This is a genomic window from Pilimelia anulata, assembly GCF_014647895.1.
Lineage (GTDB): Bacteria > Actinomycetota > Actinomycetes > Mycobacteriales > Micromonosporaceae > Pilimelia > Pilimelia anulata.
In genome coordinates this window covers 288,358-343,700 of record NZ_BMQB01000003.1, presented here as the reverse complement: position 1 = coordinate 343,700, position 55,343 = coordinate 288,358, and the positions used below count along the sequence as shown (strand labels likewise).

Here is a 55,343-nt window from a genome sequence, read left to right as displayed (position 1 = left end):
GCGGCGGGCTCCCCGGCGGCGTCGCCGGGGTCGCCCTGGGCCGCGTGCCGCCCCGCGCCGGCGGTGGGACCGATCTTGCGCTTGTCCCGGATGACCAGGCGCTCGCTGCCGGCCTCCTCGCGATCGCTCACGAACCCACCTCCGTGCGTAGGTTGTTGCCCGAGGTCACTTCTTCGTGTCCTCGTCGATGATCTCGGCGTCCACCACGTCGTCCGCCGCGGCGGCCTGCGGGCCCGGCTGGCCGGGCTGGCCGCCCGCCGCCGCGCCCGGCGCGCCGCCGGCCTGCGGACCCGCCGCGCCGGGTGCCTCGGCGTTCGCCGCGGCCGCCTGCTCGTACATCTGGGCGCCGGCCTTGCTGAAGACCTCGTTCAGCTTCTCGCTGGACGTCTTGATCTTCTCAATGTCGGTGCCGCCCAGCGCCGACCGCAGGTCGCTCAGCGCGTCGTTGATCGGCTCCTTGGCGTCCGCGGGCAGCTTCTCGCCGTTCTCGGCCAGGAACTGCTCGGTCCGCCACTGGAGCTGCTCGGCGCCGTTGCGGACCTCGGCCTCCTCGCGGCGGCGCTTGTCGTCGTCGGCGTGCTCCTGCGCGTCGCGCATCATCCGGTCGATGTCGTCCTTCGGCAGCGCCGAGCCGCCGGTGATCGTCATCGACTGCTCCTTGCCGGTGCCCAGGTCCTTGGCGTTGACGTGGACGATGCCGTTGGCGTCGATGTCGAACGTGACCTCGATCTGCGGCACGCCGCGCGGCGCCGGCGGCAGGCCGGTCAGCTCGAAGGTGCCGAGCTTCTTGTTGTACGCCGCGATCTCCCGCTCGCCCTGGAACACCTGGATCAGCACCGACGGCTGGTTGTCGTCCGCCGTGGTGAAGATCTCCGAGCGCTTGGTCGGGATCGTGGTGTTGCGCTCGATCAGCTTGGTGAAGATGCCGCCCTTGGTCTCGATGCCGAGGCTGAGCGGGGTGACGTCCAGCAGCAGGACGTCCTTGACCTCGCCCTTGAGCACGCCGGCCTGGAGCGCGGCGCCGACGGCCACGACCTCGTCCGGGTTGACGCCCTTGTTGGCGTCCCGGCCGGTGAGCTGCTTGACCAGCTCGGCGACCGCGGGCATCCGGGTGGAGCCGCCGACGAGGATGACGTGGTCGACGTCCGAGACCTTGATCCCGGCGTCCTTGATCGCCTGCTCGAACGGGTGCTTGCACCGGTCCAGCAGGTCCTGGGTCATCTTCTGGAACTCGGCCCGGGACAGGCTCACGTCCAGGTGCAGCGGGCCGTCGGGGCCGGCGGTGATGTACGGCAGGTTGATGCTGGTCGTGCTCGACGCGGACAGCTCGATCTTGGCCTTCTCGGCGGCCTCCTTGAGCCGCTGCAGGGCCATCTTGTCCTTGCCCAGGTCGATGCCGTGCTGGCCGCGGAACGTCTTGACCAGGTGGTCGATGATCCGCTCGTCCCAGTCGTCGCCGCCCAGGTGGTTGTCGCCGGACGTCGACTTGACCTCGATCACGCCCTCGCCCAGTTCCAGCAGCGAGACGTCGAACGTGCCGCCGCCCAGGTCGAAGACCAGGACGGTCTGCTCCTTGGTGCCCTTGTCCAGCCCGTACGCGAGCGCCGCCGCGGTGGGCTCGTTGACCACCCGCAGGACGTTGAAGCCCGCGATCTCGCCGGCCTCCATCGTGGCCTGCCGCTGGGCGTCGTTGAAGTACGCCGGGACCGTGATCACCGCGTCGGTGATGGTCTCGCCGAGGTACGCCTCCGCGTCCCGCTTGAGCTTCATCAGCACCCGCGCGGAGATCTCCTGCGCGGTGTACTTCTTGTCGTCGATGTCGATCGACCAGGTGGTGCCGATCTCCCGCTTGACCGACCGGATCGTCCGGTCGGGGTTGGTCACCGCCTGGCGCTTGGCCACCTCACCGACCAGGACCTCGCCGTTCTTGGCGAACGCGACGATCGACGGGGTGGTGCGGGAGCCTTCCGCGTTGGCGATGACGGTGGGCTCGCCGCCCTCGAGAACGCTGACGCAGGAGTTCGTCGTTCCGAGGTCGATGCCGACCGCTCGTGCCATGATTACCGGTCCTCCGGGTCGAGAATGCTGCTGCCTTGGCGGCCGCGCCGCTCCCCGGGGAGCCGTCGGTGGGGACCGGCGGCGGAAGAGTTGAGCGGGCCGGGCTCAATACTGCCACGCCGCCGCGCGCCGTCAAGCCGGAGTTGAGTCCATCACACGCAACCCGGGGGTGAGGTTGTACCGGATGGGCGAATCGGGCAGGCTGTCGGACGTGACCATGTCGCCGGGTGACGCCACGGCCGCGCCCCCCACGCCATCGAACACCGTCGATGAGGCCCCGCCGGCCGGGGCGTCCCTGCCGCCGGCGGCCGACCCGCCTGCTCCGACGGGGCCCGAGCCCGCCGCGGCGGCGGCCCCCGGACCGGGCGAGCCCGAGCCGCGAACCACCGAACCGCCCGCCGCCGAACCGGGCACGACCGAACCGGACGCGGCGGCGCCCGCACCCGCACTCTCCACGGACCCGGACCCGGACCCGGACCCGGGTCCGGACCGTGAGCCGGACCCGGACCCGGGTCCCGACCGTGAGCCGGACCCGGGCCGGGAGCCGGACCCGGGCCGGGAGCCGGACCCGGAGCCGGAGCGAGAGCCGGAACCGGCCCCGGAGGTCGGGGCTGTCGCGGTCGAGCCCGACACGTTCGCGCTCGACCAGGCCCTGCACCGGCTCCGCACCGTCATCGCCGGGACGACGTACCCGCTGGAGCTGCCGTCCGCCGCCGCGGCCCGGGCCGGCACCGCCGGGCTGCTCGACCAGCTCGACGACTACCTGCTGCCCCGGCTGCGCCGGCTCGACGCCCCGCTGCTCGTCGTCGTCGGCGGCTCCACCGGCGCGGGCAAGTCCACGCTGGTCAACAGCCTCGTCGGCACGCCCGTCACCGCCGCCGGCGTACTCCGGCCGACCACCCGGGCGCCGGTCCTCGTCTGCCACCCCGGCGACGAGGGCTGGTTCCGCGGCGGCGAGTTGCTGCCCGGCCTCACCCGCACCCCGTCGGCCAGCAGCGAGCCGCACACCCTCCAGCTCGTCGCCGCCGAGGCCGTACCGGCCGGGCTGGCCCTGCTCGACGCCCCCGACATCGACTCCGTCGAGGACGGCAACCGCGCGCTGGCCGCCCAGCTCCTCGCCGCCGCCGACCTGTGGCTGTTCGTCACCACCGCCGCCCGGTACGCCGACGCCGTGCCCTGGGCCCTGCTGCGCACGGCCGTCGAGCGGGCCACGGCGACCGCGCTGGTCCTCGACCGGGTGCCGCCCGAGGCGGCCGGCGAGGTCGCCACCCACCTGCGCGAGATGCTCGACGAGCGCGGGCTCGGCCGGGCGCCGCTGTTCGTGCTGCGCGAGGCCGAGGTCGACGCCCACGGCCTGCTCGCCCCGGCCGAGGTCGAGCCCGTCCGCGGCTGGCTGACCGCGCTCGCCGCCGACCGGGCCAGCCGGGCGGCCATCGTCCGGCAGAGCCTCGACGGCGCCGTCACCGCGCTCGGCCCGCAGCTCGCCGCGCTCGCCGCGGCCGCCGAGGCGCAGAGCGCCGCCGCCGGTACGCTCACCGCCGAGCTGGCCGCCGCCCGGGCCGCCGCCCGCGGCGGCATCGAGCGCGGCCTGCAGGACGGGACCCTGCTGCGCGGCGAGGTGCTGGCCCGGTGGCAGGAGTTCGTCGGCACCGGCGACCTGATGCGCGCCCTCGAGGCCCGGGTCGGGCGGCTGCGCGACCGGCTGACCGCCGCGCTGACCGGCCGCCCGGTACCGGAACAGGACCTGCGCGGCGCGCTCGAGGCCAGCCTCGCCGACCTGCTCCGCGGCGCGGCGGCCGACGCGGTCGAGCGGGCGTACGGCGCCTGGCGCGCCCACCCGGCCGGCGCCGCGCTGATCGAACCCGGCCTGGACCGCCCCGACCCCGAGCTGGACGCGCGCGTCGGCGCGTTGATCCGGGACTGGCAGCGCGGCGTGCTCGACCTCGTCCGCGCCGAGGGCGCCGACAAGCGCAGCCGGGCCCGCGGCGCCGCGTACGCGGTCAACGCCACCGGCCTCGTCGTGATGATCGCGGTGTTCGCCTCGACCGCGTTCATCCCCACCGGCGTCGAGGTCGCCGCCGGCGCCGGCAGCGCGGTCGCCGGCCAGAAGCTGCTGGAAGCGATCTTCGGCGACGCGGCCATCCGCGGCCTCGCCGCCACCGCCCGGGCCGACCTGCTCGGCCGCGCGGACGCGCTGCTACGCGGCGAGCTGGGCCGGTTCGAGTCGCGGCTGGCGGCGTTGCCGGTCACCGACAGCGCGGCCGCCCTGCGCGCCGCCGCCGGCGCCGTCGAGGAGGCGCGCGCGGCGCTGGCCCTCAGCGGCCCCGGACCCGGCCCGCTGCCGCCCGCGGAGGGGGCCGAGTGAGCGACGTGATCGAGCAGCAAACCCCCCTGTCCGCCGGCGCCGACGACCTCGCCCGCCGGGTCGCCGCGATCGACCGGTTCCGCTCGCTCGCCGTACCGCTGCTGCCCGCCGCCGCGCTCGTCCCCGCCGCCGAGCTGGTCGAGCGGGCCGGGGCCCGGCTCGCCCTCTCCGGTACGCACACCGTCGTCGCCCTCGCCGGGACCACCGGCAGCGGCAAGTCCAGCCTGTTCAACGCGATCGCGCGGCTGGACCTGTCCCCGGTCGGCGTCCGCCGCCCCACCACCGGGACGGCGCACGCCTGCGTCTGGGGCCCGCTCGCCGGCGCCGGCGGCCTGCTCGACTGGGTCGGCGTCGCGCCGCGGAACCGGTTCATCCGGGAGAGCGCGCTGGACGGCGACGACGAGGCCGCCCTGCACGGCCTGGTCCTGCTCGACCTGCCCGACTTCGACTCCATCGCCGCCGCGCACCGGGTGGAGGTCGACCGGCTGCTCGGCCTCGTCGACCTGATCATCTGGGTGGTCGACCCGCAGAAGTACGCCGACAAGGCCCTGCACGCCAGCTACCTGCGCCAGTACGGCGCCCGCCAGGACATCACCCTCGTCGTGCTCAACCAGGCCGACCGGCTCGGCTACGACGCGGTCGCCGACGTCGTCGCCGACCTCAAGCGGCTGCTCGCCGTCGAGGGGCTGGGCGCCGTACCGGTACTCGCCACCTCCGCCACCGCCGAGGGCGGCCTGACCGGCCTGCGGGCGGCGCTCCAGCGCACCGTCGGCCAGCGCCAGGCGGCCACCCGGCGCTGGCACGCCGAGGTCGACGTCGTGGTCGCGGGGCTGCGGCCGTACCTGGGCACCGCCGTCGACGAGGACGCGGTCGACCGCGCGGCGATCCGGGACCTCGCCACCGCGCTCGGCGACGCCGCCGGGGTGGCGGTGGCCGCGGACGCGGCCGGTGTCTCGTACGCCCGGCGGGGCCGCGCGGCGACCGGCTGGCCGCCGCTGCGCTGGCTGGGCCTGCTCCGCCGCGACCCGCTGCGCCGCCTGCGCCTGCCCGGCCTGGCGGGCGGCGCGGCGGACGGCGCCGGCCTCGGCCCGGGCGGCGTGGCCTTCCCGGCGGCCAGCTCGCTGCCGGTGCCCAGCGCGGCGCAGTTCGCCGCGGCGGGCCTGGCGGTCCGCCGGATCGCCGACCGGACGGCCGGCGCCCTGCCCGAGCCGTGGCCCGCGGCGGTGCTCGCCGCCGCCCGCTCCCGCCGGGACGAGCTGCCGGACGCCCTGGACGTGGCGATCGTCCGGACGGACCTCGGCCTGCACCGGGTACCGACCTGGTGGCGGGTCTGCCGCACCGTCCAGTGGCTCGGCGCGATCGCCGCGGTGCTGGGGGTGGCGTGGCTGATCGTCGACTACGTCCTGCGGGTGCTCGGCCTGCCGCCGTTCGTGGTGGCGCGCATCGGCGACCTGCCGTTGCAGGGGCACCTGGCGGGCGGCGGGCTGCTGATCGGCGTCCTCGGCGCGCTGCTGGCCCGGCCGCTGGTCCGGATCGGGGCGCGGCGGGCGCGCCGGCTGGCGGAGCGCCGGCTGGACGCGGCGGTGACGGAGGTGGCCCGCGAGTACGTGGTGGCCCCGATGCGCGATGTCCTGAACGCGTACGCCGGCCTCCGCGAAGCCCTCGCCTCCGCCGACCGCCCCCGCTGACCCGCCGGGCCCGCCGCCCTCGTGGTTCAGCAGGGGTCGAGGGAGCGGTGGGCCAGGGTTGACGGGGTGCACGGGAGGTCCGTCGGGGCGGGGTGCGGGCGGGGTTCCGTGCCGCGGGTTTCCGCGGGTGCGCCGGGGCGGGGCGGGCTGATGACGCGGCCGTCGGGGGTGAGCATCCGGACCGTCGGTGCGTAGCGGCTGTCGACCACGGCGGCCAGGGCCGCGGCGTCCGCCGCCCGGGCGGCATCGTCAGCGCCCGCACCGGGCGGGCGGGTCGTCGTCGCGCGCCGGCCGAGTGCGCCGGTCGGGGTCGCGGCGGTCGCGCGCAGAGCCGGTCCGGTGGCTGCTGACGGCGCACCCCGGCGGGCCGTTGGCGATCCACCGCCGCGGGCGGCCGCGAGCGGCCCACTGTCGCGACCGACTGCCGCCGGTCCGCTGCCGTCGGCTCCCGGCGGTCCGTCGTGACCGGGCACTCCGGCGGCGGGCGCCGCACGCGCGCCCGCACCCGGCCGCGGCCCCGGGGCGGGTGCGGGGGCGGGCCCGGGCGCAGGGATGCCGCCGGACCCGGGCCGCGGCTCGGAGCCGATCCCCGACCCAACCCCGGAGCCGGACCCCGAGCCGGACCGGGACCCGGAGCCGGACCCCGAGCCGGAGTCGGAGCCCGGGCCGGAGTCGGGCCGGGATCCGGCGCGGGACCCGGCCATCGGTCCGGGCTTGTCGGCCGGGGCCGCGGAGGCACCGCCGGCAGGCTCGATCGGCCGGCCGGCCGGCACGACCCGGCCGCCGCGACCCCAGCCGGCGTCCCCGCCCGCCGCCACGACCCCGCCCCGGCCACGCCCCCCGCCGGCCGGCGCGAACCCGTCCCCCCACGGACCGCTCGCCCCGCCCGGCCACACCCCCGCGCCGCGCCCGGACGTCCCGCCCGCCGGCGCCGGGACGATGATCACCGGTGGCTCCGCCGGCCGGCTGATGAAGGGGGTCGGAGCGGCCGCCGGCGGCCGGTCCAGCGCCGCGGCCCCCAGCGTCGCCGCGATCAGCGTCGGTACGCACGCCAGCGCCACGAGCAGCCCGACCAGCAGGGCGTACCGCCGGGGCGGTCCGGCGAGGCCGGCGCCGGGGTGGTGGGGGGTACCCGCCGGTGCGGTCACGCGTGGCCTCCTCCGCCGCGCGGTCGCGCGGTCACCGTCCGTACGCGTCCGGAGTGCGGACACCGCACCATAATAAACGGACATTTGGGTCGATCGGTTAGGAACCTGACAGCCGGCCACCGCCCTGGTGTGCGCAGGCCGGTAGTAGTGCGAGGATGGGGCCACGAGGCCCTCCGCGGGCCCCGCTCCCGGACGCGGGAGGGGGCGCCGGAGCGCCGCTCGGACGGTCCGCGACGCCGGCATTTCGCCTGCTCGCAGCGCCGTCCATGGCTCCCCACGCCCGGCTGCGACAGCCGGGCGCCGCGCGCGTGCACCCAGCGCGCGCGGCACCGGCTGCCGGTACGCGCCCACCCCACTGGGCTCGGCCGGCTCTCAATACTCGCGCGCGCGGGCGCGCGCGCGAGCCGAGGGGCCGGCGTTTCTCGTGCGGCGATGGCCGCCGAGCGCACCCTGCGCGGTCGGGACACCCCCGCTGCCGCCGCACATGACAGGAGAGACGGATGGCGTTGCGATCCTCGCCCGGGGCGAAAGCCGGGCGCGGCGGCCGCGGAAAGGCCCCGGCCGGTCCGGACATGGTTCAACTGCTCACCCCCGACGGCGAGCGCGTCGAGCGGTCCACCGGCGCGAACGGGGTGGAGTACTCGGTCGACCTCACCGACGAGGAGTACCGCGGCCTGTACCGCGACCTGGCCGTCGTCCGCAAGCTGGACACCGAGGCCAACGCGCTGTGCCGGCAGGGCGAGCTGAGCATCTGGGCCAGCCTCGCCGGCCAGGAGGCGGCGCAGGTCGGCGCCGGCCGCGCGATGCGGCCGCAGGACATGGCGTTCCCGACGTATCGGGAGCACGGGGTCCTGTACTGCCGCGGCATCGACCCGATCATGCCGCTGAGCCTGTTCCGCGGCGTCGACCAGGGCGGCTGGGACCCGACGAAGTACCGGTTCAACATGTACACGATCGTCATCGGCGCGCAGAGCCTGCACGGCACCGGCTACGCGATGGGGATCAACTTCGACGGCAAGGTGGGCACCGAGGACGGCGAGGCCGTCATGGCGTTCATGGGCGACGGCGCCACGAGCCAGGGCGACGTGCACGAGTCCATGGTGTACGCGAGCGTCTTCAACGCCCCGATCGTCTTCTTCGTGCAGAACAACCAGTTCGCCATCTCGGAGCCGACGATCAAGCAGACCCGGGTGCCGCTGTACCAGCGGTCCGGCGGGTACGGCTTCCCCGGCGTCCGGGTGGACGGCAACGACGTGCTGGCCTCCTACGCGGTGTCCCGGCACGCGATGGACAACGCCCGGCTCGGCAACGGCCCGAGCATGATCGAGGCGTTCACGTACCGGATGGGCCCGCACACCACGACCGACGACCCGACCCGGTACCGCGAGTCCGCCGAGCTGGAGGAGTGGCGGGCCAAGGACCCGATCCTGCGGATGCGGACGTTCCTGGAGAAGCAGCAGCTCGCCGACGACGCGTTCTTCGACGAGGTCGACGCGGCCGGGCAGGAGCTGGCCACCGACCTGCGCGGCCGGGTGCTGGACATGCCCAACCCGCAGCCGGTGAGCATGTTCGAGCATGTGTACCCGAACGGCTCGCCGCTGCTCGACGCCCAGCGGGCGGAGTTCACCGCTTACCACGCCTCGTTCGAGGGGAGTGCCCACTGATGGCGATCGAGACCATGACGATCGGCAAGGCGATCACCGCCGGCCTGCGCAAGGCGCTGGAGAACGACCCCAAGGTGCTGCTGATGGGCGAGGACATCGGCAAGCTGGGCGGCGTCTTCCGCATTACCGACGGGCTCCAGAAGGACTTCGGCGAGGAACGGGTGATCGACTCGCCGCTGGCCGAGGCCGGCATCGTCGGCACCTGCGTGGGCCTGGCGATCCGCGGCTACCGGCCGGTGGTGGAGATCCAGTTCGACGGGTTCGTGTACCCGGCGTACGACCAGATCGTCTGCCAGGTCGCCAAGATGCACTACCGCTCGCGCGGCAACGTGAACATCCCGATGGTGATCCGGATCCCGTTCGGCGGCGGCATCGGCGCGGTCGAGCACCACTCGGAGTCGCCGGAGGCGTACTTCGCGCACACCGCCGGCCTCAAGGTGATCGCGGTGGCGACGCCGAGCGACGCGTACTGGGGCATCCAGCAGGCGATCGCCAGCGACGACCCGATCGTGTTCTTCGAGCCGAAGCGCCGGTACTACGAGAAGGGCGAGGTGGACACGTCGCTGACGGTCGCCACCGCGCCGGCGCTGCACGCGTCCCGGGTGCTGCGCCGGGGTACCGACGCGACGCTGGTCGCGTACGGCCCGATGGTCCGCACGGCCCTGGACGCCGCGAACGCCGCGGCCGAGGACGGCCGCAGCCTGGAGGTCATCGACCTGCGGTCGCTGTCGCCGATCGACCTCGCGCCGATCGCCGAGTCGGTCCGCCGGACCGGCCGCGCGGTCGTCGTGCACGAGGCTCCCGGCAACCTGGGCATCGGCGCCGAGCTGGCGGCCCGGATCACCGAGGAGTGCTTCTACTCGCTGGAGGCCCCGGTGCTGCGGGTGACCGGCTACGACACCCCCTATCCGGCCGCCCGGCTGGAAGAGGAGTACCTGCCGGACCTCGACCGCGTGCTCGACGGTGTCGACCGCGCCTTCGGATGGTGAGTTGATGTCGCGGATCAAGGAATTCCCACTGCCGGACCTCGCCGAGGGGCTGACCGAGGGTGAGATCCTCACCTGGTACGTCAAGGTCGGCGACGTGATCGAGCTGAACCAGCCGATGGTCGAGGTCGAGACCGCCAAGGCGGCGGTCGAGATCCCGGCGAAGTGGGGCGGGCGGGTGCACGCCATCCACTTCCCGGAGGGCACGACCGTCGAGGTCGGTACGTCGATCATCGCGATCGACACCCAGCCCGACGGCCCGGCGCTGGACGCCCCCGCCACCCCCGACGCGCCGGTCGACGCCGCGCCCGCCCCGGCGGGCGAGGGCTTCCGCGAGCCGGGCACGACGACGCCGGACCCCGGTCCGGCGCCGCGCGCCACCAAGGGGTACGCCGGGACCGGCTTCCAGGAGCCGGGCCTGACCGGCCAGGAGGACGTCGACACCGGCGGGCCGATGCTGGTCGGTACGGGTCCGAAGCTCGGCTCGACCAAGCGTCGGGCCCGCAAGGGCGCGGCGGCGCCGGTCGCCCGCACCGTCGCGGCGCCCGCCCCGGCACCGGCCCCCGCGCCGGCACCGGCCGTGGCGGCGCGCAACGGCGGCGGCACGGTGCTGGCCAAGCCGCCGGTCCGCAAGCTCGCCAAGGACCTCGGCGTGGACCTGCGCGCGCTGGCCGGCTCGGGCCCGCTGGGCTCGATCACCCGGGACGACGTACAGGCCGCGCTGAACGGCGCGACCGCGGCCCCGGCGGCCGCGCCCGCGGCGGCCGCGGCGGCGCCGGCCTTCGGGCCGGACCGCGAGCAGCGGATCCCGGTCAAGGGCGTGCGCAAGCTGACCGCGGAGAACATGGTGGCGTCGGCGTTCAGCGCGCCGCACGTCACCGAGTTCCTCACGGTCGACGTGACCCGGACGATGGCCGCGCTGGACCGGCTCAGGGCCCGGCGCGACTGGCGCGACGTCCGGGTGTCGCCGCTGCTGCTCGTCGCCAAGGCGATGCTGATGGCGGCGGCCCGGCACCCGATGGTCAACGCCACGTTCACCGACACCGAGATCGTGGTGAAGGAGTACGTGAACCTGGGCATCGCGGCGGCCACGCCGCGCGGCCTGATGGTGCCGAACGTCAAGGACGCCGGCCGGCTGTCCCTGCGCGAGCTGGCCGATGCCCTCAACGGGCTGGTCGCCACGGCGAAGGACGGCAAGACGGCGCCCGCGGACATGACCGGCGGCACCATGACCATCACCAACGTCGGCGTCTTCGGCGTCGACACCGGTACGCCGATCCTGCCGCCGGGCGAGTCGGTGATCCTGGCGCTCGGGGCGATCCGCGACATGCCGTGGGTGCACGAGGGCGAGATCGCGATCCGCAAGGTGACCACGCTGGCGCTGTCGTTCGACCACCGGATCGTGGACGGCGAGCTGGGCTCGCTGTTCCTCCGGGACATCGGCGACTTCCTCGGCGACCCCGAGGGGGCGCTCCTCGCCTGGGGCTGACCCTGCGTACCGCCGTCGGGGCGGGTGGTGACCCTCGTCACCGCCCGCCCCGTTCGTCTATTCCGCTCGGGCCGGTTCGCCCCGGTTCGTACGGGGTGGGGCCAGTGAGCCGCCGGGGCCGCTAGTGACCCACGAAACAATCGTGAAAGCATCGTCCAACCTTTGATTGATAGGCGGGTGTCCCAGCTCACCTAATAATCGATGGCGCGGGCGGGGTCCGGGGGTGTTCAATACAGGAGAAGAAACAAGCGGTACTCACCCCACCGCCCTCGGACCGCCACGGAAGGACGAACCGCCATGAGCATGATCACTCGACTCCGGGACCGCCGGCAGGCGCACCGCCGCGGCCGCGCCATCGAGCGGGCCCTGGAGAACGCCAAGACCCCCGCACTGCAGCACGAGATCCAGACGCTGGTCGCCCGCCACCTGCGGTGATGCGGGTCCGGCCGCGCGGCCCGGGGCGACCGAGAGGTGCGCCGAGCCCCGGGACCGTTCCGAATGACGAACCCGGTCGGGGATTCCCCGGCCGGGTTCGTTGTTTCCCCCGGCCGGTGACACCGGAATTCCACGGATCGGTGACGCCCGGTACGGTGGGGTCATCCGCCCCACGGCGCGGCGCAGCGCGGAACCGGTCCGCCGGGTACGGCGCGGACGGCCGAACGGGCCCGTTCGGTGACCCCCACCCCGCGCGGTCGCGGGGGTACGGTCGCCCCATGAATCCCCGGCATCCCCGCCAGTGGATCGCGGCCGTCAGCGATGGAGGAGGTCAGATGGCGTCCGAGAGTCCGCAGGATCCGACCACTGGTCGGGCCCGGGTCGACCAGACCGGGAACGTCACCGAGGACGCGCGGCCCGCCGACGCGCCGCCCCACCCCGCCGGCCGGGCCACCGCCCCGGCTGTCACCCGCACCTCCAGCTTCGAGCCGATCGGCCCGCCCCCCGCCGCGCTGAGCGACGGCGACGCCCCGGGCGTGCTGCCCCCGCCGTCGGACTACCTCACCTCGCCGACCACGAACTTCCCCCGGACGCCCGCCGCGTACCCGGCCGCCGCCCGCCCCGACGGGCCGCGCGCGAGCCGGCCGGCCGAGTCGCGGACCGCCCGGTACGGTGCCGGCCGCCCGGTCGCCGAGCCCGCCGGCACCTTCTCCGGCTTCACCCCGGTCAACGCCGAGACCGGCGTACCCGGGGTGCCGGTGCAGCGGCACCCGGACAACGGCTGGTTCAGCGCCGAGCAGCCGACCATCGCCCCTACCGGGTCCACATCGGACGACGTCGACCCCGACGGCCGGACCGAGCAGCTCGGCGGCCCCGACTCCCCGCTCCGCCGCCGGACCCCGCCCGCCCCGCGGGTGACCGGCGCGCCCGACGTGACCGGCCACGCCGCCGACGGCCGCGCGGCCGGGCCGGCCGACTTCCCCGGTACGCCCGGCCCCGACGGGCGGGCCGGCGGCATCGACGGGCGGCCGGCCGGTTCCGAAGGGCGGCTGACCAGCGCCGAATCCGCACCGCGGGTGTCCGAGTCCGCACCGCAGGCGCCCGAGGGCGCTGCCGCGGCTGCCCCCCGCTCGACCGAGCCCGCCCCCCGGCCGGCCGGCGACGCCGCGCCCGGCGGGCTCCGGCGCGACCCGCCGCGCGGCCAGGTGTACGGCCGGGCCGCCGGCGCCCCGAACCCGTGGGCGCCGCCCGCCGACCCCGGTACCAGCGGCGGCTGGCCGACCGGCCCGCGGAGCTGGCCGGAGACCGCGCCCGCCGCGGACGAGCCGCCGACCGAGCGGTTCACCGGCGCCGCGACGACCGGCGGCTGGGCGCCGACGGCCGACCGGTACCCGCGCGAGCAGGCGCCCGGCCACGCGCGCGAGCAGGCCCCCGACGCGCCCGGGCGCCCGTCCCCCGGCGCCTTCGGCGCGCCGCCCGCGCCCGGTACGCCCGGCGCGCCGGCCGGCGCCCTCGGCCGTACCGACAGCGCCCTCGACCGCATCGCCGCCGTGACCGGCGGCACCCCCGTGGTGGACCACGACCCGGCCGGCCGGCGCGCCGAGCCGGACTCCTTCGGCGCACCGCCCGCCGGCGACCGCGGCGCGGGCCCGGCCGGCGGACCCGGCGCGTTCCCGGCGGACCAACCGACCCGGACCGACGTCTTCGACCCGTCCGCCACGGACCGGCCGACCCGCCGCGAGGCGGACCGCCCCGCCCATCCGGCGGCGCGCGCGGCCACCGGCGCCCACCCGGACGCACCCGACACGAGCGGCACCTTCCCCGCCGGCCGGACCGCCTTCCCCGGCGCCCGGACCCCCGACGGCGTCCCGGCGGCGGGCGGCTTCCCCCCGGCGGGCCGGTCCGCCGGCTACTCCGCGGACGGCCGCCCCGGCGCGTACCCGGACCCGCGGGGCGGGTACCCGGAGAGCCCGCCGCGCACCATCGACCCCGCGACCAGCGCGTTCGGCGGCGCCGACCGGCCGACCGGCGCGTACCCCGCGCAGGAGCGGCGCGCGTTCCCGACCGCGAACCGCGACGAGGACGGCTTCGGCGCCGCCGGCGCCTTCCCCGCCGCCGACCGCACCCCCGCCGACCGCACCCCCGCCGATCGCACCCCTGCCGATCGCACGCCGGTCGGCCGCCCGCCCGGCGACCGCGCGCCCGGCGCGGCCACACCCGCCGGCGGACCCGCGTCGACCGGACCGGTGTCGGGCGCCGGGCCCGCGTCCGCCGGCGGCCCCGGGCCCGGCGCCCGGACCGCGGCCGGCCCCACCGACTTCGGGCAGCCGACCGGCGCGTTCCCGGCCGGCGCGTTCCCGACCCGGGACAACCCGGTGAACGGCGCGATCCCGCCCGGCACGACCGCCACCGGCCCGACCGGCCGCGGCGTGCTCGGCACCCCGGCCCCGACCACCGGCACCGCGCCCCGGGTCCCCGGTACCCGGCCGGCCGGCGGCCCCGCCGCGAGCGGCCCGCTCCCGGCCGGCCCCGCCACCGCTGGACCCGCGGCGTCCGCCACCGGCGGCCCGGCGACCGCCGGACCCGCACCGACCGGGCCCGGTACGACCGGCGCGTTCCCGGTGGGCGCCGCGGCCTTCCCGGCCGGCAACGGCCGCGCCGGCGCGCTGCCGCCCGGCGCCCGCGCCGACCAGCTCCCGCCCACCGCGGCCCACCCGACCACGCGGGCCGGCGCCGACCGCACGGGCGCCCCCACCGGCCCGACCGCGGTCGCCGCCGAGCCCGCCGCGCCGACCACCACCGGAGCGGTGAAGACCGCGGACGGGGACGACGCGCCGGCGCCGCAGGTCCGCAACGGCCGGGTCCTGCTGGCCGTGCTCGGCGCGGCCGTGCTGCTGCTCGTGGTGCCGTTCGTGGCGATCTGGGCGCTGACCCCGCCGGACGAGTACGCCGTCGGCAAGTGCGTGAAGCAGGTCGGCGAGAACGCCCAGCCGACCGGCTGCGGCGAGGCCGGCTCGTTCCAGATCGTCCAGCGGACCAACGACCAGGCACAGTGCCCGGACAAGAACCAGCCGGCCGCGGTCATGCAGGGCCGCCGCCCGACGCTGGTGCTCTGCCTGAAGCCGGCGGTGTAGCGGGGTGGCCACGCCGGCCGTCCGGGCGCCGGAGCTGCGCGGCCGCGCCTGGCTCAACACCGGCGGCCGCCGGTTGAGCCTGGCCGACCTGCGCGGCCGGATCGTGGTGCTCGACTTCTGGACGTTCTGCTGCGTCAACTGCCTGCACGTCCTGGACGAGCTGCGGCCGCTGGAACAGAAGTACGCCGACGTGCTGGTCGTGATCGGCGTCCACTCGCCGAAGTTCGAGCACGAGCGCGACCCGGCGGCCGTCGCGGCGGCGGTGGAGCGGTACGCCGTGCACCACCCCGTCCTGGACGACCCGGACCTGATCACCTGGGGCCGGTACGCCGCCCGCGCCTGGCCGACGCTCGCCGTGATCGACCCGACCGGCCGGCTCGTCGCGTCGATGGCCGGCGAGGGGCACGCCGAGGGGCTGGCCCGGCTCGTCGACGAGCTGGTCGGGGAGCACGAGCGGCGGGGAACGCTGGTCCGCGGCGACGGCCCGTACGTCCCGTCGCCGCCGGCCGACACCACCCTGCGCTTCCCCGGCAAGGCAGTATCCGCGCCGGGCGGCGGGTACCTGGTCAGCGACTCGGCCCGGCACTCGGTCGTGGAGCTGGCGCCGGACGCGGAGACCGTGCGCCGGCGCATCGGCAGCGGCGCGCCGGGGCGGGCCGACGGCCCGGCGGGCGCGGCGGAGTTCCGCGAGCCGCAGGGCCTGTGCGTGCTGCCGCCGGCGCTGGCCGCGGCCGCGGGGTACGACCTGCTCGTCGCCGACACCGTGAACCACCTGCTGCGCGCGGTCCGGCTGGCCGACGGCGCGGTGTGGACGGTCGCCGGTACGGGCCGGCAGTGGCGCTCGGGCTCCTCGGCCGCGCCGACCCCGGCGGGCGCGCCCGCGGCGGACCTGGACCTGTCCTCGCCCTGGGACGCCGCCGCGTACGGCGACCGGATCGTCGTGGCGATGGCCGGCACGCACCAGCTCTGGTGGTTCGACCCGGCGGCCGGCACGGCCGGCCTCTACGCGGGTACGACCGTCGAGGCACTGCGCGACGGCCCGCTGCCGGATGTGTGGCTCGCCCAGCCGTCCGGCCTGGCCGTCAGCGCGGACGGCCGCCGGCTGTGGGTCGTGGACAGCGAGACGAGCGCGCTGCGGTACGTCGAGGACGGCGTCCTGTACACCGCGGTCGGCCAGGGCCTGTTCGACTTCGGCCACGCCGACGGGCCGGCGGCCGCGGCGCTGTTCCAGCACCCGCTGGGGGCGGCGCCGCTGCCGGACGGCTCGGTGCTGGTCGCGGACACGTACAACGGTGCGGTCCGCCGGTACGACCCGGCCGCGGCGACGGTGTCCACGGTGGCCACCGGGCTGGCCGAGCCGAGCGACCTGGTCGTGGCCGCCGACGGCGGCGTGCTGGTCGTCGAGTCGGCCGCGCACCGGCTGGTCCGGCTCGACCCGGCGGCGGCACCGGCGGCGGATGCGTTCGCCACCCGGCACCGCACCGAGCGCCCGGCCACCGAGGTGGCGTCGGGCGCGGTCACGCTGCGGATCGTGTTCACCCCGCCGCCGGGGCAGAAGCTGGACGACACGTACGGCCCGCCGACCCGGCTCGAGGTCACCGCCTCGCCGCCGGAGCTGCTGCTGGCCGGCGCGGGCGTCGGCCCCGAACTGGACCGCGAGCTGTCGGTCAACCCGGAGGCGACCGCGGGCGTGCTGCAGGTGGTCGCGCAGGCGGCGACCTGCGACGCCGACGCCGCGCACGCGGCGTGCCACCTGGTCCGGCAGGACTGGGGCGTACCGGTCCGGGTGGTGGCCGGGGGCGAGCGCCGGGTCGCGCTGGTCCTGCGCGGCATGGACGACGACCCGACCGCCTAGCCCCGGCCGGCCGCGGGCGCGACCCCCGCAGGGGCCGCGCCACCCCGCTCCGGCGTCAGAGACGCGGGTCGGGCTCGCGGATGTCCGTCTGCTGCACGACCCGGCCGTTGCCCGCGGCGACCGTCCGGCGGGTCCGCCGGCTGTACGCGATCGTCAGGCACAGTGCCGCCAGGCCGGCGAGCATCAGTACCCAGCCGACGACGTTGATGTCGAGCCAGCCGAGGCGGTACTCCACGGCGAAGCTGAGGATCGCGCCGATCGCGATCAGGAAAATGCTGCCGCCGATGCCCATGGGGGATACCTCCGATATTCACATCCGTCGCTACCCGCGGGGATTACCGGCGTACTTACCCAACAGCGCGATCCGCAATCAGGCACCATGTGCGGGTGACCACGCTCGTGCTGCTCCGCCACGCCAAGGCCGCCCGCCCGGACGACGGCCCGGACTTCGACCGCCCGCTCACCACCCGCGGCCACGGCGACGCCGCCGCGGCCGGCGCCTGGTTACGCCGCAAGCAGTACATTCCGGACGTTGTCCTGTGCTCGCCGGCCCGGCGCACCCGCCAGACCTGGCACGCGGTCGCGGTGGCGCTGGCCGACGCCGCCCGGCCGGAGGTCACGTACCGCGCGGAGATCTACGAGTCGGGCGCGCCGGGCGTGCTCGCGCTGCTGCACGACCTGGGCGAGCACGCGGGGACGGTCCTGCTGGTCGGCCACAATCCGACCGTCTCGGACATGTCGGCGCTGCTGGCGCCGGCCGCGGTCGAGGAGGGCGGCCTGCGCACGTCCGGGATCGCCGTGCACCGGCCGCGGGTGCCGTGGGCGCGGCTGGGCGCGGGCGACGCCGTCCTGGTCGAGCAGCACACCCCGCGCGCCGGCTGACCCGCCGCGCGGCCCACCGCCCCGGGATCGCCCCCGGGGCGCGCCGTCACGGCTCCATCGGCGGCCGCAGGTGGCTGGCGATCGGCTCCGGGTCGACCACGGCGTGACCGTGCGCGAGCCGGGTCTCCTCCAGTACCGAGCGGTCGACCCCGCGCATGGTGCCGTTCTGGCGCCGGCGGGACATCAGGTACCAGATGGTCAGCAGGACCGTGACGAGCCCGGTCAGGATGAAGATCCAGCCGGTGACGCGGAGATCGACGTACTTCACATCCACATTGATCGCGTACGCGAGAATCGCGCCGATGGCCATAAGGAAAATGCCGCCACCAATTCCCATATCGCACTCCTTCGCCGGATATACCAGGATAACCCCGTACGGCCGACAGTGCCGGCCGCAATCCCGGAATGTGCGGCGCAGGCCACACGCATACGGCGAATTCGGGTCGTTCCGGTATCAAGCCGCAGTCGACCCGGCGGCGGGGCAACGGTAGGACGATTTCAGAATGCGGCGTCGGGCAGCTCCATCGCGTCCGCGGTGGCGTGCTCCAGCACCCGCCGGTCGGCCGCCAGCCGCGGCAGCACCTCGGCGGCGAAGAACCGGGCGGCGGTGACCTTGCCCTCGTAGAAGGCGACGTCCCCCGGCGCGCAGCCGTCGGTCAGCGCGGCCAGCGCCACCTCCGCCTGCCGGGCGAGCAGCCAGCCGATCACCACGTCGCCCGCGGCGAGCAGGAACCGGCGCGAGTGCAGGCCGACCAGGTACACCCGCTCCGGCTCGCCGAACTGCGCCTCGGCCAGCCAGCCGCCGAGCGTCTCGACCATCGCCTGCAGGTCCGCGGCGGCGGCACCCAGCCCGAGCCGGACGTCCTTGAGCCGCCCGTTGCCGGCCTCGCTGCCGACGAACGCCCGGATCTCGCCCGCGAGCGCCAGCAGCGCCTTCCCGCCGTCCTTGACGATCTTCCGGAACAGGAAGTCGAGGCTCTGGATCGCCGTGGTGCCCTCGTACAGCGTGTCGATCTTGGCGTCGCGCACGTACTGCTCGACCGGGTAGTCCTGCAGGAAGCCCGAGCCGCCGAACGTCTGCAACGCCTCCGCCCCGAGCAGCTCGTACGCCCGCTCCGAGCCGCAGCCCTTCACCAGCGGCAGCAGCAGGTCGTTGATCCGGGCGGCCCGGCGGGCGCCGCGCTCGTCCCCGTCGGCCTCGGCCAGCGCGACCGCGTCCTGCCAGTGCGCCGCGTAGCAGACGAGGGCGCGCAGGCCCTCGGCGTACGCCTTCTGCAGCAGCAGCGAGCGGCGCACGTCCGGGTGCGCGATGATCGGCACCCGCGGCGCGGTCTTGTCCGCGGCCCGGGCCAGGTCGGGGCCCTGCACCCGGCCGCGGGCGTAGTCGAGGGCGTTGAGGTACCCGGTGGACAGCGTCGCCATCGACTTCGTGCCGACCAGCATCCGGGCGTTCTCGATGATCCGGAACATCTGCCGGATGCCCTCGTGCACGTCGCCCATGAGCCAGCCGACGGCCGGCGCGCCGTGCTCGCCGAACGTCAGCTCGCAGGTGTTGGAGACCTTGAGGCCCATCTTGTGCTCGACGTTCGTGGCGTACACGCCGTTGCGGGCGCCGAGCGCGCCGGTCTCCGGGTCGAAGTGGTACTTCGGCACGACGAACAGCGACAGCCCCTTGGTGCCGGGCCCGCCCGCGCCCTCGACGCCGACCGGCCGGGCGAGGACATAGTGGACGATGTTCTCCGTCAGGTCGTGCTCGCCGGAGGTGATGAACCGCTTCACGCCCTCGAGGTGCCAGGAGCCGTCCGGCTGCGGGATCGCCCGGGTGCGGCCGGCGCCGACGTCCGAGCCGGCGTCCGGCTCGGTGAGCACCATCGTCGAGCCCCAGCCCCTGTCCACGAAGAGCTGGGCCCAGCGCCGCTGCTCGGCCGTGCCCTCCTCGTACAGCACGTGCGCGAACGACGGCCCGGACGCGTACATCCACAGCGCCGGGTTGGCGCCCAGCACCAGCTCGGCGACGGCCCACTGGAGGGTCCGCGGGGCGAGGGTGCCGCCCAGCTCCGGCGGCAGGTGCACGCGCCAGAACTCGGCGTCCATGAACGTGTGGTACGCCCGCTTGAAGTCCGCCGGCAGCGGCGCGGTGTGCGCGGCCGGGTCGAAGACGGGCGGGTTCCGGTCGGCGGCGGCGAAGCTCGGCGCCAGGTCCTCGCGGGCCATCCGGTCGACCTCGGCGAGCAGGTCGCGCGCGGTGTCGGCGTCCATGTCGCCGTAGGGCCCGGCGCCGTACGCCCCGGAGCCGAGCACCTCGAACAGGTTGAACTGCAGGTCACGCAGGTTGCTGCGGTAGTGGCTCACGTCGACACCTCCGGCACGCGGGCGTGGTTACTGGCGAGTAACTACATATTACCTACCAACCGGTAACCTGAACAACGGGTCGCCGGGACGACCCGCGCGTGCACCATCGGCCGGCGCGCGCCGAACTACAGCCGGCGGCGGGTACGGGTGATTCCGGACAGGCGACAACGGCGAGCCCGGCGGCGGGCGGCGGTGCGGGCGGCCGGGCCCCGGCGGCGGGCGGCGCGGCGGGGAGAGGGCGGGCGGCTCAGTGGCCGGGCGCCTCGACCTCCCAGCTCGGGACGGCCGCGTCGCGGCTCGCCGAGCGGGGCCCCACGTACTCCATCAGGACCAGCGCGATGTCGTCGTCGAGCTGCCCGCGGACCCACTCGACCAGCGCCGACTCCAGCGACGCCAGCCCGTCCCCGACGGTCCCGTGGCCGAGCAGGCGCCAGGCCCGCTCGGCGGTCGGGAAGAACACCCCGTCCCGGCGGGCCTCGCCCAGCCCGTCGGTGAACAGCAGCAGCCGGTCGCCCGGCTCCAGCCGCTCCACCCGCGGCTTCACCACCGGCATGAAGCCCAGCGGCGGGGCGGGCGATGGCGGGTCCAGCGTGATCACCCGGCCGCGGCGCAGCAGCAGCGGCGGCGGATGCCCGCAGTTGACGATCGTCAGCGTGCCGCCGCGCTCCTCGACCAGCGCCGCCGTGACGAAGTCCTCGTCGCCGACCGAGCGGGCCACCGCCCGGTCCAGGTCCGAGACGATCGCCCGCAGGTCGGCCCGCTCGTACGCGACGTGCCGGTACGAGCCCAGCACGATGCTGGCCAGCCGGACCGCGTCCAGCCCCTTGCCGCGCACGTCGCCGATGATGATCCGCGCCCCGTACGGCGTGTCCAGCGCCTCGTACAGGTCGCCGCCGATGTCGGCGGCCGCCGTCGCCGAGATGTACCGCCCGGCCACCGGCAGCATGCCGATCTGCGGGCCGAGCGGGCGCAGCACCGCCTGCTGGGCCACCGAGGCCAGCCGGGTCAGCTCGGCGATCCGCTGCGACTGCCGCTGGCGCAGCGTGGCCACCCCGGAGGCGATGCCGGTGGCCGCGATGATGCCCAGCACGTTGATCACCGCGGTCTGCGAGAACTCGCCGGTGAGCACCGCGAAGACAATGCCGAGCAGGCTCGCCACGACACCGGCCGCCAGGACCACCGGCCAGGCGGCGAACGCCGCCGCGAGGAACGGCGCCGCCGCCAGCAGGCCGACGTAGTTGGCGTCCCGCCCGTCCGCCAGCTCGATGATCGACACCAGTGCGACCAGCACGAAAGCCGCGCCGAGGCCGGCGCGGGAACCAGAGCTGAGCGGGCGACGGCCCGGGCGTGGGATTCGCATGGGTATGAGGTTCAGCATGCCGTATCGACACCGCTGGCAGAACGAGGTTGGCTCCACGACCGGTGCGAATTGCCTGCCCGGTTTCGGCGCGTCGAAGCCCGGATGACCGCCTGCGGGCCGTCGGGTGCGGGCGCGCCGCCGGCCGGCGTGTCGCGGCTGGCCGTCCGGTCAGCCCGGCGCGTCGGCCGCCGACGGTTTCGCGGGGCCGGTGCGGCTCCGCCGGGGCGCACCGGGTACTCCACCACTTCGCCTCTTGGGTCGTCACGTGCCGGGACGCAGCCGCCCGGCCACTCGACCGCCGGGCCACCGGGGCCGCTGGACCACCGGCCCCGGGGACCGTCCGGTCGCTGAACCGCGCGGCCCGCGGCCGCGCTCGCCGCCGGGCCGCTCTCGCCGCCGGGCCACTGTGGAGCCCGTCGATGCGCCTGCGACCTCACCATAGGCCATCGTCGCTACCCCGGTAACCCGCCGTGTGGTGACGCAGTCCTCACCTCCACTGTGGTGACCCGACCGGCTCGCCGTCGTTGTTCCCGGTGTGTCCGTTGCGCCCGACCGCGCCGGATTTCGTCGGACCGAAGGAGTGGCCGCCGTGTCCACCGAACGGGTCCTGACCACGCGCATGCCGCCGCTCGCGGTGGCCGGCGCCGTGACGATCGCGCTCGCCGCGACCGCGGTGGCGGTGCTGGCGGTGCTGCGCCCGCCGCCGAACGGGGCGGCCGCGCCCCCGCCGCCGCGCCCGGCCGTCCCGCTGGCCGACGCGGCGGCCGCCCCGGCCGTACCGCCGGCGGTGACCTGCCCCACCCCGACCGTCCGGGTGCGCGGCGCGAACCGGCTCGCCGCCGCCCTGGACCGGGTGCGGCCCGGTACCTCGATCGCGCTCGCCGACGGCGTCTACGGCGGCCGGTTCACGCTGCGCGCCGGCGGCACCGCCGCCGCCCCGGTGTACCTGTGCGGCGGTCCGCGCGCGGTGCTCGACGCCGGCAGCCGGGCCGCCGGCGAGGTGCTGCGGCTGGTCGACCTGGCACACGTCCGGCTGGTCGGCTTCACCGTCCGCAACGGCCTGCGGGGCCTGGTGCTGGACGGCGCCCGCCGGGTGGTCGTGCAGGGCCTGACCGTCGAGCGGACCGGCGAGACCGCGATCCACCTGCGCCGGTTCGCCAGCGACAACGTCGTGCAGGGCAGCACGGTCCGGCGGGCCGGACTGCTCCGGCCGTACTCCGGCGTCGGCATCCGGGTCGGCACCCCGGCGACGCACTGGTGCGCGGTCGCCGACTGCGAGCCGGACGCCGCCGACCGCAACGTCATCCAGGGCAACCGGGTCTCCGCGACCACCGCCGAGGCGGTCGAGGCGCACGAGGGGACGACGGGCGGGCGGATCGCCGACAACACGTTCGACGGCTCCCGGCTCGCCGGTACGACAGCGGACGCCTGGGTGGACCTCAAGGGCAACCGCTGGCGGGTCACCGACAACCGCGGCCGGCTGTCCCGCGGCGACGGCTTCCAGACGCACAGCCCGGTCGACGGCTGGGGGACGGGCAACCTGTTCGCCGGCAACGCCGCGCAGGTCGACGGCCCCGGCTGGGCGTTCCACTTCGACCCGGTGCTGGGCAACCGGGTGGCCTGCGACAACACGTCCACGGGCGCCCGCCGCGGCCTGGCCAACGTCGCCTGCGCCGCCGGCTGACCGCCGCGGCCCGCCCGCCGGGACCCCGGCCGCCCACCCCGGCCCGGGCGGCCACCGGCGCGGCCTACTGCGGGCGCTCGGCCCGGGGGAGCTTGCGCACGACCGCCTCGTACGAGGCGTCCACTGCCTCCCGCAGCTCCGCCGCGGGGATCGCGCCGGCGAGCCGCAGCGTGTTCCAGCCGTACCGGGCCAGGTACGGCATCGGCGCCGCGTCGTCCGGGTACCGCAGCAGCCACTCGTCGGCCACCTCGCGGTCCGGCCCGCACTTGAGCCCGACCGTGCCGCCGGCCCCGCCGAGGAACGCGAAGATCTTGTCCCCGACCTTGGCGACGCGGTCCCCCCTCCCACGGCTCGTCGGGCCGGGCACCCGGCTTGGCCAGGCAGTACTCCAGCAGCGCCGCGGCGTCCACGGGCCCTCCGCTCCGGTCGTCGCGGGCGCGCCCGCGGCAAGGGGGACGCCGCCGCCCCCGGCTGGCGGACCCGGGGACGGCGGCGGGGGTTGTGCGTTCGCTCAGTGCGCGGTCAGCGACCGCACCGGCACCATCATGCCGCCGCTCGGCGTCTCGATGATGATCTCCTGCGGGTCGGCGGGCATCGGGAACGACGACTCGACCCGGTACGGGAAGTAGCCGATCGCGGGCGACTGCTGCCCCTGCACGCGGAACGGCGGCGGGTTGAGCACCTCCGTGGTCGCGCTGGCGATCGAGATGTCCGTGACGCCGTCCTCGTGGCCGGACGCCTCGATGGTGAGGATGCCCGCCCGGTAGGTGGCGGTGACGTCCTCGGGGTTCAGGATCACGATGTCCATGCGCTCTCCAATTCAGGCGGTCCGGAAGTCGGGTCGTACCGGAAGTCGGGGCGGGCCGGGTCAGGGCGGGCCGGGGATCAGGGCGTGCCGGCGTGCTCGGCGTCGGTGATCACGGTGCCGGGGGCGGACTCGATGGTGTGCCACTGCTCGTCCGCTGTGCAGTACTGGAACGTCGCGGTACCGCTCTGCCAGTCCGCGCCGAGCATCAGCCGCAGGTTGAGCACCGCCGGCGCCGCCGGCCCGGTGCCGCCGTGCGCCGGCCAGTGCAGCACCGGGTACCCGGTCAGCGTCAGCATGATGTGGCTGGCCTCCGGCAGCACCGTCAGGTAGGTGTAGTCGCCGTCCAGCCGCACCGACCGGTCCAGCGGCGGCTCGGTCGCCCCCCGGACGATCCGGCCGAGCCCGTGCACCGACCCGCTGGCCGCGTCGAACGTGCAGTGGATGACCAGGCCCGGCGCGCCCGCGTGGTGCGTGCCGATCCGCCAACTGCCGATGAACAGCCCGCTGCCCCCGGCCCGGGTGGCACCCGTGGGGGACTCGGCGGTCGATGCGCTCATGGCGGTCCGCTCCCGTCGTGCGTGGGTGGTCGGGCGTTCGTGATAGCCCCCAGTTTCCGACCGGCCCCGGGGCCTGTCCGGCGAACCCGCGAATCGCTCCCGAACGCCGGGAACGCCGGTCGCCACCCGCCCCGGGAACCCCAACCAGCCCGCCCCGGACCCGCGCACCGCCACGCCCCGGAACCGGGCCGCGCCCCGGTGCCCCGCCCGGGAGGACGGCGGGCCCGCCGCGGCGGCGCGGCGGGCCCGGTCGGTCGCGCGGTCGTCAGGCGGAGACGACCACCGTACGGACGATCTTGTCCGCGATGGTCTGCCGCTTGGCGTCCCAGAGCGGGAACAGGAACCCGATGTAGCAGATGATCGCGTCGATCAGGTGGGCCACGTCGCGGCCGAACGCCAGGCCGGGGCCGACCGGCTGCCCGTTGTCCTCCCGGATCAGCTTGATCCCGAGCACGCCCTTGCCCCAGCTCTGCCCGGTCCTCCCCTGCTTGATCACCCGGTTGAAGATCCACAGGCCGAGCGTGATGAGGCTGCCGATCGTGCTGACCGCGATGCCCGTACCGGTCGGCCGGCCGTCCTCCATCGTCGCGGCCTGCACGAGGCTGCCGATGATCGACGGCACCGACACGGCCACCTGGTCGATCAGGTACGCGCCGACCCGCTGGCCCCAGTTCGCAAAGTTCATCTGCACTCCAAGCTCTCTCGTCTACAGGATTCCGAAGCGGTGGAGCTGGACGACCCAGCTCCCCAGCGCGACCACGGCGACCGCGGCACCGACCCGCCGCCGGGCCGCCGGCGACCACGGCACCGGCGCGGAGCGCAGCCCCGCCGCCCGCGCCCCGAACGCCACCAGCCCGCCCAGCGCGACCCCGGCCAGCAGGAACACGGCCGGATTCGCCGCCAACGCGGCCCGCGGATCCAGCCCCGCCAGCGCCTCCGCCGCGGTCGTCAGACCGCACGCCGGACAGGGCACCCCCGTCACCGCCCGCAGCGGACACGGCAGCCCGAGCCCCGTCGCGTCCCGGACCCGGGGCGTGACCAGCGCCAGCACCGCCGCCGCCGCACCCGCCCCGCCGAGCCGCTCGGGTACCGAGTACGGCCGCCCCGCCCGACGGATCATCCGCGCGCCGGCCGGCCGGGTCGACCCCGCACCACCCGATCGAGCGGCTGCGGCCCGCACTGTTCACCGGCCCGCACCGCCGCCGTACACCCGCTCGCCACCCCGGCCCTCCCCTCCCGCCGGACCGCGGCGACCGCCGCGCCACCGCGCCCGCCGCGGTGTTGCCGCACCGCCGCGGGTCACGCCGAACCCCTGCTTTATATCGCCCGCCCGGGCGATCCGGGGGCCGGACGCGCGGTCCGCCGCGAACGCCGGTTCGCGCGCCATGGGCACCCGCCGGCGCGCCGCGCGGGCCGGCACCGCGACACGCCGCCGCCCGTACGGAAAAGCCTGCCCGGACGGCCGCCGGCCACCCCGGTCCGGGACGCCGCGCCGGTGGGCCGGGGCGGGGCGGGGGTGGTCCCGGGCTATAATCCGGGGGTGGGGTTGAGCGTCGTGGACCTGTTCTCCGGTGGCGGCGGCGCGAGTGCCGGCTTCGCCGCCCATCCGGCGTTCCGGATCGCCGGCGCGGCCGACGCCCAGTACGGCAAGCCCAGCAGCCCGCGCGGCAGCCTCGGCTGCAACGAGACCTACGCCGCCAACATGGGCCTGGCCCCCGTCGCCGCCGACCTCGGCACCGTCGACCCCGACGACCTGGCCGCCGCGATGGGCCTGCCGGGCGGCCCCGACGTGCTCGTCGCCTGCCCGCCGTGCACCGGCTTCTCCCGTACCCTCGCCACCAACCACCTGCGCGACGACCCGCGCAACGGCCTGGTCCGGCGGACCGGCCTGTTCGTGCGCGCCTGGCGCCCGCGCGTCCTGCTCATGGAGAACGCCCGCGAGCTGGTCATCGGCCGCTTCCGCGAGCACCTCGGCGGCCTCACCGCCGACCTGGCGGCCCTCGGCTACCGGGTCGCCGCCGGCACCCACATGCTCACGGAGTTCGGCCTGCCGCAGCGGCGCGAGCGCGCCCTGGTCGTCGCCGTCGCCGCGGACCTGCCGCTGCGCACCCTCGACGACCTGTGGTCCGGCCTGGAGGTCGACCCGAAGGCCACCCACGTCCGGCGCGCGATCTGGGACTGGCACCTGCGCCCGCTCGACGGCGCCGACCCCGCGCACACCGCGCCCCGCTTCACCACGGCCGTCGCCCGCGACCGCACCGGCCGGATGCCGCACGACGGCGGCTCCTGGTCCGACCTGGCCGACACGCCCGCCCTGCTCACCCCGGCGATGCGCGGCCGGTTGGAGCGCGGCCGCCTCGGCAGCCACCCCGACGTGTACGGCCGCATGTGGTGGGACCGCCCCGCCCCGACGATCAAGCGCGAGTGCGGCCACGTCGGCAACGGCCGCTACACCCACCCCGAGCAGAACCGGCTGTGCACGGTCCGGGAGATGGGCATCCTCAACGGCTTCCCGGCCGACTACGCGTTCCGCGGCGGGATGAGCAACATGTACCGGCACATCGGCGACGCCGTACCGCCGCTCATCAGCTTCCAGCTCGCCCACCTGGCCGCCTGGATCCTCGGCGCCCGCCGCCCGTCCCCGGCCGACCTGGTCATGCCCCGCACCCACCTGAGCCCCGACGACCTGCGCCCGGCATGAAGCCGCCGGCCAGCACGGCGGGCGTCGCCGCGCGGATGAGCAAGCAGAAGGCCAGCAACACGGACCTGGAGGTCCAGCTCCGCAAGCACCTGTACCGGCTCGGGCTGCGCTACCGCCTGCACACCCGCAGCGTCCCCGGCACCCGGCGCACCGTCGACGTGGTCTTCCCCGGGGCACGGGTGGCGGTCTTCCTGGACGGGTGCTTCTGGCACAGCTGCCCCGTCCACGCGACGTTCCCCGCCGCGAACGCGGACTGGTGGCGGGAGAAACTGGCCGCGAACGTGACCCGGGACCGGGACACCGACCGGCGGCTGGCCGAGGCCGGCTGGGCGGTCGTCCGGGTCTGGGAGCACGAGGACCTGGCCGCCGCCGCGCTGCGGATCGAGGAGGTCGTACGGGAGCGGGCGCCGCGGCGGCGGGTCCGGGGGGTGGCGGTCGAGGCCGTGGAGCACGGGACGCTGTCGGCGTACGCCAACGCGGGGTGCCGGTGCGGGGAGTGCCGGCGGGTCAAGGCCGAGTACCAGCAGGGGTTGGTGGATCGGTACCGGGAGGCCGGGGGGCGGGGGCAGCACGGGACGGACTACCGGTACCGGACGGGGTGCCGGTGCTCGCCGTGCCGGGCGGCGCACGCGGCGGCGGACCGGGAGTACCGGGCGCGGCGCCGGACGTCGAGTTGACGACCTCATTGGGGTCGACCGGGTTCGCGGTCGCTCGAACGGATTAGGCCGGTGGTGACCGGGTGGGGTGGCCTTTCGTTTGGCTCGATATGAGCCGAACGTCCGAACACGACAGTCGGGTACCGGAGTCCGTGGCGGTGGAGATCGCCTGGTGGGTGGCGCTGTTCGATGCCGCCCTGGCGGAGCGCGAACGCCGCCTGGCCGTACGCGGCCACCGACGGGTTGTCCCGTACGCGGCCTGAGCCAACGCCGGCTTGCCTCCGGGCCGACGCGCATCCGCTCAACGTGGCTGGGCGCGGCGCCCGGCAGCGGCGAGGCTGAGCCGCCCCGGATTCTCCCGGTCCCACGTGATGGGCGAGAGGGCCCGCAGAGCCTCCCAGCGTCCGATGCGGTACTCACCCGTTCTCGGCAGGTCCGCGATCGATACGGCCGCGATCGGGGAGGTCATATCCCCTCGCGTGAGAACCAGCATGTCGGGCCGGTGATGGGTGGATGGTTTGAGTCGGGTGCCCACGCCGCGGATGCCCGCCACCGCCTCGGGTGGCAGCGTGATGGTCCGGCGGTCGGCCGACGGGCGGGCGCTGACCTGCAACGGCGCGTCCGTGGGCTCCAGCGAGTACAACTGCACGCAGTAGTGCCTGCCGTTCCCCTTGACGTACGGGTGTCGGCGTCACACATGCCCGTCAGCCGGCCGAACCAGCCCGGCGGCTCCTCGATCGAGCCCGAGATCGTGCTCACCGTGGCGACATGGAGGCGGACCGTCTCCGCCCGCGGGCGGGACACGACCAGGGCGGCGACGATGCCGGCGACGAGCAGCAGTGCGACGACGCCGACCAGCACGTACGCGACGCGACGGGGCACGCCCCCACGCTAGTGCTTCGACCCGATACGAGTCGGTGCTTCCGCAATCGGAGAATCGGGAAGCATCGACGGCGGCCGCGAAGGTGCCGCCGGGGTCGAGCCGCAGTTGGCCGGGACGGCTCGCCATCTCGCGCCGTCCGGCCGACCGCCCGTGCGCGGGTGCTCTCGTTGGACTCACATCCGGCCACGGAGGACCCATGCACAGGCTCGCCGCCGCTGCCCTGACCACCGCGCTGCTACCCGCGCTCACCGGCTGCGCGACCCTTCCCCTCCTCACGCGGAACCGGGCGGGCAGCAGCCCCGACCCCACCGCGTCGCCGACACCGAGCCCCACCCCGTCGCTCCGACATGCTCTCGATGACCGCGTCGGCCGAGGCGAGAATGCCGCGCTTCGTCGGTCGGTTCGCGTATCCGACAGCGGCGACGCCCGCGGCGCGGGCGGCCCGGATGTCCGTAACCGCATCACCCACGAGAACGGCGCGCCCGGCACTGCTCCCGACCAGCCGCAGGGCATTCCGGACAGGCTGGGGATCGGGCTTCATCCGCGACGGCTCGGCGTACACCCGGCCGACCACCCGTCGATCGAATCGACCAGACCGACCCGCCGCAGATAGGCGAGGACCGCCGCCTCACTGTTGTTGGACACGATCGCCACCGTGCGCCCGCTCGCTCGTGCTCGCCGGATCACGGCTTCGCCGCCGTCGGTCGGACGCGCCGAGGCCGCAGCTCTCACCTCGGCCGCGGTCTGGAGGTCCTCCAACGCCGCCGACAGGGCCTTGTCGGCGGCGCTCGCGTCGACTGCTCGGAGGATCTCCAGCGGATCCCGTTCCTCGGTGAGTTGATCCACGATCGGCTCACCGCGCCCGCGGAGGGCCGTCCGCAGTTCCTCGGCCGCGCGGGGCGCCCGGTGGACCGCGAACAGGGAACAGATCGGCCCGTCGAAATCGAGGAGCAGGGTGTCCGCGTCACGCAGAACTGCGGCGAGCCCGCCCGTGGGTCACGACTCGCATTGCCCGTCGTCCGGGTCCAGCGTCATGCCGCCAGCGTAGGACTGCCGGAGCAAACCGGAACGTGTCCACGATGACCGGCACCACGTAACGCCGAATCCGGCTAGAACGCGCTTGACCAGGGGCTGAGCAGTGGAGCGGGTGACGGGAATCGAACCCGCGCTGTCAGCTTGGGAATTTCACGCTGCGTGTTGGTCGGACGGTGTTTCGCCTGATGGGGAGCAGTCTCAGGTGGCCCCGTTTGGCCCTGGATGACACCGGCTTATGGCCCGTGAATGGCCCGCCCACTCGCCCCACTACCTTTGCCGTCCCGTCTGCCGTCGACCCACCCTCCGGGGAGCGGACCGGCCCCACGGTGCCAAGGTGGAGCGCCCAGCGGACGAACGACCTTGGCACCGTGGGGCCGGTCTGCTCGGCTTGCCTGGGTCGACGGTAGGCGGGACGGCAGCCATCCCGGAGTCAGAGCGCCCCTGCCGGAGGCATCGGGAACCTCGCGCAGCTCCGGCGGGCGCGCCGCCGGCGTCTCGGCGCGGCTTGCGCCCGTGCGCCCCAAGCGCGCGGGCGGGCGGCGCAGCCGCCCCGCGCAGCCGGGTCACGCGCCCGTGCGCCGCGGAGCGGCGCCTTGATCCCCATAGAGACTGATTCGGCAGTGCTGAGAGCCGCATCGACGCAAGATCGCTGTCACGCCAAAGTGGTCGGTACATACTCTCGGAGGGTGCGCCTGTCGGTCCCGGCGCGTAAACTTCGCGCATGGCCCGCGCAGAGTATGTCCCGGTTACGGGCAGTGTGCTGGCTTGGGCGCGGACAGAGGCTGGTCTCACCCGCGAGGGACTTGCTGGGCGCCTGAGGGTAGAGCCAGCGGCCCTCGAGGCATGGGAACAAGAGATCGAGAAGCCGACCAAGACCCAGTTCAAGCAACTGACTCAGGTGTTAAAGCGGCCTTCCGCGATCTTCTTTGCTCCTCATCCGCCTAAGCCTGGCGAGGTCACTGCAGCCTTTAGGCGTGGCGCGGTAACTGACCCGGACCTTAACAACGAATATCAGCAACTGCGATCAGCCCGCCATTATCAGCACATTGCGGAGTGGCTCTTGCGCGAATCTGGCCGCGAAGAGCACGATCGACTGCCTCGCGCATCTGTACAATCCGCCACCGCAAGACATAGCTTTGCCGCTAGTATACGAGATGCCCTCGGGATTTCGTTCGCTCAGCAATGCAAGTACACCTCTGCCTCTGTCGCACTTAAGGCGTGGAAGAACGCTGTCGAACAGGCATTCGGAGTCCTCGTATTTCAGTTTCAGTTTCCGAATGCGAAGGCAACGCGCGGCTTCAGCCTGCCTAGTACTGAGGCTCCCGTCGTAGTCCTCAACTCAGCCTTCAATGACCAGGCTAGAATTTTCACGCTGTTCCATGAAGTGGCTCATCTTCTGTTGGACGATGCCAAGATATGCCACGGCTGGGCTCCACCAGAGTCTGCCACACGCAACGAGCGGTGGGCAGAGGCGTTCGCAGCCGAACTATTGCTTCCACGAACGGAATTCGTCGCAAAGTTCCGATCCCGTGTGACGGCTGGTTCGCATCCGACACCCGAGCAAATTCGGTCTCTTGCTTCGACCACAAAAGTGAGCGCAAGGGCAGTCGCCCTGCGATGTATTGAACTGGGCCTAGCCGAACGACGGCTCTATGAAGAAGTGGTAGAAGCCCTTAGCGGGATCGACTACAAGGACTCGGGTGGCGGCGGCAAGGGAGAAACCACACCCTACCGGCGCCTTAGGGAGGTTGGTGCGCTCTTCCCGTCACTTGTATTGCGCGCTCGTGACGACGAGATCATCGGCCACTACGATGTGTTGCGCTACCTCGATGTGAGTACAGCACAAGCACGAGAGCTTGAGTCTGTCCTACAGGGACAAGGCTGACATCATTGACCGTATACGTACCCGATGCCTCTGCCTTGGCCGAAGTTGAACGACTTGTCCCCATAGATGAACATCCACCCGTATTCTTCGCCCTGGCTGAAATGATCCAAAGCGAAGAGCTAGCTCTGTGCGAGCAACTCTGTACTGAACTAGAACGGGTCAGCAACAAGGGGCAGGCGCATCTTTTCGTGAAGCAAGGTAAGGGCCAGTCGCTTAATCGTGGGGCGGACTACAATCGTGTCCGAGTGGTAATGGCACGGCATCAGTTTATCGACCCCATGGATCATCGCGAATACTGCGCCCCATACGTCCTGGCTCAGGCCCTGGAGCTGAGAGATGAAGGCCATCGTGTCGTGGTCATCACGGAGGATCGGTTCCGCAAAGTACCACCGCTGGTCTCAATGGCGCAGGCCGCTGAGTCAGAGCAGTTGGCAACCCTCGGTACGGCTGCATTCCTGGGCAACAAGGGAATTTGGTCCGAGCGCTAGACCGTCATCTTGTGATCGAATGTAGCTCATTCATGGGTGTTTTCATGTAGAGGCTCATGACATCGTCCACAATTTGTCGCTGGCCAATTGCAGTGTTCAGCTTCTGAAGGAACACCAAAAGCGCGCGCGCTGGTTCTAGTCTTAGGTTCTTGCCATCGACTTTGTATGACGGATCCGCTACTTCAGTTTCGATGTAGGATGACGGCTCCCGCGTTCCGTCAGGATCTCGGGTATGTTCAAGCGCCAGCCCGGTGAAGAACCCCTTGGCGGTAGCACCGTCGAGTTCACTTCCTCGGCAGCCGAGTAACGCCGCATCGATTACGCAGAGGAGGTCAGGCTGCTCGACGGCTTCGAGTTCGCCGACCCGCCTCGCAACAGTGTCCGGCGCCACCGAGGATCCGAATGCAAGAACCGCTACGAACGGAAGCTTTCCGTCATAGCAACCCGTATCCTTAACATCTCCCACTATTCTAAGTTCCCGAATTTTTCGAACCTTCTTGGCGAAATCTTCAATATCGGAAACCTGCAGCCGGGTCTTAACCTCGATTGCGGCGTATACTGATTCGATCGCGTGGATTAGTTGAGTTGACTGTGCGAACAGCGTCGGCAGTTCGGACCGATCGTAAACGATCAGGTCAGTTTGCCGACTATAGTTGCTGTGACTGTCGATTATCATGCCGGTCCCGATGTCATATTTGCGCGGCAATATCCGCTCCAGTAGCCGACCAAATATTGTCTCATTCTCGGCACCTAAGGTTGCATTGTGTTTCACCAGTCGCGTGAAAGTTTTTACCTCGGCGTTCATGCGCGTCAGCGCGGCAGCCCAGTATTCCTCAAGGGTGGACATTCGTTGATCTCCAGTCCTCGTTTGCGTTCGTCAGAGTGCGTTAGCAATGGCGACCATGCTGGTCACGATCACGTCGGCTTCCGCGAGAGCCTCGTACTTGTTCAGACGGCTTGCGTACCCGACCACGGGGACACCCGCGCTGTGGGCGGCCAGCACATCCGTGGCAGCATCACCAACCATCAGAGCCCCCTCCGGACCGACGTCCAGAGCCCGTAACGCCGACAGGACTGCTTGCGGATGCGGCTTCATCCATCGTGGTTCCCTGGCAGGCCGGCCGACAACAGCGGAGAACGCTCCAGCCAAGTTCATCCGATCGAGGTAGCTGTCGACCGCAGCGGCGCTGTTGTTCGACACCACCGCCAGGAGGCGACCTGTCCGGCTGGCTTTGGCGATCACCTCAGCCGCGCCCGGCGTCGGCTCGGCGGTGGCCGCAGCTAACACCTCAGCCGCGACTTGAGCCTCCTCGACCGGGTACTGGGCTGCGGTTCCGTCGCTGAATCGCAGGACCGCCAACGGGTCTCGTACCTCCCGGAGGTCAGTCGGGATCTTCACGCCGTGCTGCTCCAGGATGCCGCGCAGCCTGTCAGCGACGCTCGGTGCCGAATGGCGCGCGAACAAGGAGCAGATCGGTCCATCGAAGTCGAGCAGCAGCACGCGTGCGCGGGCGAGCAGCTCCGCCAGGTCGTCAGTGGTCATGGCTCGTACGGCTCCGCGATGGTGGACCACACGCTCTCGAACCACGCGGCTGCCTGCTGTACGTAGAGGCGGTCGTACTCCTGGTCCTCCTCGTCGCCCGGCGCGAACGGGAAGAGGATGGCGTCCTTGCCCATCGCGTCGTAGATCGCCGTGGGCTTCTTATTGATCGTCACGGTGTGCTTCACGACCGGGTAGAAGCCGAAGAACGCTTCCTCGCTATTGATGATGAAGAGCTTGAACATCGGCGCTCCGCGGTGCACGCGCACCTCAGCGGTCGCGGTCTTCACCAGGTCGAGCCGGGCCAGCTCCTCCACTGCATCGGTGAGGGCTTGGACTGAGCGGTCTGTGATCCGCTGGGAGCGTGCCCGGATCGCGGGGTCGTCGGCCCGATCCTCGGCGCGGCACGGGATCGCGGTCGGGTGCCGCATGTCGGAGAGCAGGACGCGCACCCGAAGAGACTCGGGTGTCAGGCGGCCGATCCGCACCTTGTCGAGCGTCTCCTGGATGGCGTTGTACAGCGTTTCGCCCGAGAAGCCGGCGAAGTCGATCGTGACGCTGGGGCTCTCGAACGCTGCTTCGATGTGAGGTCGCAGACCCACGGGCCGCTCAGTGTTGGCGCGGACGTAGGTGCCGCCGCCGCTGCGGGCGACGATCAGCCGCTCGGTCTTGAGCACCTTCAATGCCTGGGCGACGGTCTGCCGGGCCACCCCGAAGTGCTCGCTGAGCTGGGGCTGGGAGGGGATGCGCGCTCCTGGCGCGTACTTGCCGGTCTTGATGTCGGCGCGTAGTGAGGCCGCGATCTGTAGATACGGCGAACGCGGGTCGTCCGGGTCCAGGCTCATGCCGCTCAGGGTAGAGCTGACTAGGCAACTTAGAAAAGTTTCGGCAATCCCTTGCACCTGTCTAGGCAGGTTGGGTAACTTGGGCCTCACGGCAACCTGCCTAGACAGGCTGGGCAGGCTAGAAGCGGAGGTAGACCCATGATCAAGGGTGGAGCGCGGTTCAAGATGAGCTTCGGGGAGCTGTTCCCATGCGGCGTCGTCCTCGTCCCAGACTCGATCGCCGAGGCGATGGACTACAACGAGCGGACGGGGCAGCGGACCCCGGCGAAGGACAAGGTCACCAACCAGCGCGTGTACCAGTGCCGCGTCATGGACATGGACTCGGAGCTGGCCGGACGCTCCCGTGAGGTCACGGTCAAGATCCTGGCCGACCACCAGCCGGTGCCGCCGGTCGGCGCGTTCGAGCACGTGGAGTTCACCGGACTGACGGTCACCCCGTACGTCGGTGGCAACGGGCGACTCGCGTACTCGTTCCGGGCGACCGGGATGCACGCGCCGAAGTCCGCTCCCGCCATCAGGGCCACTGCGGGCGCCAAGGTCGACGCCTGATGGCCGGCCCGAAGCAGGTGGCGCCGCTGAACGAGTCGCCGCTGGATTACACCCAGCTCCTGGCGGTGCTCAGCCTCGCGGCGTCGCGTGATCTGCCGACCCCGCACTCGGTGACGATCCACCCGCACCTCCCGTCCATTCTGCTGGACCTGCGGACGACGGGTCATTTCGAACGGTGGCACCGGTTCCTCGGGTGCGACGAGACCAAGCGGCAGAACGTCATCCGGGACCGTGCCGCGCACGTCCTGGTCAACGCCTCGGCGCGGCGGCGCGGCTGGTGGTTCAGCCTCTCGCTCTGCACTCCCGCCGAGGGAGCGTTACCGGCGTCGGCTGCATCAGCGGGCGCCTGACCGAAGTCATTGCGGGGCGGTCCTCAGAGCCGTAGGAAGCCGGACCGCCCCACACCCCTCGACCTCTCAGCCGGAAAGGGCTTACTCATCATGCCTCGTTCCACCGTGCGCAAGTCAAGGTGCCCGCAGTGCCGCGGGCTGTTCACCCCTACCGCCCCGGGCGACCCGACCGAGATCTGCGCGCTGTGTGAAGACCAGCTTGCGATCCCGTTCCCGCCCGTACGCGACAGCCGAGGTCGGTTCGTCCGAGTCGGCTCCGGTGGTGCGCGATGAACGCTGCGCAGCGCATCCAGATCGCCGGGCGCCCGGACCAGCTGGTCATCCGGCGCAAGCCGCTCATCGAGATCCCGCGCTGGGTGGTCGCCCTCGGGCTGCTCCTGCGGGGCCTGTGGTGGCTGACGGTGTGGGCGATCCGTCACCCGCTCGCCTCCACACTGCTCGGTGCCGCCGCGTGGACGTGGATCACCTACGACTGGCAGACCCTGGCCTACAGCATCGGCTTCACGATCATCGGTCTGTCCGTCGGCGGCGGCGTGTGGTGGCGCCTGCACCCGTCGTCCTGCGAACGTCTCGCCTTCTATCCGCTGCTGGGGCAGTGGCGGCATCGCTGGGTGTACCAGCGGAGTTGGTCGAACGCGATGCGCATGTGCGGGCTCGACAAGAAGCTCGACCACACCACTGTCGTCCCGCGGCTGCGTCGGGTGGTCTGCACCCCGGCCACGGACCGGCTTGTGGTCCGGCTGCTCCTCGGCCAGAACCCGGAGCACTACCGCAAGCGGGCGCTGGACCTGGCGTACTCGTTCGGCGCACGGTCAGCTCAGGTCTTCGAACAGCGCCCGGACACCCGCCCGACCCGGACCGGCCGGCTCGCGTGGATGTGGCGGCGGGTCGACTCGTGGCGGTGGGCCGACCGGCCGACCGAGGTGCACATCGTCATCGTCCGCCGAGACTGCCTCACCGAGGTCGTCCGGCCCTTTCCCACCGCCGACGCCGTCGACCTGGGCGCGCTGCCCATCGCGCGTTCGTTCCTCGGCGAGACGTACCGGCTGCGGCTGCTCGCCACGCACCTTCTCATCGCCGGTGCGTCGCGGCGGGGCAAGTCCGGCGTCATCTGGTCTCTGATCGCCTCCCTCGCACCGGCTGTCAAAGTTGGCCTCGTCCGCCTGCTGGTGATTGATCCGAAGGGCGGCATGGAGCTGGCCATGGGCCGGTCGATGTTCCACCAGTTCGCCTACAAGTCGTACAACCACATCGCGGAGCTGCTCGAGGAAGCCGTGACCATCCTCCGCGACCGGCAGGCGCGGTATTTCGACGCGGCTCGCGTCCACACCGCGAGTCTGGTCGAACCGCTGTACGTGCTGGTCATCGATGAGCTGGCGACCCTGACCCGGTACTGCCCCGACCCCGACCTGCGCAAGCGAATCGAGGCGCTGCTCGGGCTGCTGCTCTCCCAGGGTGCTGGGGTCGGCATCGTCGTCGTCGGCGCGCTACAGGACCCGCGCAAGGAGAACCTCGACCTACGCGACCTGTTCCTGTCCCGCATCCTGCTCGGCGTTACGGCCGCGTCGCACGTCGACATGGTCCTCGGCGACGACATGCGCGACCGGGGAGCACTGGCCGACCGGCTACCGGAGAACGCAAAGGGCGTCGCCTACGTCCTGCCCGACGGCAGCGCCGACCCGGTGCGCGTCCGCTTCCCGTACCTGGACGACGAAGAGATCCGGCGCATGGCCCGCGCCTACGCCGCACCCGCACCGACCGGGCCACTCGCCGATGTCGTACCCGCCCAGTCCAACGGCAACGGGAACCGCGGCCCGCTCCTGCCCCGGGCGCTGCTGGCCGCGCTGCACAGGCCGACCGGGGAGGAGCAGTGATCACGGTGACCACTCGACGCCGTCGCTTCTACCGCCTTCGCACGCCAGCCACCACGGCGCAGCCGTCGACCGCCTGTTCGGTCTCGATCGAGGAGGCCACGGGTCAGCTCTACCTCGCCGTGGGCGCCGGATGCACCTCGACCCGGACGAGGCGTGGACGCTGTGGCGCTGCCTGACCGAGGCGGTCTCGAGCCTCGGCGAACCACCCGCCCACGTCCGCGCAAACATCCGGCCGACCGGGAGGTGAGCACGATGACCGCACCCACGATCGATGCCCCGACCGAGGCGCCCCGGCCCGGCTCGCGCGCCGCCCGGATGGCGCTACCCCGGTCCGTCGACATCCTGACCGACATCTGCAAGGACTACGGCGTCTGCATCCGGCCGCTGTCGATGCGCCGCACGGATCTCAGCGACGGCGTGACCCGCGTCATCGACCTTCCGTGCGGGGCGACCCGCGAGGACAAGTGCCCGCCGTGCGCGAAACGGAACCGGCGTCTCCGGCAGGCGCAGATCCGCGAGGGCTGGCACCGCACCGACGAACCCGACCCCGGCCCCGACCCGGCCACCGAGGAACAGAAGGCGCTGATCATCATGAGAGGACACTTCGAGTTCGAGCGCGACCAGGCCGCGCGTGCCAGCGAGTGGGACCAGGTGCGCGACCTCGAGGACGCCATCCGCGAGGTGGAAGCGGCCATCCTCGCCGAGGGCCTGCGCGGTCGGGTCGCCCCGCCACACCAGTCCGACGACGAGGACCAGGGCGAGGTCACCGGGAAGCGGCGCGTCCGCTCCACCCGGCGGCGGCAGGGCTCGCCGGATCTCCCTCGGCGCAAGGTCGAGCCGCGCACGGTCGGCAAGGTCTACACCGCGCCGGACGGCACCGAGCACCGGCCGTCGATGTGGCTGACGCTCACACTCGACTCGTACGGCCGCGTCCGCACCGACGGCACGCCGGTCAGTCCGACGACCTACGACTACCGGCGGGCTGCCTGGGACGCCGTGCACTTCCCGCGGCTGCTGGACCGGTTCTGGCAGAACCTGCGCCGCTGCGCGGGCTGGAACGTCCAGTACGCGGGCTGCGTCGAGCCACAGCGGCGTCTCGCCCCGCACGCGCACTTCGCCATCCGGGGCACCATCCCGCGCGAGATCCTGCGCCAGGTCGCGGCGGCCACGTACCACCAGGTGTGGTGGCCGTCGGTGGACGTGCAGCTCTACACCGCCGATCGGGCGCCGGTCTGGAACGACGAGGCCGAGGCGTGGTGCGACCCGGAGAGTGGCGTACCGCTGCGTACCTGGGATGAGGCCCTGGATCTGGTCGACGCCGACGAGGACGCCGAACCGGTCCACGTCGTGAAGTTCGGCACCCAGGTCGACGCCCGCGGGGTCATGCCGGGCACCGAGGACGCCGCGCGGACCATCCGGTACGTCACGAAGTACATCACCAAGCAGGTCGCCGACTGCCACGAAGCGCAGACCGAGCGGCAGCGGACGCACCTCGACCGGTTGTGGCGCCAGCTCCAGGTCACGCTGTGCTCGGAGCGGTGCGCCAACTGGCTGCTCTACGGCGTCCAGCCGAAGAACGCCCACGACAAGCTCAAGCCGGGATGGTGTCGGGGCAAGGTCCACCAGCGGGCCACCCTCGGCATCGGCGGCCGGCGCGTCCTCATCTCGCGCGAGTGGTCCGGCAAGACCCTGGCTGACCACAAGGTCGACGCGCGGGTCTGGGTCCGCAAACTGCTCGGGGTCACCGAGGAGCTGACCGACGCCGACGACGGCAACGCCAGCGGGGAGAAGACCCAGTACGTCTGGGAGCTGGCCCGGCCCGACGACCCGGACGTGCCGCCGCTGGCGCACCGCCTCCTGCGGTCCATCTCGGAGCGTTCGCGCTGGCGCTCGGAGCTGCTGGCCGCGAAGGAGCGCGCCGCGCGGGGCCAGCCTCCGCTCTCGGCAACCGACGAACAGCACGCACCACAGCAAGGGGAGGACTGACATGGAAGAGGTGCTGACGATCCCGGAAGCCGCGATGCGGATCAAGATGAGTCCCCGCTACGTACGGCGACTGGTGGCCGAGCGGCGCATCCCGTTCCACAAGGTCGGCCGATCGGTACGGATCAAGGCATCCGACCTGACAGCGCACTTCGATGAGGGCCGGGTCGAGCCGTTGACGTCGGCTCAGGTGTGGCGCAACCTGCGGGCGGTGGCGTGATGGCAGGGCGACGGCGCTTCGGCAGCATCCGCAAGCGGGACTCCGGCCGGTACCAGGTGCGTTACCCCGGCCCGGACGGTCAACTCCGCCCGGCGCCGATGACGTTCGCGCGCAAGAGCGAGGCGGAGCGATTCCTCACCGTGATCGAGTCGCAGATGATGCGCGGGGAGTGGGTCGACCCGGAGCGCGTGAAGATCACGGTTGGCGAGTACACCGAGCGGTGGATCACCCAACGGCCGAAGCTTCGCCCACGCACCGTGGCGCTCTACCGCTGGCTGTTCGGCAAGTACATCGAGGCGCAACTCGGCGGGGTGGAGCTGGGCAGGCTGGACACGCCGCTGATTCGCCAGTGGCGCGCGGATCTGCTCGGCAAAGGAGTCTCGGAGAACCAGACGGCCAAGGCGTACCGCCTGCTTCGCGCGGTGCTTATGACGGCCGTCAACGAGGACGAGTTGCTCCGCCGCAATCCATGCCGCATCCCGGGCGCCGATCAGGAGAAGTCGTCCGAGCGGCCGGTGCTGACGTTCCGCCAGGTCTTCGCCCTGGCCGACGCCGTCCCCGCCCGGTACCGGGCGATCATCCTGGTGAGCGCGTTCGGCTGCCTGCGCTGGGGTGAGGTGTCGGCGCTGCAACGACAGGACATCGACGCCGACACCGGCGTGATCCGCATCCGCCAGCAGTACACCGAGATCCGTGGTGTCGGCCTGGTGCTCAGTTCACCGAAGTCCCGTGCGGGCACGCGCAACGTCGCGTTACCACCGTCGGTGTTGCCCGCGTTGCGTGATCACTTCTCGAGCTTCGTCGACGAGCAGGACGATGCCCTGGTCTTCACCAACGAGAGCGGGCGGCCGATCTGGCGCGGCAACTTCAACAAGCTGGTCGCCTGGATGCCCACCGTGACGCGGCTCGGGGTTCCCGGTCTGCACTTTCACGACCTGCGGCACACCGGGAACACGTTCGCCTCCCGCGCGGGCGCGAGCACCAAGGAACTGATGGCGCGCATGGGTCACGACTCCGCCCAGGCGGCCATGATCTACCAGCACGCGACGTCCGAGGCGGACCTGGCCATTGCGGCGGCCGTCGACAAGGCGGTCAAGGCCGACCGCCGGAAGGCCAAGAAGGAGAGCGGCGAGGTCGCACCGAAGAAGACCACGAAGACGCGCAAGAAGAAGGACGACGGCGACGACGGGATGGCCGGCGCCGTGGCCCGGAAACGCTAATGGCCCGTGGATGGCCCGCCAGCCGTTCCGAGTAGTTGAAAGATCGAAGGCCCTGAGTCAGAAACCGCTTCTGACCAGGGCCTTCGTCGTGGAGCGGGTGACGGGAATCGAACCCGCGCTGTCAGCTTGGGAATAGGAGCGAACCGGCTTGCATCGGGTGGCGTGACCTAGCCAACCTGCCTTAACGGGTCGTCCGACATGGCCCAGACCGACCGTCGTTGCCCCCTAAGAACCCCTGGATCGGGCACGTTACGGGCATGCAGCTACCCCCTCGCTGGCCGGAACCCGCCCTCCGGGGTGACTCGGGCGACGAGATACTGAAGCCCGCCCCCTCGGCTGGCCTGTTGCAGCGCCGCTGCCTCGGCGTGCTCCAAGGCCTCGCGTCGGCTGAACGCTGACGTCGCGTAGGTGTCGCCAACCTTGCGCATCTCGGCAGTGCCAGGATCGAACTCAAAGATCACGTAGTAACCCTCGTCGGGTACCACATCACCAGCAGGCAGCGGCTCGACCGAAGCCATGGATCCTCCAAGTTGGTCGGTGACACGGCGAGACTACCTTGGGCTCGACCCAGCGGTCATCCCGCGCTGAACCGTGGACAGGCAACGCGGCCGGTTCGTGGCAGCGGTTCACCAACTACCGCTAGCGGGCCAAGCGCCGTCCTGGTCAGCCATCGCCAGACCAGCGCTGACCTGCCGATATCTTGGCGTCGCTGGTCATCGTCGGTCAGCGAGGTTCGACGTTCGACGGCCTGGCGACGGCCTGGAAGGCGCTCGTGGCGCCTATCCACATGATCTGCGGCATGCGTCAGACCAACTGTTCGCGATCGGCGAGAAAGCAATGCGGTCATGCAGGCGGCGATCGATTTTTCTAAGCCTCTTCGTCGATAGCCGCCTTGAGCGCCGAATGCATCTCGTCGATGGCCCTGTCCAGCTCAACGACGGCAGGGTTGTCGTGATCGAGCCACGCCGCGTGTTCGCTGTGTTGGAGGTCCCCTTCCCGCCATGCCCAGCGGACGCGGTCCATGGCCCGGACCAGCGCAGTCCAGCGCTCGTGCACCTGAGGGGCGGCGTACAGCTTCACACGCGCTGCCAGTCGGTCCGGATGTTGAAGCTCGGGGGGCCCAACATGGCGGCTGCTGTACTCATCAGTTGCGGCCGTGAGCCGGGACTGCTCGGTCTGCGCAAACTCGGCCAAGTCGACGTAGAGATCGGTTCGACGTTCGCGCCGCCGTTCAAGGCGTTCGCGTTCGTAGCGGACCCCGTCCAGCTCCCGCTCCCGCGCCCACCGACGATCCTCACGGTGCCTTGCAGAGCGCTGAGCAAGTGCGGTGCCAGCCAGGGCGCCCATGATGCCTAGAACACCGGAGGCGAGAGGTACCCAGAGAGCTACATCCACCATCCGGTCATGATCCTCCACCCGGCGGCGAAGGCGGCCCTTGGGCGACGAGCGACGGCTCTCACCAGACGTACACCAGCGGGTCACCCTCCGGGTTGACTGCGCACACGCCAGTCGGGCTAAATGGATGGCGACGCTGTAACCTCGCGAAAGGCTCGGAGTGTCGGTTCCACTACCCAGGCCGTCCTTCCTCGATACACAGGAAGCAATCGGCGCCCCCCACGGCCGACGGCGCTGGCGCAATCGACGGGGTGACCGGCTGTACGAGTGGGATGCCCTCCACGGTCACGTTGAGGTGTACAACAGGCGCGGGCGGCACATGGGCGTGCTTGACGCGGTGACCGGTGTTACGGTAGGGGAAGCCGTGCCAGGGAGGAGAATCGATGTCTAGCCCCAAGACGTTCGTGGACTCGTGCCTAGCGGGCGCTGCCTTCCTGGACGAGATTGATGACTATGTGGATCAATGGCACGACAACGCCGAGCTACATTCATCAATGACGCTAGCTCAGCACCTTGGGATGACATCAGCCGAATATCGGCTTTGGGTAGAACGTCCAGAATCATTGAGGTTTATCCTCGCGGCCCACAGGGATCGCGTCGAAGTCGGCACACTGCTTCGGGATCCGCGACGGTTCGCAGCCGCAGCCCGTACCGAGCAACACGGCGAGGCAGCCCAGCTACTGACCTGGCTTCAGTCCACCGGACGTTTGAGTGACCCAATCGCCTGAACAACGGTTAGCAACCCGAATTGTCGAACAGTTCGACTTGACGCCACCAGTTGACATATTCTCAGTGTTGCAGAAGTACGCCGACATTGAGATTCTTTCGTGGCCATACCTGTGCGATGGACTCACTGTTGGACTCACAACTGGCGGTCGCCCAAAGGTCTTTCTCAAGGCGATCAACAACAGCCTCCGACAACGCTTCACAGCAGCTCACGAGCTTGGGCACGTCCTGCTCCCATGGCATACAGAGCTTATTGAATGTCACTCGCCGGACGAAGAGACCACGGACTACATCGGAGGGCTGCGTGAGCGAGAGGCTTCCAGCTTTGCTTCACATCTCTTGCTCCCCGATCGCTTTCTGTCGCCCCACTGCGACAACGGCGTGGATATGCCAGCGCTCTTGGATGCCGTTCATACTGCCGAGGTCTCCGCGGCGGCAGGGCTAATCGCACTCACAAGATCGGTCCCTCCGGGCATTGCGCTGGTCCTCAACGAAACTAAGCCGTTCTACTCGCACGGCACAGCGTATCCGCGCCCGACCGTATTTGAAGAAGCAGGCAAGCCACTGCTTTCGAAGATTGCGGTCGAACAGGGAAATGTAATTCTCCGCAGGCAATCTGTACAGTGGTATAAGTTGGAACAATTCGTCAAGCCACGAGATGTCAGTGACCCTCGCGAGACGACCACCCTACTTCGAGATGCTATTGCCGCGATAACCGACGATCCGATCGAACAGCAACACCTGGTCCATGTGGTAAATGGCGTAGTTGGCTCAGCACTCAACAGTGAAACGGCCCGGTCAACCTCGGTGTGTGCATTGGCGGCAATGCGGCACAGAATCCGCGCACGACCTGATCTCGCAGCTCTTATGAAAGAGCCTGATTTCGACCTGTTTCTAAACCGCAAGGCATCCAATTTCCCTGGCGCCTAAGCCATCCCGTCTGCTGTCGTCCCGCCCTCTGGGGGTGCGGGCCGGCCCCGGGGTGACCAGGTGGAGCGCCCGGCGGACGTACGACCTGGTCACCCCGGGGCCGGTCTGCTCGGCTTGCCCGGGACGTCAGCGGGCGGGATGGCACCATCCCCAGCCCAACCACGCGACCACCGCGACGGCCGCATGGACCCCCGGCCATCCCAGAGCAGGAGCGCCCCCGCCGGAGGCGCTCTGACCGCAACCGGCTACGGCCGTAGGCCGCATCCACCACGGCGACCTGGTCCCCGAGCTGGTGCCCGTACGGTCCGCCGGCGGCCAGTCTGCACTGCGCGCGACGGACGCCCCGTGCTGCTGCAACTTCGGCGGCCCGGGGCGTCATCGTGTTCGCGAAGCGCCAGGCGCCGGGCATGTTGCGCGGCCGTAGCGGAGCGACAGCGCAGCGGAGGTCGTGCGCCCTGGCGGCGGCGCGTGCGGCCCGTGGGCGGGCCGCCTTGAAGTCGTACAGAAAGTTCTCACCGGACCTGACGACCGTTCGGACAAGCAGCGCATGTGCTATGACGATCCGATCCTGGGGACACGACGCTGAGCAGTAGGACTCAGAGCATGAACAACGAGCGGAGCGCATCCGCCCGCTCAGCGATTAGTCGTCGTCGCCGATCGCGCTCTACTTCGTCGACGTGGTAGGCCTGCGCTGTCACCTGCTGTGGATGCTTGCGGTACATCAAGCTCGGCTCGTGGATGAAGTAGCCATCGCGGATCACACTTGCAGCAATGAGGAGTCCGGTGTCTTCGGCGCTCGTGAGCGCCATCCAACCGCCCAGAGCGAACAGTAGATCTCGGCGGATGCAGATCGTCACGGGATGAACTGGCAGCAGCCAATCTTGGGTGCGCCATGCATCCAAGACCGCCCCACGCGGCAGTAAACCCTCCTCAGGGTCACTGTGCTCCCAGGACAGCACTTCGCCATCAGGAAGCCAATCCAGTACGCGCGAGGTTGTCCATCCAACCTCAGCATGTGAGGTTAGCGCCTGGATATCGCGCAGGAGGGCACCGGGTAGAAACTTGTCGTCAGCATCCAGGTTCCGCACGAGATCCCCTCGGGCACGTGCCATTGCTACTGTCCGCGCCACTCCCGGGCCACCTGGTCTCGCTGATCCATGACTGATGCGCGAGTCGCTGGGCAGCGCATCTGCTATAGCGCCGGTCTCGCCGTCTTCCTGAACGATCCATTCCCAAGACCATCCATCAGGCATCTCCTGCTCAACCAGAGACTGAAACGCTTCCCGTAGGTACGGCACGCTGGGAGCGTGAGCGGCAGTGATGACAGAAATGATGCGGCTCACGTTTCCCACCTGTTCAGTTGTGAGGTGAAGCGTATTTTGGCGCGGTCGCCGGCTTGAACAATGTCGGACACTTCAACGACTCTGCCATGAATGTCGAACGACGTCTTGCGGGTTGCTATAACTGGCGTACCTTCGGGCAAGCCGAGGGCTGTCATCTCTTCTGCCGACGGCGGACGTGCACTCACCTCATCGACAATGTGGTCTACTTCGATGCCCACAGTAGAGAGTTGATGGAGGGTTCCTCCTGGCCATGGCTCGTTATTTGCGTCAAGCAGATCGGGGTTTCCAGCGACTGCCGCGTAGACAAGGTAGGACTGGCTGACTCCGAGCGGAGCCCGTTCGTCGCGGTATCGCGTCGTGTAGGAACGACGGAGGAGCTGAGTGCCGGCCGGCACGCCAAACAGCTCTGCCAGCTCATCTGTCGCGCCCGAGGAGTCGTAGGTAGAGGTGAACACGAGGTCATCGACCTTGAGGCCGGTGTCGTGCTCGGTCGCCCCGGTGGTTGCACGAACCCCCTCGTCGTTCCGGGCGCGCTCCTTCTCCCACCGGTACCGCTCCGGAAGCTTGCGGACGACCGCCAGCCGGGACTGCCGGACCCATGCTCCACGTCCCTGACGTGACTCGACTAGGCCCTCACGTCTGAGGACGTCGATCGCGTCACGGACAGTGTTGCGGCTTGCGTCGTAGGTCTGGGACAGGACTGCCTCGGTAGGCAACCGGGCGCCCGGGGCCAGCTCGCCAGCCCGAATCTGGTCTCGGAGCACGGCGGCGAGCTGCTGGTACAGGGGTCGGGGATCAGCGTGGCTCAACGTCAACTGGCACCTCCGAAAAATTCATACCAACAGGCTAACAAAACACTTGTGGGGCGCGTGGGGCACGTGATACAACTTATTTGTTGGTACAAGCCGACACACCAACGAATCTCAGGAGGCGCCATGAGGCTCAGCATCGACATGACGGGGAAGCGGTTCACGGTCTCGCAGGAGGTCGGTCCGAAGAAGGATCAGAACGGTAACCAGCGCAACGAGAAGGACACGGGGCGTCCGCTGTGGTCGACCCAGGTTTTCGTGCTCGACGCGACTGGCGGGGATGTCATCACCATCACTACGGCTGGTGAGAAGCCGAACGTGAAGGTCGGAGACGTCGTCGCTGTCGAGCAGCTCGAAGCCATCCCGTGGGCGACCAACGGTCGTAACGGCACCGCGTTCCGCGCGCTGTCTCTGAAGCCTGCTTCTGGTCCTGGGGCTTCGGCTAAGGCCTGACCTGCGCTAGACCGCAAACCCGCACACCCTGGTGATGTCCTGATGTGGCGGACTTCGCTCCGCTGAACCTGCAACCGCGCGGGTGGCCTACGGGCCGTCTGCCCGCTGGTCACAGCACCCGTGACCGTTCAACTGTTCGCCGGCGTGGGGTCGGCAATACGGCTGCAACCCAGCCGACCCCCGCCATCCATTTCGATCAAGCCCACCTGTTGGGAGGACTCGTCGTGTCCAAGTCTAAGCCCTCACGCCTGTTCGGCACCCGCACCGGCGCCGTCACCGTGATCGAGGCCAAAGTCCACACCTCATCCGCGCGTCGGGCACGCCTGGCGTCGATCCTGACCGCCGTAGCGGTCACCGCGTTGTACGCGACCATCTTCAACGCCGACTGGCCCCATCCGATCGCCGCTCTGCTGGTCGGTGTCTTTTTCGGCGGCCTGGCCGCCATCCCGGTCTACTGCATCGTCCGTATCTGGCCGGTACTGATCCGCATCTGGTGGTGGCTGCCTGAGATCGCCGCCGCCTGCCTGTTCGCCTGGGCCTGGACTGCCCTGGTCGACAACACCCCACCCGTGGTTGCTGCCGTCGTCGTGACGGCTGTCGCTCTGGTGTGTGGGTTCGTTCCGCCGGTCCGTCGCGGCCTGGTCGCCGTCTACCGGTGTTTTGAGGTCCGTCACCGTCTGCGGACCTGCTTCACGGCGTTCATCATCGCCAACCGCACCGGCTCCCTGCCGCTGATCCTGTGGGCCACTCCGACGCCCGTCGGCGAACGCGTCCGCATCATCCTGCGCCCGGGTCTGTCCCTGACTGATGTTCAGGGCCGTCTGGACAAGATCGCCGCCACCTGCTGGGCCACCACCGTCACCGCCCAGCGCGCCGGCTCCAACTCCGCGCACGTCGTGATTGATGTCAAGCGTCGTGAGGCGCTGACCGACCTGGTGCCTTCACCGCTGCCTGAGCTGGTCACCGTCCCGGACTCCCCCGCCGGGATCGACCAGCTCCCTCCGGCCCCGGTCGACGGTGGCACGCCGTCGCTGAACCTGGCCGACATTCCGGCCCAGCCGACACCGGCTGAAACCCCCAAGCCGGCCCGGCCGGCACGCCCCACCAACAACACCGACACCGGCCCGGTCGCCGGCCCCGGTGGAGACGACGTCTCCGACTGGATCTAACCCCTCCTCCTTCTTCTTCTCCGAGAGGACTTCTGTCATGGGCATCAACAACGGTTCGCAGCAGGCCACCTACTACGTGGCGTTCATGCACGCCTACGGCCACGGCCACACCACCGTGACCCTGCCTGCCCCGATCACGGGTCCCGGCAGCATCACCTCCCTGCACGAGTTCCTGACCGCCCAGGGGATCACCGATCCGACGGTCATCAACTTCATCCGCCTCGAAACCCCGTAACCGCGCGTGTGGGACGACCGCCAACCGGCATCACGGTCCGGTCGTCCCGCACCACAACCCTCTGATTGGAGGCAACCCTGATGGTCGCCAGCCCCCCGACGATTCCGACAGCGTCGCTGTCCATCTTCGACCCCATCTACCTCGGCATAGACGAGTACGGCCTGCCCGTCTACCTCGACCTGCCCTACCGCAACCTCCTCGCAGGCGGTGAACCTGGCGGCGGCAAATCCGGCCTACTCAACGCCGTCACCGGACATGCCTCACTATGCGCGGATGCCCGCCTCATCCTCCTCGACGGCAAGCTGGTCGAACTCGGGCTGTACCGGGACTGCGCCGACGTGTTCGTCGGCCCGAACCTGACCGACGCGATCACCGTCCTACGCCGCCTTCAAATCGTGATGGACCGGCGCTACACCTGGCTGCTTGCCCAGGGCCGCCGGAAGATCCGCGCCACCGACGGCGTCGAAGTCATCGTCGTCGTCATCGACGAAATTGCCCTCTACTCCGCCACCCTCGGCACAAAGCCGGAGCAGGAGGAATTCTCCGCGCTCCTACGCGACCTGGTCGCCCGGGGCCGCGCCTGCGGCATCCCGGTTGTTGCCGCTACTCAGCGGCCGTCTTTCGACATCATCCCCACGAGCCTGCGGGATCTGTTCGGTTACCGGGCTGCGTTCCGGTGCACCACCACCAACAGCTCGAACATCGTCCTGGGCCAAGGCTGGGCCGAACAGGGCTACACAGCTTCGGACATCGCCCCCGAAAACCAGGGCGAATGCCTCCTCATCACTGAAGGCGGCTTCCCGCGTCGGGTCAAGGTCGCCTACCTGGACGACGACGACATCAAGAAGATTGCCGCGCACGCGGCCTGGTCGCGTAGGACACGCGGCCTCGACGCCGCATAACAGAAACGACGGCACCCGTACTCAGCCTGGACAGCTTCCGGGTGCCGCCGCCCCATTCACCACGCCCCGAGAGGACGAGGTAATGCACCCTACCCAAAAACCGGCCACCGGCACGGTGGTCTACCCCTCCGACCTGCTGCGCGCCGCCGCCGGCTACCTGGCCGCGCACGGCTGGATTCAGCACGGCATCTACCGCTGGACCCTCACCCCCGGCGACTGGCGCACCACCAACCCCGCCGCCAGCCTCCTCGGCGCCATTGCCGCCGCCGCGTCCACCGACGACACCCCCACCATGGGCGAAGCCGACTACGCCCGGCTAGGTGCCGCCCTGGACTGGCTGTCCGGCTGGCTGGCCTTCCACCACACCGGCTACAGCCACCTCCTACGCGCCTACACCATTGGCGACCTGCCGTCTCTGGACAGGGTCTTGGTCGACTTCAACGACACCCCCGGCCGCACCGCAGCCGACATCGTCTCCGCCCTGCACACCGCCGCCGCTGACTGGGACCGGCTGCACCGGGGCGTGACCGCATGAACCCGTCTGTTGCCAACCACGCGTTGACACTGCCTACCCGAAACCGCCGACCCCGGCAGGTGGTGGAGAACGACGACTTCGCCCGCTTCACGCGGCGGATCATCGCCGCTCACGGCCGCCGCGTCGCCGACGGAGACGTAGAAGCCCTCCGAGACCTGACCGGCCTGTCGGCCGTTCTGGACGACGCCATCACCCAGGCCGTCATCGGGCTGCGCCGTACTTACGGCTACTCCTGGGCTGAGATCGGCTCCCGCCTCGGGATCACCCGCCAGGCCGCGCAGCAGCGGTTCGGGGGTACCGCATGACCACCACCACGTCCTTCGACCCCGCCACGATCGGCGATGCCGATCTGACCGTGCCGGACCTGCTCACCCTGTGGGCGCAGCACTGCCCCGCCGGGTATGACCCGGTGTTCTCCTGCCCCGGCTGCCAGCACCACGGCCGCAACCTGTGCCCGACCGCGATCGCCGCACGCACCCGACTCCGGGCGCACCTCGACAGCCCCGCGGGCTCCGATGTCCGCATCACGGCGTTGATGCTGCTCACCTACCGGCAGTTCACCGACCTCGTCACGGTCCCGGCCGGGAACCTGCTGGGCGTGATGGCATGACCATCGCCACCATCGACCAACTGCGCCTGGTCCACGCCTGCACCGGCGACGCTGTGGTCACCGAAAACCTGGTCATCCACGTCACCGACGGCGGACCCTGCCAACAACCCGTCACCCTCCGGGACGGACACACCACCACCGTCATCGACTGCGCACGCCGGCTCCCCAACGACGAACAGTGCCGAGCCTGCCGACCCATCATCGTCCTACGCGACACATTCACCGCCGTCTACGACTGCGACACCCTCACCGGCTACCACCCGGGCACCCTCCCGGACGCCACCGCCGACACCACCTGCCGCGTCTGCGGCGACCCCCTAACCGCTGTCTTGGCCTCGGCCGGCCGGCACCTGCTCTGCGGCACCACCCAGCCCGGCCGGGTCCTGTGACCTCTTCGACGCTGGACATCACCCCCCACACCCACAACCAGGTGTGGGGGGCGGTGTCGAACGCCGAAACCGCGCCGTTGCCGCCGCGCTGGTCCGACCACGGCGCCGCCTTCCACCGCACCACCCAACCCAACTACGACACCTGGCTCAACCACGTCCGCGCCGCCGCCGGCTGCACCCGCCCCGTCCAACTCGCCGGCACCCTCGCCCCCGACCCCGTCACCGGACAACCCCGCCACACCGAACAACTCCCCGACGGCGTCATCTACAAGGCGTGCGGCAACCGCCGGCACACCGTCTGCCCTTCCTGCGCCCGCACGTATCAGAACGACGCCTACCAACTCATCCGCGCCGGCCTCGTCGGCGGCAAAGGCGTACCCGACTCGGTGGCCCGGCACCCGGCCAGCTTCGCCACCTTCACCGCACCCTCGTTCGGACCCGTCCACACCCACAAAATCCGCCGGCACACCTGCCGCAACCGGAAACGCTGCGACTGCCGCCCCGATCCGTGTCGGGCACGCCGGCCCGAAGACATCAGCCTGTGCGCGCATGGCCGGCCGATGGTGTGCTTCGCCCGCCACCACCAGGGCGACACCGTCGTCGGGACGCCGATCTGCGCGGACTGCTACGACTACGACCACCAAGTCGTCTGGAACCTCTACAGCGGCGAACTATGGCGGCGCACCAAACAGACCGCCGACCGCCACCTACGCAAACTGTGCCGCCGCCGTGGCATCCCATTCGTACGCGTGCCCGCCGACGGCGGGAAATTCCGCTACCTGTGCCCCGTCCGACTGGCCCACGGCAAAGTCGCCGAATTCCAACGCCGCGGAGTCGTCCACTTCCACGCCCTCCTACGCCTGGACGGCGTCAACCCCCTCGACCTCGACGCGGTCGTGCCACCGCCGGCCGGGATCAGCATCGAGGACCTCCACGACGCCCTACGCCACGCCACCGCATCCAACCGGATCCACGTCGACGCGCACCCCGACCGGCCCGACGGCTGGCCCATCGAATGGGGCACCCAACTCGACCTACGCCCCCTGAACCTGGCCGGGGACGCCGATATCACCGACGGGATGGCCGCCGGCTACCTCGCCAAATACGCCACCAAAAGCACCGAGATCACCGGCCACACCTCCACCCGGATCACCGCCGACACCATCGACTCCTACGCCGACCCAGAAGGCACACACGTCGAACGGATCGTGGACGCGTGCTGGCGCCTGGCCCGACCGCTGACCGCAGTCGCGTGTAAAGACGGCGTTGACAGCAAAACGGCCAGCACCACCATCCCCAACCCCTGCCAAGGACTACGCCGGTGGGCGCACATGCTCGGCTTCGGCGGCCACTTCTTCACCAAAGCCCGCCGCTACTCCACCACCTTCACCGTGCTCCGCGCCGCCCGCATCGACTTCCGCCGCGCCAAGGACCACCAGGACCAGGCCGACGACGGCGCTGTCATCCGTACCGCCGACCACCTCACCGAGGAAACCACCCTCGTCGTCGGTGCGCTCACCTACGCCGGAGCCGGATGGCGCAACACCGGCGACGCACTCCTGGCCAACACCGCCGCCGCGATGGCCCGCGCGCGCGCCGAGGTCGCCCGCGACGAGATTGCCCACGAACTCGGCTACGCACTCGTACCCGCATGACCCAGCCAGGGAGGCCAACCCATGTCCACCACCCCCACCGATGTCGACCTGCTCGACGTCGACCAGGCCGCGAAGCGACTCGGCACCAAGCCGCGCTTCGTCCGCCGCCTGATCTCCGAACGACGCATCCGCTTCTACCGCGTCGGCAAGTTCGTCCGGTTCCACCCCGACGACCTCAGCGCCTACATCCGTCAGGGCCAGGTCGACCCGATCCGGCCCGTCGCCCGACACCAGAGAGGAACAACCATCTATGTCTAAGAAGCGGCGCTTCGGACGCGTCCGCCAACTCCCGTCCGGCCGATGGCAGGCCCGTTACCCGGACCCCAGCGGCATGGACCGCCCCGCACCGCACACCTTCGCCACCAAACGAGACGCCGACCTATGGCTCACCCGAGTCGAGTCCGACATGATCGCGGGTAGCTGGCGCGATCCCGACCTGGGGACCGAACAGCTCGGCGGATACCTCACCGACTGGATCGATCATCGGCCTAACCTTCGGCCGCGCACGGTTGACCTGTACCGGTGGCTGAACCGTAAGTACATCGAGCCCACATTGAGTGGGAAGATGCTCAAGAACATCACGCCCGGCATGGTCCGGGAGTGGCGCGCGAATCTGCTGGCTGATGGGATCGCCGCGACGATGGTCGCCAAGGCGTATCGGCTGCTGCGCGCCGTGCTGAACACCGCGGTCGACGACGAACTGATCCGGCGCAACCCGTGTCGCATCCCGGGCGCCGGCACCGAACGTCCCGCAGAGCGACCCACCGCGACGGTGGCCCAGGTGCTTACCCTGGCTGACACCGTGCCCGCTCGCTTCCGGGCGCTGATCCTGCTGGCAGCTTTCACCGGCCTCCGCTATGGCGAGTTGGCCGCGCTGCGACGGCAGGACGTGGGCGAAGACTTCGACACCATCGACGTGCGGGCGACACTGGTCGAGCGCTCTACTGGCGAATTGCTGTTCGGCCCACCCAAGACCGACGCCGGGGTGCGGCGGGTGACCGTGCCCAAGGCCATCCGGCCCGACGTGAGCCACCACTTCGAGAACTACGTCGGTGACGCCGCCGATGCATTGGTCTTCACCACGATCACCGGCGCGGTGCTGCGCCGATCCGGTTTCCAGCGCTCGGCCCGGTGGACGCAGAGTGTCATCGACGCGGGCCTGCCTGGCTTCCACTTCCACGACCTGCGGCACACGGGCAACAAGCTCGCTGCACCCGGGTCGAGCCTCGCTGACCTGATGGCGCGCATGGGTCACGCCTCTACGCGAGCAGCGATGATCTACCAGCACGCGGCGCAGGAGCAGGACCGGGAGATCGCGGACCGCCTCAGCGGCCACATCAAGAAGGAACGCGACCGGGCACGCAACGGGCACGCTCAGCCAAGGAGTTGATCCCAATGGATAAGGCCCCGGGTCGGCATGTGCGCTGACTTGGGGCTTCTCGTGGAGCGGGTGACGGGAATCGAACCCGCGCTGTCAGCTTGGGAAGCTGATGTTCTGCCATTGAACTACACCCGCAAGGTACGTGCACTCTACCCGACCCCCACACCCCCACCGGACCCCACCCCCACCAAGAGCCCAGACACCCCAACCAGCCCCTCAAAGGTGCACCACCCCGTGATCACCAAGAGCCAGCCGACCCCGGGCGGCAAGAGGGCGGCAGGAGCAGCGCCAGCGACCGTCTCCACCGGACGGTCGCCCCAAGGTCACCGTCCGGCCGCCGCCGCCACCCCACCCGCCGGACCCACCCCCCGACCGTCTCATCATCGTCACGCCCAGTGATCCCACCGCCCGTCGCTCGTTGAAATCCTCAGACCGCCCCGCACCACCCGGCGGCCGCCCGCCATCGACCGTGCCGGACATCCAGGGGGAACCACCGTGCGGCGTCACCGCGTAACCACCCTGTTCGCCGTACTCGCCGCGGCCGTCCTGGCCACCGCCCCCCTCCCCACCGCCGGCCCGGCCGCCGCCGTCGCACCCCTCGCCGCGACCGCCACCCCCCACCCCGATCCGTGCGCTCCGGGAACCGAACAATCACTGAACGTGACCACGAGCGCCGCGGCAGTGATGCGTCCGTTCCCCGGTGAGGAGCAGGGGCTCATCCCGGGTCTCGCCGCCGGGCTGGTCCCCGCGATCCGGCACCCCCTCGGCGCCGGCCTCACCCGCCTGCAACGGCTGCTGCGCGAGCGCCAGCTCGCCCGCCTCACCCGCGGGCTCACCGAGGCGATGCTGCCGCGCGCCGTCACCGTCCCCGTCGTCGTGCACGTCGTCTCCGCCGACGGCACCCGGGCCACCGGGGACGTCACCGACGAGATGGTGCGCCGGCAGGTCGAGGTGCTCAACGAGGCGTACGCCGGCAAGCAGGGCGGGGTGCCCACGCCGTTCTCGTTCCGGCTGGACGCCATCAACCGCGTGGTCGAGCCGCGGTGGGCCAACATCACGTACGACTCGGCCGCCGAGCGGGAGATGAAGCGCGAGCTGCGCCGCGGCGGCCGGGGCACGCTCAACGTCTACGTCGGCCGGCTGGCCACCCGGGTGGCCGGCTGGTCGACATTCCCGAAGGACGGGGGCGACGCCGGCGACGGGGTGGTGCTGCTGTCCGAGACGCTGCCGGGCGGGCAGGTGCGGCGGTACAACGAGGGGGACACCGCCGTGCACGAGGTGGGCCACTGGCTCAACCTGTACCACACGTTCGAGGGCGGCTGCGCCGACGACGGGGACCACGTCGCCGACACCCCGGCGACGGCGGTGGCCGCGGTCGGCTGCCCGGACGGCCAGGACAGTTGCCGGGAGCGGCCGGGCGCCGACCCGATCCACAACTTCCTGGACTACAGCCAGGACGAGTGCATGTACGAGTTCACGCCCGGCCAGGTGCTGCGGATGCGGCGGTCGTGGGTGGCGTACCGGGCGGACTGACGGCGGGCCGGCGCCGGCGCGGCGGGTCGGCGGCCGGGCGGTCCCGAACGGCCCGCTATCGTGCACGCATGCTGCTGTCGGACCGCGACCTCGTGTCGGAGATCAAGGCGGGGACGCTCGGGCTGGCGCCGTTCGAGCCGGCGCTCGTCCAGCCGTCGAGCATCGACGTGCGGCTGGACCGGCTGTTCCGGGTGTTCCACAACCACCTGTACACGCACATCGACCCGTCGATCCAGCAGGACGACCTCACCAGCGAGGTGGAGGTGCCGGACGGGCAGCCGTTCGTGCTGCACCCGGGCGAGTTCGTGCTCGCCTCCACGCTGGAGGTGATCACGCTCGGGGACCAGCTCGCCGGGCGGCTGGAGGGCAAGTCGAGCCTCGGGCGGCTGGGGCTGCTCACGCACTCGACGGCCGGGTTCATCGACCCGGGGTTCTCCGGGCACGTGACGCTGGAGCTGTCGAACGTCGCCAACCTGCCGATCAAGCTGTGGCCGGGCATGAAGATCGGGCAGCTCTGCATCTTCCGGCTGTCGTCGCCGGCCGAGCACCCGTACGGGTCGGCGGTCTACGGCTCGCGGTACCAG

At 71.5% G+C, this 55,343-nt stretch carries 59 protein-coding genes and 1 tRNA gene (2 of these 60 only partly in view); 39 read left to right on the top strand and 21 right to left on the bottom strand.

What is annotated here, in order from left to right; genetic code table 11:
• Positions 1 to 131, bottom strand: the beginning of a protein-coding gene (gene grpE, locus IEY94_RS09210) for a nucleotide exchange factor GrpE (protein WP_189169659.1). The gene continues 457 nt to the left of window position 1, outside the view; only the first 131 of its 588 coding nucleotides appear in the window; its start codon is at positions 129 to 131; its stop codon lies beyond the left edge, outside the window.
• A 34-nt stretch (positions 132 to 165) separates the two neighbouring features.
• Positions 166 to 2,058 carry a molecular chaperone DnaK gene (gene dnaK, locus IEY94_RS09205; protein WP_189169658.1) on the bottom strand — a complete coding sequence of 631 codons (1,893 nt, stop codon included), beginning with the start codon at positions 2,056 to 2,058 and terminating at the stop codon, positions 166 to 168.
• Between the two features lie 217 nt (positions 2,059 to 2,275).
• Between dnaK and IEY94_RS09200 the strand changes: the two genes are divergently transcribed.
• The 8 genes from IEY94_RS09200 to IEY94_RS09165 all read left to right on the top strand — a co-directional run bounded on the left by IEY94_RS09200 (position 2,276) and on the right by IEY94_RS09165 (position 16,822).
• Entirely contained in the window at positions 2,276 to 4,423 is a 2,148-nt protein-coding gene (locus IEY94_RS09200) for a GTPase family protein (protein ID WP_229783495.1), read from the top strand.
• Positions 4,420 to 6,111, top strand: coding sequence for a GTPase (locus tag IEY94_RS09195; RefSeq protein ID WP_189169657.1), 1,692 nt, complete (start codon positions 4,420 to 4,422; stop codon positions 6,109 to 6,111). The genes IEY94_RS09200 and IEY94_RS09195 overlap by 4 nt, the downstream gene beginning before the upstream one ends.
• Positions 6,112 to 7,759: 1,648 nt before the next feature.
• Complete coding sequence (locus IEY94_RS09190; RefSeq protein ID WP_189169656.1) at positions 7,760 to 8,923, top strand: thiamine pyrophosphate-dependent dehydrogenase E1 component subunit alpha; 1,164 nt, start codon at positions 7,760 to 7,762, stop codon at positions 8,921 to 8,923.
• On the top strand, positions 8,923 to 9,912 hold the full coding sequence (locus tag IEY94_RS09185) for an alpha-ketoacid dehydrogenase subunit beta (protein ID WP_189169655.1): 990 nt from the start codon (positions 8,923 to 8,925) through the stop codon (positions 9,910 to 9,912). The genes IEY94_RS09190 and IEY94_RS09185 overlap by 1 nt, the downstream gene beginning before the upstream one ends.
• Positions 9,913 to 9,916: 4 nt before the next feature.
• The gene (locus tag IEY94_RS09180) at positions 9,917 to 11,398 is read left to right on the top strand and encodes a dihydrolipoamide acetyltransferase family protein (protein WP_189169654.1); all 1,482 of its coding nucleotides are present in this window, start codon (positions 9,917 to 9,919) and stop codon (positions 11,396 to 11,398) included.
• Between the two features lie 297 nt (positions 11,399 to 11,695).
• Positions 11,696 to 11,833 (top strand): hypothetical protein, encoded by a 138-nt coding sequence (locus tag IEY94_RS09175; protein WP_189169653.1) that lies wholly within the window; start codon positions 11,696 to 11,698, stop codon positions 11,831 to 11,833.
• Positions 11,834 to 12,168: 335 nt separating this feature from the next.
• A complete protein-coding gene (locus IEY94_RS09170) occupies positions 12,169 to 14,967 on the top strand; it encodes an LppU/SCO3897 family protein (RefSeq protein WP_189169652.1) in 2,799 nt (932 codons plus the stop codon).
• Between the two features lie 4 nt (positions 14,968 to 14,971).
• A complete protein-coding gene (locus tag IEY94_RS09165) occupies positions 14,972 to 16,822 on the top strand; it encodes an NHL domain-containing thioredoxin family protein (RefSeq protein ID WP_189169651.1) in 1,851 nt (616 codons plus the stop codon).
• Positions 16,823 to 16,877: 55 nt separating this feature from the next.
• Here IEY94_RS09165 and IEY94_RS09160 read toward each other — a convergent pair whose 3' ends face one another.
• Positions 16,878 to 17,114 (bottom strand): DUF6458 family protein, encoded by a 237-nt coding sequence (locus IEY94_RS09160; RefSeq protein WP_189169650.1) that lies wholly within the window; start codon positions 17,112 to 17,114, stop codon positions 16,878 to 16,880.
• A gap of 89 nt (positions 17,115 to 17,203) precedes the next feature.
• On the opposite strand from IEY94_RS09160, the gene IEY94_RS09155 reads away from it, so the two are divergent.
• The gene (locus IEY94_RS09155) at positions 17,204 to 17,704 is read left to right on the top strand and encodes a SixA phosphatase family protein (protein WP_189169649.1); all 501 of its coding nucleotides are present in this window, start codon (positions 17,204 to 17,206) and stop codon (positions 17,702 to 17,704) included.
• Between the two features lie 46 nt (positions 17,705 to 17,750).
• On the opposite strand, the gene IEY94_RS09150 is transcribed toward IEY94_RS09155, so the two are convergent.
• From IEY94_RS09150 to IEY94_RS09140, 3 genes are all read right to left on the bottom strand, one after another.
• Positions 17,751 to 18,041, bottom strand: a complete 291-nt coding sequence (locus IEY94_RS09150) for a DUF6458 family protein (RefSeq protein WP_189169648.1) — start codon at positions 18,039 to 18,041, stop codon at positions 17,751 to 17,753.
• A 161-nt stretch (positions 18,042 to 18,202) separates the two neighbouring features.
• A complete protein-coding gene (locus IEY94_RS09145) occupies positions 18,203 to 20,056 on the bottom strand; it encodes an acyl-CoA dehydrogenase (protein ID WP_189169647.1) in 1,854 nt (617 codons plus the stop codon).
• A 247-nt stretch (positions 20,057 to 20,303) separates the two neighbouring features.
• Complete coding sequence (locus tag IEY94_RS09140; RefSeq protein ID WP_189169646.1) at positions 20,304 to 21,434, bottom strand: PP2C family protein-serine/threonine phosphatase; 1,131 nt, start codon at positions 21,432 to 21,434, stop codon at positions 20,304 to 20,306.
• A gap of 571 nt (positions 21,435 to 22,005) precedes the next feature.
• Here IEY94_RS09140 and IEY94_RS09135 point away from each other — a divergent pair.
• Entirely contained in the window at positions 22,006 to 23,100 is a 1,095-nt protein-coding gene (locus IEY94_RS09135; protein WP_229783456.1) for a right-handed parallel beta-helix repeat-containing protein, read from the top strand.
• A 64-nt stretch (positions 23,101 to 23,164) separates the two neighbouring features.
• On the opposite strand, the gene IEY94_RS09130 is transcribed toward IEY94_RS09135, so the two are convergent.
• The 5 genes from IEY94_RS09130 to IEY94_RS09110 form a co-directional block, all read right to left on the bottom strand.
• Positions 23,165 to 23,467 carry an MmcQ/YjbR family DNA-binding protein gene (locus tag IEY94_RS09130; RefSeq protein ID WP_229783455.1) on the bottom strand — a complete coding sequence of 101 codons (303 nt, stop codon included), beginning with the start codon at positions 23,465 to 23,467 and terminating at the stop codon, positions 23,165 to 23,167.
• Positions 23,468 to 23,611: 144 nt separating this feature from the next.
• The gene (locus IEY94_RS09125; protein ID WP_189169645.1) at positions 23,612 to 23,908 is read right to left on the bottom strand and encodes a hypothetical protein; all 297 of its coding nucleotides are present in this window, start codon (positions 23,906 to 23,908) and stop codon (positions 23,612 to 23,614) included.
• A 77-nt stretch (positions 23,909 to 23,985) separates the two neighbouring features.
• A complete protein-coding gene (locus IEY94_RS09120) occupies positions 23,986 to 24,465 on the bottom strand; it encodes a DUF1842 domain-containing protein (RefSeq protein WP_189169644.1) in 480 nt (159 codons plus the stop codon).
• Positions 24,466 to 24,730: 265 nt separating this feature from the next.
• Positions 24,731 to 25,150: an RDD family protein gene (locus IEY94_RS09115; protein ID WP_189169643.1), complete on the bottom strand. Its 420-nt coding sequence runs from the start codon at positions 25,148 to 25,150 to the stop codon at positions 24,731 to 24,733.
• A 21-nt stretch (positions 25,151 to 25,171) separates the two neighbouring features.
• Entirely contained in the window at positions 25,172 to 25,585 is a 414-nt protein-coding gene (locus IEY94_RS09110) for a DUF2752 domain-containing protein (RefSeq protein ID WP_189169642.1), read from the bottom strand.
• A gap of 420 nt (positions 25,586 to 26,005) precedes the next feature.
• Between IEY94_RS09110 and IEY94_RS09105 the strand changes: the two genes are divergently transcribed.
• From IEY94_RS09105 to IEY94_RS09090, 5 genes are all read left to right on the top strand, one after another.
• Complete coding sequence (locus tag IEY94_RS09105; protein WP_189169641.1) at positions 26,006 to 27,166, top strand: DNA cytosine methyltransferase; 1,161 nt, start codon at positions 26,006 to 26,008, stop codon at positions 27,164 to 27,166.
• Positions 27,163 to 27,843 (top strand): very short patch repair endonuclease, encoded by a 681-nt coding sequence (locus IEY94_RS09100; RefSeq protein WP_189169640.1) that lies wholly within the window; start codon positions 27,163 to 27,165, stop codon positions 27,841 to 27,843. The genes IEY94_RS09105 and IEY94_RS09100 overlap by 4 nt, the downstream gene beginning before the upstream one ends.
• An 89-nt stretch (positions 27,844 to 27,932) precedes the next feature.
• Positions 27,933 to 28,085 carry a hypothetical protein gene (locus tag IEY94_RS09095; RefSeq protein ID WP_189169639.1) on the top strand — a complete coding sequence of 51 codons (153 nt, stop codon included), beginning with the start codon at positions 27,933 to 27,935 and terminating at the stop codon, positions 28,083 to 28,085.
• A gap of 264 nt (positions 28,086 to 28,349) precedes the next feature.
• Positions 28,350 to 28,478 carry a hypothetical protein gene (locus IEY94_RS23955; protein ID WP_268244827.1) on the top strand — a complete coding sequence of 43 codons (129 nt, stop codon included), beginning with the start codon at positions 28,350 to 28,352 and terminating at the stop codon, positions 28,476 to 28,478.
• Between the two features lie 41 nt (positions 28,479 to 28,519).
• On the top strand, positions 28,520 to 28,717 hold the full coding sequence (locus IEY94_RS09090) for a hypothetical protein (RefSeq protein ID WP_189169638.1): 198 nt from the start codon (positions 28,520 to 28,522) through the stop codon (positions 28,715 to 28,717).
• A gap of 223 nt (positions 28,718 to 28,940) precedes the next feature.
• Here the strand turns inward: IEY94_RS09090 and IEY94_RS23420 are convergent, their stop codons facing one another.
• Positions 28,941 to 29,246, bottom strand: a complete 306-nt coding sequence (locus tag IEY94_RS23420) for an HAD hydrolase-like protein (RefSeq protein WP_229783494.1) — start codon at positions 29,244 to 29,246, stop codon at positions 28,941 to 28,943.
• Positions 29,243 to 29,551, bottom strand: a complete 309-nt coding sequence (locus IEY94_RS23415; RefSeq protein ID WP_229783454.1) for an HAD family hydrolase — start codon at positions 29,549 to 29,551, stop codon at positions 29,243 to 29,245. The genes IEY94_RS23420 and IEY94_RS23415 overlap by 4 nt, the downstream gene beginning before the upstream one ends.
• Before the next feature lie 910 nt (positions 29,552 to 30,461).
• On the opposite strand from IEY94_RS23415, the gene IEY94_RS09080 reads away from it, so the two are divergent.
• Complete coding sequence (locus IEY94_RS09080; RefSeq protein ID WP_189169637.1) at positions 30,462 to 31,625, top strand: ImmA/IrrE family metallo-endopeptidase; 1,164 nt, start codon at positions 30,462 to 30,464, stop codon at positions 31,623 to 31,625.
• Positions 31,626 to 31,660: 35 nt separating this feature from the next.
• Positions 31,661 to 32,113 carry a hypothetical protein gene (locus tag IEY94_RS09075; RefSeq protein WP_189169636.1) on the top strand — a complete coding sequence of 151 codons (453 nt, stop codon included), beginning with the start codon at positions 31,661 to 31,663 and terminating at the stop codon, positions 32,111 to 32,113.
• Positions 32,114 to 32,117: 4 nt separating this feature from the next.
• Here IEY94_RS09075 and IEY94_RS09070 read toward each other — a convergent pair whose 3' ends face one another.
• The 3 genes from IEY94_RS09070 to IEY94_RS09060 are packed head-to-tail and all read right to left on the bottom strand — an operon-like array spanning position 32,118 to position 34,498.
• Positions 32,118 to 32,960 carry a DUF6602 domain-containing protein gene (locus IEY94_RS09070; protein ID WP_189169635.1) on the bottom strand — a complete coding sequence of 281 codons (843 nt, stop codon included), beginning with the start codon at positions 32,958 to 32,960 and terminating at the stop codon, positions 32,118 to 32,120.
• Positions 32,961 to 32,990: 30 nt separating this feature from the next.
• Positions 32,991 to 33,656, bottom strand: a complete 666-nt coding sequence (locus tag IEY94_RS09065) for an HAD family hydrolase (RefSeq protein WP_189169634.1) — start codon at positions 33,654 to 33,656, stop codon at positions 32,991 to 32,993.
• Positions 33,653 to 34,498 (bottom strand): GntR family transcriptional regulator, encoded by an 846-nt coding sequence (locus IEY94_RS09060; protein ID WP_189169633.1) that lies wholly within the window; start codon positions 34,496 to 34,498, stop codon positions 33,653 to 33,655. The genes IEY94_RS09065 and IEY94_RS09060 overlap by 4 nt, the downstream gene beginning before the upstream one ends.
• Positions 34,499 to 34,636: 138 nt before the next feature.
• Between IEY94_RS09060 and IEY94_RS09055 the strand changes: the two genes are divergently transcribed.
• The 6 genes from IEY94_RS09055 (at position 34,637) to IEY94_RS09030 (ending at position 40,694) form a co-directional block, all read left to right on the top strand.
• Complete coding sequence (locus IEY94_RS09055) at positions 34,637 to 35,047, top strand: transcriptional regulator (RefSeq protein WP_229783453.1); 411 nt, start codon at positions 34,637 to 34,639, stop codon at positions 35,045 to 35,047.
• Positions 35,047 to 35,397, top strand: a complete 351-nt coding sequence (locus tag IEY94_RS09050) for a hypothetical protein (protein WP_189169632.1) — start codon at positions 35,047 to 35,049, stop codon at positions 35,395 to 35,397. Before IEY94_RS09055 ends, IEY94_RS09050 begins: the two co-directional genes overlap by 1 nt.
• Positions 35,398 to 35,666: 269 nt before the next feature.
• On the top strand, positions 35,667 to 37,271 hold the full coding sequence (locus IEY94_RS09045) for an FtsK/SpoIIIE domain-containing protein (RefSeq protein WP_189169631.1): 1,605 nt from the start codon (positions 35,667 to 35,669) through the stop codon (positions 37,269 to 37,271).
• 252 nt (positions 37,272 to 37,523) lie between these two features.
• Entirely contained in the window at positions 37,524 to 39,257 is a 1,734-nt protein-coding gene (locus tag IEY94_RS09040) for a replication initiator (RefSeq protein WP_189169630.1), read from the top strand.
• Between the two features lies 1 nt (position 39,258).
• Positions 39,259 to 39,474, top strand: coding sequence for a helix-turn-helix domain-containing protein (locus IEY94_RS09035; protein WP_189169629.1), 216 nt, complete (start codon positions 39,259 to 39,261; stop codon positions 39,472 to 39,474).
• On the top strand, positions 39,474 to 40,694 hold the full coding sequence (locus IEY94_RS09030; RefSeq protein WP_189169628.1) for a tyrosine-type recombinase/integrase: 1,221 nt from the start codon (positions 39,474 to 39,476) through the stop codon (positions 40,692 to 40,694). Before IEY94_RS09035 ends, IEY94_RS09030 begins: the two co-directional genes overlap by 1 nt.
• Before the next feature lie 263 nt (positions 40,695 to 40,957).
• Here IEY94_RS09030 and IEY94_RS09025 read toward each other — a convergent pair whose 3' ends face one another.
• On the bottom strand, positions 40,958 to 41,212 hold the full coding sequence (locus IEY94_RS09025) for a hypothetical protein (protein ID WP_189169627.1): 255 nt from the start codon (positions 41,210 to 41,212) through the stop codon (positions 40,958 to 40,960).
• Positions 41,213 to 41,561: 349 nt separating this feature from the next.
• The gene (locus IEY94_RS09020; protein WP_189169626.1) at positions 41,562 to 42,092 is read right to left on the bottom strand and encodes a hypothetical protein; all 531 of its coding nucleotides are present in this window, start codon (positions 42,090 to 42,092) and stop codon (positions 41,562 to 41,564) included.
• 157 nt (positions 42,093 to 42,249) lie between these two features.
• On the opposite strand from IEY94_RS09020, the gene IEY94_RS24285 reads away from it, so the two are divergent.
• The 3 genes from IEY94_RS24285 (at position 42,250) to IEY94_RS09005 (ending at position 43,745) form a co-directional block, all read left to right on the top strand.
• Positions 42,250 to 42,480 (top strand): colicin E3/pyocin S6 family cytotoxin, encoded by a 231-nt coding sequence (locus tag IEY94_RS24285; protein WP_189169625.1) that lies wholly within the window; start codon positions 42,250 to 42,252, stop codon positions 42,478 to 42,480.
• Complete coding sequence (locus IEY94_RS09010) at positions 42,473 to 42,817, top strand: hypothetical protein (protein ID WP_189169624.1); 345 nt, start codon at positions 42,473 to 42,475, stop codon at positions 42,815 to 42,817. The genes IEY94_RS24285 and IEY94_RS09010 overlap by 8 nt, the downstream gene beginning before the upstream one ends.
• Before the next feature lie 64 nt (positions 42,818 to 42,881).
• Entirely contained in the window at positions 42,882 to 43,745 is an 864-nt protein-coding gene (locus IEY94_RS09005; RefSeq protein ID WP_189169623.1) for an ImmA/IrrE family metallo-endopeptidase, read from the top strand.
• 596 nt (positions 43,746 to 44,341) lie between these two features.
• On the opposite strand, the gene IEY94_RS09000 is transcribed toward IEY94_RS09005, so the two are convergent.
• Both IEY94_RS09000 and IEY94_RS08995 read right to left on the bottom strand, forming a co-directional pair.
• Positions 44,342 to 45,088, bottom strand: a complete 747-nt coding sequence (locus IEY94_RS09000) for a glycosyltransferase family 2 protein (protein ID WP_189169622.1) — start codon at positions 45,086 to 45,088, stop codon at positions 44,342 to 44,344.
• On the bottom strand, positions 45,085 to 45,897 hold the full coding sequence (locus IEY94_RS08995; protein ID WP_189169621.1) for a GntR family transcriptional regulator: 813 nt from the start codon (positions 45,895 to 45,897) through the stop codon (positions 45,085 to 45,087). Before IEY94_RS08995 ends, IEY94_RS09000 begins: the two co-directional genes overlap by 4 nt.
• 126 nt (positions 45,898 to 46,023) lie before the next feature.
• On the opposite strand from IEY94_RS08995, the gene IEY94_RS08990 reads away from it, so the two are divergent.
• The 11 genes from IEY94_RS08990 to IEY94_RS08940 all read left to right on the top strand — a co-directional run bounded on the left by IEY94_RS08990 (position 46,024) and on the right by IEY94_RS08940 (position 53,235).
• Positions 46,024 to 46,350, top strand: coding sequence for a hypothetical protein (locus tag IEY94_RS08990; protein ID WP_189169620.1), 327 nt, complete (start codon positions 46,024 to 46,026; stop codon positions 46,348 to 46,350).
• 224 nt (positions 46,351 to 46,574) lie between these two features.
• Positions 46,575 to 47,519 carry a hypothetical protein gene (locus IEY94_RS08985; RefSeq protein ID WP_189169619.1) on the top strand — a complete coding sequence of 315 codons (945 nt, stop codon included), beginning with the start codon at positions 46,575 to 46,577 and terminating at the stop codon, positions 47,517 to 47,519.
• Positions 47,520 to 47,556: 37 nt separating this feature from the next.
• Positions 47,557 to 47,754 (top strand): hypothetical protein, encoded by a 198-nt coding sequence (locus tag IEY94_RS08980; protein ID WP_189169618.1) that lies wholly within the window; start codon positions 47,557 to 47,559, stop codon positions 47,752 to 47,754.
• A gap of 80 nt (positions 47,755 to 47,834) precedes the next feature.
• Positions 47,835 to 48,656, top strand: coding sequence for an FtsK/SpoIIIE domain-containing protein (locus IEY94_RS08975; RefSeq protein WP_189169844.1), 822 nt, complete (start codon positions 47,835 to 47,837; stop codon positions 48,654 to 48,656).
• A gap of 82 nt (positions 48,657 to 48,738) precedes the next feature.
• Complete coding sequence (locus IEY94_RS08970; RefSeq protein ID WP_189169617.1) at positions 48,739 to 49,191, top strand: DUF6197 family protein; 453 nt, start codon at positions 48,739 to 48,741, stop codon at positions 49,189 to 49,191.
• Positions 49,188 to 49,496 carry a hypothetical protein gene (locus tag IEY94_RS08965; protein ID WP_189169616.1) on the top strand — a complete coding sequence of 103 codons (309 nt, stop codon included), beginning with the start codon at positions 49,188 to 49,190 and terminating at the stop codon, positions 49,494 to 49,496. The genes IEY94_RS08970 and IEY94_RS08965 overlap by 4 nt, the downstream gene beginning before the upstream one ends.
• On the top strand, positions 49,493 to 49,801 hold the full coding sequence (locus IEY94_RS08960) for a hypothetical protein (RefSeq protein ID WP_189169615.1): 309 nt from the start codon (positions 49,493 to 49,495) through the stop codon (positions 49,799 to 49,801). Before IEY94_RS08965 ends, IEY94_RS08960 begins: the two co-directional genes overlap by 4 nt.
• Positions 49,798 to 50,190 carry a hypothetical protein gene (locus IEY94_RS08955; RefSeq protein ID WP_189169614.1) on the top strand — a complete coding sequence of 131 codons (393 nt, stop codon included), beginning with the start codon at positions 49,798 to 49,800 and terminating at the stop codon, positions 50,188 to 50,190. Before IEY94_RS08960 ends, IEY94_RS08955 begins: the two co-directional genes overlap by 4 nt.
• A gap of 53 nt (positions 50,191 to 50,243) precedes the next feature.
• Positions 50,244 to 51,845 (top strand): replication initiator, encoded by a 1,602-nt coding sequence (locus IEY94_RS08950; RefSeq protein ID WP_229783452.1) that lies wholly within the window; start codon positions 50,244 to 50,246, stop codon positions 51,843 to 51,845.
• A gap of 21 nt (positions 51,846 to 51,866) precedes the next feature.
• On the top strand, positions 51,867 to 52,103 hold the full coding sequence (locus tag IEY94_RS08945; RefSeq protein WP_189169612.1) for a helix-turn-helix domain-containing protein: 237 nt from the start codon (positions 51,867 to 51,869) through the stop codon (positions 52,101 to 52,103).
• The gene (locus IEY94_RS08940) at positions 52,096 to 53,235 is read left to right on the top strand and encodes a tyrosine-type recombinase/integrase (protein WP_189169611.1); all 1,140 of its coding nucleotides are present in this window, start codon (positions 52,096 to 52,098) and stop codon (positions 53,233 to 53,235) included. The genes IEY94_RS08945 and IEY94_RS08940 overlap by 8 nt, the downstream gene beginning before the upstream one ends.
• Positions 53,236 to 53,287: 52 nt before the next feature.
• Here the strand turns inward: IEY94_RS08940 and IEY94_RS08935 are convergent.
• A tRNA-Gly gene (locus IEY94_RS08935) sits at positions 53,288 to 53,361 on the bottom strand.
• Positions 53,362 to 53,721: 360 nt separating this feature from the next.
• Between IEY94_RS08935 and IEY94_RS23950 the strand changes: the two genes are divergently transcribed.
• Both IEY94_RS23950 and dcd read left to right on the top strand, forming a co-directional pair.
• Positions 53,722 to 54,759: a zinc metalloprotease gene (locus IEY94_RS23950; protein ID WP_189169610.1), complete on the top strand. Its 1,038-nt coding sequence runs from the start codon at positions 53,722 to 53,724 to the stop codon at positions 54,757 to 54,759.
• Positions 54,760 to 54,827: 68 nt separating this feature from the next.
• Positions 54,828 to 55,343, top strand: the 5' portion of a protein-coding gene (gene dcd, locus IEY94_RS08925; RefSeq protein WP_189169609.1) for a dCTP deaminase. It continues 96 nt past the right edge of the window; only the first 516 of its 612 coding nucleotides appear in the window; its start codon is at positions 54,828 to 54,830; its stop codon lies off the right edge, out of view.

Bases quoted from the DNA above. Each gene is read 5' to 3' on its own strand.
- IEY94_RS09185 (WP_189169655.1), top strand. From the start codon at position 8,923: ATGGCGATCGAGACCATGACGATCGGCAAGGCGATCACCGCCGGCCTG.
- IEY94_RS08945 (WP_189169612.1), top strand. From the start codon at position 51,867: ATGTCCACCACCCCCACCGATGTCGACCTGCTCGACGTCGACCAGGCC.
- IEY94_RS09030 (WP_189169628.1), top strand. From the start codon at position 39,474: ATGGCAGGGCGACGGCGCTTCGGCAGCATCCGCAAGCGGGACTCCGGC.
- IEY94_RS09120 (WP_189169644.1), bottom strand. From the start codon at position 24,465: ATGAGCGCATCGACCGCCGAGTCCCCCACGGGTGCCACCCGGGCCGGG.
- IEY94_RS09035 (WP_189169629.1), top strand. From the start codon at position 39,259: ATGGAAGAGGTGCTGACGATCCCGGAAGCCGCGATGCGGATCAAGATG.
- IEY94_RS09065 (WP_189169634.1), bottom strand. From the start codon at position 33,656: ATGACCACTGACGACCTGGCGGAGCTGCTCGCCCGCGCACGCGTGCTG.
- IEY94_RS09060 (WP_189169633.1), bottom strand. From the start codon at position 34,498: ATGAGCCTGGACCCGGACGACCCGCGTTCGCCGTATCTACAGATCGCG.
- IEY94_RS09020 (WP_189169626.1), bottom strand. From the start codon at position 42,092: ATGGTGGATGTAGCTCTCTGGGTACCTCTCGCCTCCGGTGTTCTAGGC.
- IEY94_RS09175 (WP_189169653.1), top strand. From the start codon at position 11,696: ATGAGCATGATCACTCGACTCCGGGACCGCCGGCAGGCGCACCGCCGC.
- IEY94_RS08940 (WP_189169611.1), top strand. From the start codon at position 52,096: ATGTCTAAGAAGCGGCGCTTCGGACGCGTCCGCCAACTCCCGTCCGGC.
- IEY94_RS09170 (WP_189169652.1), top strand. From the start codon at position 12,169: ATGGCGTCCGAGAGTCCGCAGGATCCGACCACTGGTCGGGCCCGGGTC.
- IEY94_RS08990 (WP_189169620.1), top strand. From the start codon at position 46,024: ATGAGGCTCAGCATCGACATGACGGGGAAGCGGTTCACGGTCTCGCAG.
- IEY94_RS09180 (WP_189169654.1), top strand. From the start codon at position 9,917: ATGTCGCGGATCAAGGAATTCCCACTGCCGGACCTCGCCGAGGGGCTG.
- IEY94_RS09050 (WP_189169632.1), top strand. From the start codon at position 35,047: ATGGCCGGCCCGAAGCAGGTGGCGCCGCTGAACGAGTCGCCGCTGGAT.
- IEY94_RS09090 (WP_189169638.1), top strand. From the start codon at position 28,520: ATGCCCGTCAGCCGGCCGAACCAGCCCGGCGGCTCCTCGATCGAGCCC.
- IEY94_RS09070 (WP_189169635.1), bottom strand. From the start codon at position 32,960: ATGTCCACCCTTGAGGAATACTGGGCTGCCGCGCTGACGCGCATGAAC.
- IEY94_RS09055 (WP_229783453.1), top strand. From the start codon at position 34,637: ATGATCAAGGGTGGAGCGCGGTTCAAGATGAGCTTCGGGGAGCTGTTC.
- IEY94_RS09115 (WP_189169643.1), bottom strand. From the start codon at position 25,150: ATGAACTTTGCGAACTGGGGCCAGCGGGTCGGCGCGTACCTGATCGAC.
- IEY94_RS09200 (WP_229783495.1), top strand. From the start codon at position 2,276: ATGTCGCCGGGTGACGCCACGGCCGCGCCCCCCACGCCATCGAACACC.
- IEY94_RS09095 (WP_189169639.1), top strand. From the start codon at position 27,933: ATGAGCCGAACGTCCGAACACGACAGTCGGGTACCGGAGTCCGTGGCG.
- IEY94_RS08975 (WP_189169844.1), top strand. From the start codon at position 47,835: ATGGTCGCCAGCCCCCCGACGATTCCGACAGCGTCGCTGTCCATCTTC.
- IEY94_RS08970 (WP_189169617.1), top strand. From the start codon at position 48,739: ATGCACCCTACCCAAAAACCGGCCACCGGCACGGTGGTCTACCCCTCC.
- IEY94_RS09140 (WP_189169646.1), bottom strand. From the start codon at position 21,434: ATGCTGAACCTCATACCCATGCGAATCCCACGCCCGGGCCGTCGCCCG.
- IEY94_RS09025 (WP_189169627.1), bottom strand. From the start codon at position 41,212: ATGGCTTCGGTCGAGCCGCTGCCTGCTGGTGATGTGGTACCCGACGAG.
- IEY94_RS09190 (WP_189169656.1), top strand. From the start codon at position 7,760: ATGGCGTTGCGATCCTCGCCCGGGGCGAAAGCCGGGCGCGGCGGCCGC.
- IEY94_RS09160 (WP_189169650.1), bottom strand. From the start codon at position 17,114: ATGGGCATCGGCGGCAGCATTTTCCTGATCGCGATCGGCGCGATCCTC.
- dnaK (WP_189169658.1), bottom strand. From the start codon at position 2,058: ATGGCACGAGCGGTCGGCATCGACCTCGGAACGACGAACTCCTGCGTC.
- IEY94_RS08980 (WP_189169618.1), top strand. From the start codon at position 47,557: ATGGGCATCAACAACGGTTCGCAGCAGGCCACCTACTACGTGGCGTTC.
- IEY94_RS09010 (WP_189169624.1), top strand. From the start codon at position 42,473: ATGTCTAGCCCCAAGACGTTCGTGGACTCGTGCCTAGCGGGCGCTGCC.
- IEY94_RS09100 (WP_189169640.1), top strand. From the start codon at position 27,163: ATGAAGCCGCCGGCCAGCACGGCGGGCGTCGCCGCGCGGATGAGCAAG.
- IEY94_RS09110 (WP_189169642.1), bottom strand. From the start codon at position 25,585: ATGATCCGTCGGGCGGGGCGGCCGTACTCGGTACCCGAGCGGCTCGGC.
- IEY94_RS09080 (WP_189169637.1), top strand. From the start codon at position 30,462: ATGGCCCGCGCAGAGTATGTCCCGGTTACGGGCAGTGTGCTGGCTTGG.
- IEY94_RS09040 (WP_189169630.1), top strand. From the start codon at position 37,524: ATGACCGCACCCACGATCGATGCCCCGACCGAGGCGCCCCGGCCCGGC.
- IEY94_RS08955 (WP_189169614.1), top strand. From the start codon at position 49,798: ATGACCATCGCCACCATCGACCAACTGCGCCTGGTCCACGCCTGCACC.
- IEY94_RS08960 (WP_189169615.1), top strand. From the start codon at position 49,493: ATGACCACCACCACGTCCTTCGACCCCGCCACGATCGGCGATGCCGAT.
- IEY94_RS23420 (WP_229783494.1), bottom strand. From the start codon at position 29,246: ATGAAGCCCGATCCCCAGCCTGTCCGGAATGCCCTGCGGCTGGTCGGG.
- IEY94_RS09125 (WP_189169645.1), bottom strand. From the start codon at position 23,908: ATGGACATCGTGATCCTGAACCCCGAGGACGTCACCGCCACCTACCGG.
- IEY94_RS09150 (WP_189169648.1), bottom strand. From the start codon at position 18,041: ATGGGAATTGGTGGCGGCATTTTCCTTATGGCCATCGGCGCGATTCTC.
- IEY94_RS09045 (WP_189169631.1), top strand. From the start codon at position 35,667: ATGAACGCTGCGCAGCGCATCCAGATCGCCGGGCGCCCGGACCAGCTG.
- IEY94_RS08965 (WP_189169616.1), top strand. From the start codon at position 49,188: ATGAACCCGTCTGTTGCCAACCACGCGTTGACACTGCCTACCCGAAAC.